Origin of the sequence: Levilactobacillus namurensis DSM 19117 (assembly GCF_001434785.1) — a bacterium.
In the GTDB taxonomy this organism is placed as follows: Bacteria; Bacillota; Bacilli; order Lactobacillales; family Lactobacillaceae; genus Levilactobacillus; species Levilactobacillus namurensis.
In genome coordinates this window covers 1-56,921 of the sequence record NZ_AZDT01000053.1, presented here as the reverse complement: position 1 = coordinate 56,921, position 56,921 = coordinate 1, and the positions used below count along the sequence as shown (strand labels likewise).

Below are 56,921 nucleotides of genomic sequence, written 5' to 3'. Positions count from 1 at the left end.
CGCCGCTTAATCGGTAACAGGCGACTAAGGTACTGCGGTAACTGATGCCCATCCCGAAGTAAGTAAAACAGGATAAAGGGCGCCGTCACTACCGCGACAACTATGCTCGCAATGCGGCTGACCACCCCACCAACCGAAGACCAGGTGGTTTTCGCTAGCTGAGAGACGGTCTGGGAAGATTGATCCCCCAGCTGTTGATTAAACTGGTCCAACTGCTGCCGGATTCCCGTCAACCGTTCATCGTTGAGCCAATAGGTCACGGTCCGCGTCACTTGGTGCCAATACTGTGGCCATTCCGTAAGTAACGTATTGAGTTGGTGCTGCACCAAGGGGACCCCACTTCCGATTCCCCAGACCAGTAGCCCCGCGACCAGAACAAAGAGCCCCGTGATCGACCAAGTCCGGGCCACGCCGCGCCGTTCCAGCCGATCCACGACGGGATTCAACAAGTAGTACCCTACGCCCGCTAGAATAATCGGCAGGCCCACGATTTGAGCAACTACCACGAACGGTGTCGCCAGCCAAGGGACTTTACTTGCCACCAGCAATATGAGTAGAATAAGCAGTATAATGGTTAGCGCAGAGACCAGGCGGTTATTCACGACCCAGTGCCAAAACCACGACCGTGGCTTTTGTTCAGATTTCACAAGCGTCACTTCCATTAAAAATAGTGGGTTAATTGTACCATATCCTTAGTTACTCTGCCGAACCAACGCTACCTTGAAAGGATGAGAAACTTGCTCTTAGTTGAACCGTTACTCGAAAATTACACGTCCCTCCCCGCCGCTATCCAAGCCGGCGCCAAGCGGGTGGCCCTCGCCGACAACCTGGCCGTTGGCGGGACCACCGTCAGTAAGGGCGTCATGGGCGAAGCCGTGCGGTACGCCCACGAACACCAGATCAGCCTCGACTTGCTGATTGCGCCCCGTGGCGGCCAAGCGCCCTACAACGACGTCGAAATCAAAATTATGGAGGCTGACCTCCTAGAAGCCCAACAATTAGGGGTCGACGGCGTCATCTTCGGTGGACTCACAGCCGCTCGTCAGCTCGACACCGAAGGGCTGCGGCCACTGGTGGCAGCCGCCGGGGGCATGACCCTGACGCTGAGCACCGTCTTCGACACGATTCGGCCCCAGGACCGCGGGGCCGCCGTGGACTGGCTAGCCGAACAGAGCTTCGATCGTGTTCTGAGCGTGGGCGCTACTCAGGACCGGTCGGCCGACTGGACCGCTTCACAGCGGCTCTTGACCAGCGCGGGAATAACGCTAGTTCCCACCAACGTGGCCCCCGACCAACTGGATCAGGTTGCCGCGCAGCTGAACGTGCACAGTTTCTTAAACGTCCAAGACTAAAACTCAGGTTGCCCAGCTTACCTCAGTACCAGCACTGAGCACCCACTAAACCGTTCAAATAGGACTCCCCAACGTTGGGAAGTCCTATTTTTAGTGCCCGCATTTTCCGACCAAACTAAAAACGGGAACGCGGCAGTATGCGTTCCCGTTTAAGAAGAAGTGAACCCAAATTTCGTATCGGACTAATCTAGTCCCGACCACCGCCAGCTGTCGACCTCTGGCAAGTCCCGACCATATTCTCGGATATAGTCGTGGTGCCGTGCCAACTCATGATCCATCTGAGCAACAAAGTCACCAGCCTGGTCAGCCAATCGCGTCTTTTGAATCGCCGACTTCGCTAGATGGAAGCGGTCCAGTTGATTCAAGACTCGCATATCGAATGGCGTGGTAATATCCCCGTTCTCACGGTACCCATGGAATTCGATTTGGTGATTGTGCCGGGCATAGAGTAACCCTCTAAAGGTATTTTCAAACCCGTGGAAGGCAAAGATAACCGGTACGTCTGCAGTAAAGTACTGATCAAATTCAGCATCCGTTAAGCCCCGACTATCCTGGTCCATCCCCGCCGGACGCAACCGTAAGATATCGACCACGTTGATAAAGCGGACCCGCAGTTGCGGGAAGGCTTGGTGGAGAAGGTCGATTGCCGCCAACGATTCCATGGTGGCTTCTGTTCCGGCCGCCGCAAAGACGATGTCCGGATTGCCCTGGTCGTTAGACGCCCACGGGATAATCCCCAAACCCTGCTTAACCAGAGTCAACGCCTCATCCATGGAGAACCACTGTGGCCGCGGATGCTTAGACGCAACGACCAAGTTGATCTTTTCGCGAACACGTAACGTCGTGTTCATCACCGCCATTAAGGAATTCGCGTCGGCCGGTGTGTATTCATTAACCAGCTCATGCCCTTTTTCTGCCAGATGACCTAACATCCCTGGATCTTGGTGAGTATACCCGTTGTGGTCTTGTTGGAAAGCGTGGGATACGTTCAAAATGTTCAACGATGGGTAATCGTGGCGCCAAGGCTGTTCGGCAGCCTTCCGTAACCACTTGAAATGTTGCGTTAGCATAGAATCAATCACACGGGTAAAGGCTTCATATGAGGCGAAGAAACCATGTCGGCCCGTCAAAACGTAACCTTCTAACCATCCCTCGGCTTGGTGTTCGGACAATTGGGCGTCCAAAACCCGTCCAGCCGGGGCCATATCTTCATCATTCGGCGTTTTGATTGGTTCCAGCCACTGCCGTTTTCCATAATCTAACATGCTAAAGAACTTATTAGACTTGGTCTCATCAGGCCCAAAAGCCCGGAAAGAGGACGGGTTGTCCCGCATGGTCTGCGTCAAAAACTTCGCCAATTCTTCCGTATCCTGCGCATCATGTGCACCTGGGCGCTCAATGGTGACGGCATACTGCCGAACATCGGGGAGCGTTAGGGGTTGGGGCGCAATCCCGCCGTTAACTACAGGATTCATCGCCATACGTTGCGTCCCTTGCGGCGTGGTAGCCCGAATCTCTGGTTTCAAATGCCCCGTCTCATCGAACAACTCCGCTGGTCGATACGACTTTAACCAGTCAGTTAAGAGTTCTTGATGGTCCATATGGGTGGCGTCGACTGGCACCGGAACTTGGTGGGCACGGAACGACCCGGCAATTGGCTGATGGTCTAAGTCGAATTGCGGCCCCGTCCAGCCCTTAGGGGACCGTAGAATCAACATCGGCCACACTGGTAGCGTATCGTCGTGCGTCTGGCGCGCATGTTGTTGAATTTCTTGAATCCGGGCAACGATTTGATCCATCACCTCGGCCATTCGTTGGTGAACAGCACGTTCATCAGCTGCCTGACCGTCCGTCTCAACGAAGTACGGTTGCCAGCCCATCCCGTTAAAGTAATTCGTTAATTCCGTATCCGTCATCCGGGAGAGAATCGTAGGGTTAGAAATCTTAAACCCGTTTAGATTCAACATTGGCAAGATTGCGCCGTCATTGATGGGATTAATGAACTTATTAGAGAACCAAGACGTCGCCAATGGACCCGTTTCGGCTTCCCCGTCACCAATTTCTACCGCCGCAATCTGATTAGGGTTATCCAGAATAGCGCCTACTCCGTGAGCAATGGAATACCCCAATTCACCGCCTTCATGCATCGAGCCCGGTGTTTCGGGTGCCGCATGGGAAGCGACCCCACCTGGGAAGGAAAACTGTTTGAATAAGCGCTGCAGTCCCGTTTCATCCTGCGTGATGCGGGGGTAAATCTCCGAATAACTACCGTCCAAGTAAGCGTTAGACACCATCACCTGACCACCATGCCCAGACCCTTCAATGTAGAACATCTTGAGATTGAACTTTTTAATGACCCGGTTCAAATGAGCGTACATAAAGTTTTGTGACGCGATCGTCCCCCAATGACCAATGGGCTTAAACTTCACATCATCTGCCCGTAACGGTCGTTTAAGCAACGGGTTATCCCGCAGATATAATTGCCCTACCGAAATGTAGTTTGCAGCACGCCAATACTGATCAACCTGGTTCAAATAAGCTTGCGAGTCAAAATCTGTCATGAGACTGCCTCCTTGAAGTTAAACGATTCAATCTAACCGTTTCTATAATTGGAACGTTCCAATTAATCAATGGCTATAGTTTACGTCCAAATCTCAAGGGAGACAAGGGGTTAGCGATTAGTGTTCTACATAGTAGTCAATAAATTTTATTTATTAAATTATGGAATTAATCCGTTAAGATTAATTGAATTTGATGACCAACGGCGGCTAATTCTGCATTCAATAAAATGTCCGCTTTAAAGTACACCAGATAAAAGTCCCGCTCAAAATGGGCACCTAGGGGTTGAAACGGTAGCGTAGTAGGCACTAATCGCTGTGACACCACCGTCTGGCCCATTCCTTGTTGAACCAGAGACAAAATAAGATTTAAGTTATCTATTTCAATTAACTGCTGGGGAATAATTCCCGCCTCTTTCAGGTAATTTTGGGTGTATTGAAAAGTCCCGGATCCCCGTTCCCGGGTCAGCCATACCCCCGTCGGTTGGCCCACACAGACCAACTGGTCCTTGGCCAAAGAAATGCGTTCCACGTCATCCGCCGTAACGGGCTTTTCGATCAGACCAAACTGAATCTGGTGTGCCTTCAACTCCTTCAAAACCTGTTCTGAATTCGCCATTTTGACCCGTAAAGCGGCCTGGGGGAACTGTGCCTTCAACGCTGGTAACAGGGTCGGCAATAACGTTAATGCGGTGGTTTGGGAAGCTCCGATTGTCAGAGCCAAGGTCTTTTGTTGCGTAACCGCCGTTAACTTTCGCTCCGTCCGGTGCCAGTCCGTTAACAGTTTCGTTGATTCAGCGTAGAGAATTTTAGCCGCCGCAGTCGGGCGAACTTCCCGATTCCCACGCCGGTCGAATAACTTCACCTGTAGCTGGGCCTCCAACTGCTTGATTTGATGGGAAACGGTGGGCTGTGTCACGAAAAGCTGAGTCGCCGCTGCGGAGAAACTCCGCGTCTCGTACACTAACCTAAAGGCTTCTAGATAGGTAAACATGTGCATTTCCTCCTGTTCTACACGTCAAAATCAATTATCCCCATTTTTACCTATCTACGCGTGACTTGCAACTCATCTCAACCTCCAGCACCCTAAAATCGGCTTTCCCCTCAACCCCAAGGGAAAGCCGATTTAAATTCTATTCACCCTACCATGCAGCGCCCACGGCCTGTCGCCGTTGCGCAACCAACTGCAGTAACTCCGCCGGTGTCTTTTGAAGAAACTCACCGGGGTGTAGGACCCGATCATCGATATCGTAATCGCCCTGTCCCGCCCACGGCTTGCCGAACAATAACCGATCATACGGCACCTGATGCCGACGGAGCCACTTCATGGTGTTCCGCGCGGTGTAGCGATTCAGTCGTTCTAAGTTCCCGTCACTGGTCTGCATCTGCCGCGAAGTGAAGAGCACCACCTGATAGCCTGCGGCCTGGTACTGTCGCAATCGCGTCACCACTGCCGGCTGTGGTGCCCCGTCCAAGTACCCTTGACTGTCCGGTAAGCCACACAGTGTCTTTGTAATCTCAATTAATAGTCGTCGCTGTTTTTCCATCCTGATTCCCCCCAAGAGTCAGTCGACCTAGTTCCCCGAATTCAATGCGTCTCAATTCAATTGACCCCTTAATGGGTCAACGTTCAGCATTAAGTCTACGGGACACCGATTCCAGACAACAGCGACCACGCTTGGTTTTGGTCGTGACCTTATTTACCAGCCCCCAGCCGACTTCGACGAATCGCGCAAAAAACAAAAAATCGTCTGCCCTCACCGACAAACGATTTCCAGCTATTAATTTAAATGTTCGTGCGCAATGACCCGGGCCATATCAGCGGGCAACGGCGCGTAACAGGTAATCCAGCGTTCCAAGAACGGCTGGTAGAACCGTAGGCGCGCACAATGAAGCGCCTGCCGGTGAATCCAAGGATTCGATTGCCGGCCGTAAAGCCAATCGCCCAAGAGCGGATGGCCAATGGCTTGACAGTGGACCCGAATCTGATGCGTCCGGCCCGTATGCAACTTCACGGCTAACAGACTCGCCGTCGCCGATTGTCGCCGAACCCACAGCTCCGTCTGCGCTGCGCGACCATCCGGCCGCACGCAACGCTTAATGAACGAATCCGCCGCCCGGCCGATCGGCAACTCCACCAATTGGTGGGTCGGCCGTACCCGTCCTTGCGCGACGGCCACGTAGCGTTTATCCAATTGTCCCAGCTTCAACTGCTTATCTAGGATGGAATGCGCGAAGTGGTGTTTGGCAAACAACACGGCCCCACTGGTCTCCCGGTCCAACCGCGTGACGATGTGGGTCACGGTACTGGGGGCCCCAATCTGAATCAGGTGCCCCTTCACACGATTGGCCAAGGTATCGTCCGGGTAGAGGTGCGACGGGACCGACGCCATCTTAGCGGGCTTATTGACCACCAAGAAGTGAGCGTCTTCGTACAGGATGTCTAGCGGACCAAAGGAAACGGCGACGTGGGCGTTGGGCTGCTCTGGCGGCAACTGTAGCCCCACCGTCTGTCCTGGCCGTGCCATGGCGATCACGCGCACTGGCTGGCCATCCAACGTGACCACCCCACCGTGGAACTTGACTTGCTTCAGGTAGGTGCGCGTTACCCCGTGGGCCATTAAGACCGTCCGGACGTGCTCCGGGGCCGTTCCCGTCACTTGCCACTCAAAGGCCGTCATCGGGCTTCTCTCCCAATAAACGATGACTCGACCCGCTGCCAGAAGTGGGTGTGCCGGTACTCCGCAAACGCGATCCGTTGGCGCGCAATCCGGTAAGAGATGGCCTTAATGGGCCGTCCTTCGATGCTTAATTGGTCACACATCAAGACGTTATCGGTCGCTTCGGCGGGTTCAATACGAATCCACTCGTCCGCCGGAATAATCAACGGGGACCCTAACGTCCGAAAGACCAGATTATTGATCGATGCGATTTCGGCCATCTGAATCGCGTTAAACCGCGGGTTCAGGACCGCACCACCCACGGACTTGTTATAGGCCGTGGAGCCGGTCGGGGTGGAGATGCACAGCCCGTCACCCCGAAAGCTCTCGAAGAGTTCCCCTTTAATATAAACGTCGGCCACCATGGTCCCTGAGACCTTCTTAATGGTCGACTCGTTGAGGGCCAACGCTTGATCCGAATGGGTTCCGTCCGCGTATTCCACTTCGATGTTCAGTAACGGGTAACTGACGCTCTGTCGGTTGTCGCGAATCAGACTCTGAATCAGGTCGTTGACCTCATAGTCCCGCCAATCCGTGTAGAAGCCCAAGTGACCCGTATGGATCCCCACGAACCGGACTTTATCTAGTCGGTCGTTATAGTGGTGGAACGCCGATAACAGGGTCCCATCGCCACCAACCGTGACCACGATGTCCGGGTTGAGACTATCGATGGTAATCCCCGCGGCAGTTAACCCGCGGTGCAGGGCCGTGGCCACTTTTCGGGACGACTGCCCATTATTACTAAAAATGGAAACTTTCATAAACATTCTTCCCTATTTCTGCGGGGAGTTCTTCTCAGCCTGCCCCTGGGGCGAATAATGCTGAGCTTCTTGAATCTCCTCGCGAATTTCGGACATTTCCGTGTCCAGCTTAAAGGCGGCTTCGGCGGCCCGTTGTAACCGCCGGCTCAAATCATCCGGAAAGGCACCTTGGTACTTATAATTTAACGAGTGCTCAATCGTCGCCCAGAAATTCATGGCTAACGTCCGGACTTGAATCTCAGCTAAAATCTTCTTTTCTCCCGTGACCAATTGCACCGGGTACTCGACCACAATGTGGTACGACCGGTAGCCACTAGGCTTTTCGTTATGAATATAATCGCGTTCTTCGAGGATGGTCAAATCCGTCCGTTTTCGGAGCAAATCCACAACTTGGTAGATGTCTTCGACGAATTGACACATGATCCGCAGCCCTGCAATGTCTTGCATATCCTGTTCCAAGCGTTCCTCGGTCACGTGGCGGCGGGTCATTTTTTCCTTAATGCTGGGGACGGGCTTGACCCGTCCGGTGACGAATTCGATTGGCGAGCGTTGGTTGCGGTTTTCAAACTGCTTACGCATCCCCCGCAACTTCACCTTGAGTTCGCTCACTGCCTGTTGATAAGGCAATAAAAATTGGTCCCAATTTTCAATCATGACGCTTTCCCCCAACCTTGATTCCACGTTATCACTTCTCGATTTTACCATATTTTGGAAGGAACTGAATCTAATTACTCATCCCCCGCCCGACAAATTTGCTCACTTTATCTCAAATGCCTGGATTAACTTTCATGAGGCGTTTGCCTTTACCTCGCCCGCAAAATGTAGCATGATTAAGTTGCGTTAGAAAACTTATCGCGTTTGCGAACGGTCACTCAACCGCAAACAAACGTTCTGATTGCGTTTTTTGAAATTTTTGCTAATGTAGTAGTGTTGTGATTTTGTATGGTAACCCGTGGTGATTGCCAGCGAGAACAGATATTAGGAGGAAGCAATGTGTTAGAAGTTTATTTGTTCGTCAACCCACTGGGCGCTCGGTGTATGCGATCCGAACGTAACATCATGAAGTTGGCCGACCATCTCAATCAGAAAGTGTCCTTTCAATTCGTTCCCCTTTTGAACCAGCAAATCGTGGAACAGGCGCTTGCTTCATCCCACCCCACCCTAGAACAGCGCAATGCCTGCTTCGATACTTACTATCAAGCGGTCTTAGCTTACAAAGCGGCGCTCTTCCAAGGGAAACGCAAAGGTCGCCAATTCCTGTTGAACCTTCAGTCCGCAGTCATTACGCGGCACGAAGCCTTGTCCGAGGACTTAACCTTGCAGGCCGCTCGCGACTGCCGCTTAGACCTGGAGATGTTCCAGGAAGACTGTCAATCTGACTTGGCCAAACAAGCTTTCCAGACCGACCAAAAACTCGCTGCCGAAATGAAGATTGAACATTCCTCTTCCGCAGTGATTTTCAACTGTGATGTGTCGCAATACGGTCTCCTCCTTAACGACGTCACTTACGAAGCCCTGTGCGACGTTTGTGAAAACCAAGGCGTGGCGACCAAAGCCTCCCTGATGCGGGAACTGGATCAACCAGCTGCTGCTTTAGTGGGTGACCATCGCCCCAACCTGCACGTCCTCTAATCTAAACGTTAACCTTGGTGAGACCGGCCCCTGTGGTGGGCCTTTTTTTCTGCCCGCAACAACTTAGACTATGGTATGCTTAAGCCATTCAATTTTACGAAACGTAAAGGGGCGACACCATCCATGCCAATTGCTATTGTGACCGATACTGCTTCCTACTTAACACCCGCTCAGATTCAGGAATTCAACATCACCGTTCTGCCCATCACGGTGATCCTCGGCGCCCACCAATACCCCGAGTCTACCCTCTCTAACCGCCAATTCTACGACTATCTAAAGAATGGCCAGGTGTTGCCCACCACGGCACAGGTCTCCTTAGGCCAAATTGAAGCGGCCTACGATCAGTTAGTGGCCCAAGGCATCACGCAAATCATTTCGATTCACCTCTCCAGCGGGATCACCTCGTTCATGAGCAACCTTAAGATGTTCTGCCAGACCTACACTAAAGCGACGGTCTACCCCATCGATTCCCTGATGGCAAGTGCCGGCGAGGCCAACCTGTGCCTCCTAGCTGGGCGCCTCATCGCGGCTGGGCAAGATGCCGCCACGATTGCCACCACCCTTGAACGGTTACGGGATACCCAAGAGGTCTACTTCGCCGTCGACAGTCTCCGCCATCTCGCGCGGACGGGCCGGTTAAGCAACCGCTCCGCTCTAGTCGGGAGTCTGCTCAACATTAAGCCCCTTCTAACGTTCAATGCCGCGGGGCAAATCATCGCCATTGACAAAGCCCGGACTATGCGCCGTGCCTTCAGCTACATGACCGCCCGACTCGCGGCCACCCAAGAACGGGTCGATTATCCGCTACACGCCACCATCATCGATGCCAACCACCCCGAACTTGCGGCCCAGTGGCAGACCCAACTGGCCGCTCAGTTCCCCGCCATTCGCGTCACCCGTAGCCAACTTGGCCCCGCCATCAGCGTTCACACCGGTGAAAAGACCATGGGGATCCATTGGCAACAAGATTGGCAACGCATTTAGCGACTAACCTATTTAATTCCTTTCAGTTCACAAAACGACCGTTTCTTACCAGGACTTGATCCGGTAAAAAACGGTCGTTTTTAATTGACAACGTCACGAGAATGGCCCCACAACCTGCGTGCTTTATCTAGTGTGTTGTCTAGGGACTGTGCCGTCCGGTAAGGCGGATGACCATCGCAAGCGTTTGGTTGGAAAGCAGGCCCTAATTCGTTGCCTTCAACTCACGCGCCAGTTGTTTAAACTCGGCTAACCGGTCGTCGAAGGTCTTAAAGGCCGTCTCCAGGTAATCTGGTTGGGTCATGTCCACCCCTGCTTGACGCATCACGTTCAGCGGCAAGTCCGACTTCCCGGCTTTAAGGTAGCCCAGGTAGGCATCCCGCTTAGCTGGGTCGCCACTCAGGATCCGTCCCGCTAGCGTGGTGGCTGCGGCAAAGCCCGTCGCGTACTGGTAAACGTAATAGTTGTAGTAGAAGTGGGGAATGCGCGTCCATTCATCCGCAATTTGCGGATCGGAAATCACCGCGTCACCGTAATACCGCGCGTTCAGCTTCCCGTAGAAGTCACTCATGAAGTCGGCGGTCAGGGATTGACCCGCATCCGCTTGCCGGTGGATGTAGTCTTCGAATTCCGCAAACTGGGTCTGCCGGTAGACGGTCCCCTTGAACCCATCCAGGTAGTGGTTCAGGATGAATGCCCGGACCTTAGGATCCTTTTGGGTCTTCAATAAGTAATCCGTTAAGAGGTTTTCATTCGTGGTCGACGCAATTTCGGCGACGAAAATGGAGTAATCCCCATACTGGTAAGGCTGATTGGTCCGGGTATAGTGGCTGTGCATACTGTGGCCCATCTCGTGGACCAGCGTGTACAGGCTCTCCAGACTATCCTGCCAGTTCAACAAGATGTACGGCTTGGTATCGTACATCCCACCAGAGTACGCCCCCGTGCGCTTCCCCTGGTTCTCGACCACGTCGATGGCCCGGGTATCGAACATCTTCTGAACGTTCGCCACGTAATCGGGACCCAGTACGGCTAAGGCCTTTAACGCCTCCTGTTGGGCCTCCGGATAGGTGTACTTCAGGCTGGGTTCCCCCGTAATCGGTGTATACAGATCATACATGTGCAATTCAGGTAACCCTAACAGCTCCTTGCGAAGTGCCACGTAGTCGTGTAACGACCCCAAGTGCTGGTTAACGGTCTTGACCAGCGTATCGTAGACCACCGCTGGAATCGTGTTCGCACTCATGGCCGCTTCCCGGGCACTGGCATAGTGCCGCACGTGTGCCAGATAATTGTTCTTCTTGACCTCACTGGATAACGTGGCCGCAAACGTATGCCGGAACTGCTGGAAGACGCTGTACAACGCCTTAAAGGCCTGTTCACGCACCGCGGGCTTTACTGACTCCAACAAAACGCCGTAGAGCCCTTCGGACAAGCGTACGTCGTTCCCGTCTTCATCTTGGACCACGGGGAACTTCAAGTCCGCGTTCGACAGCACCCCGAAGGTCCGCGCTGAGGCGTCCAAGACATCCCCGGCACCAGCTAAGAGACGCTCCTCGGACTCCGACAAGGTATGGGGCCGTTCCCGGCTCAAAACGTCGAAGTAGTGCTGGTACGCAGCCAACTTCGGCTCCGCATCAATCAACGCCTGTAAGTCCTCCGGCGTCAAAGCTAGAACTTCTGGTTCAAACCACGCAATCGCCGTTCCGACTTTGGCTAGTAAGCTGCCGACCTGATCGTCAAAACCTTGATAGGTCGCGTTACCCGTATCCTGGTCGTTCTTCATCGACGCATAGACTTCCGCCTTCTCTAGTTGCCGGTACAGGCTAAAGATCGCCGTGGTGACTCGGTACAAGTCGGCTCCGCTCTGGGCTAACTGTCCCTTAAGCTGGGCCGTTTCATCAGCCAGCTTTTGAATGTCGACTAATGCTTGGCTAAACGCCGCATCATTCGGATAAATTGATGTGAGATCCCAGGTCAACTCGGTTGGCACTGCGGACCGTTGAGGAATTTGTCGCATCTACTTGCATCTCCTTAAAAGTTATCTAGTGCCAGTTTAGCACTTTCCCCAGCAAAAATCCTTTTCAAAATTTAATTTTCTCATGATTTTTTAACCAATCGGCATAGTCGCGAAACCACCGCGGCGCCTGCCGGACCCGCCAGCCTTGCGCGCTCAAGGCCAGATACCTTCCGGCCACTAGGTCGGCTAGTAACTGGTCTTGGGCGCTCGTGAGCACGTGGTCGGCTTGAAAACGAACCCCGTGGGCGTGACCACCCACCAACTCGTAGGCGCGGCGGCTGAGCGTTCGAACCTCGGCTACCGTGATTTCAGGTCTCCCCCGAAAAAGCCACGCCCCCATTACGATCCGCCAAAGTAATAGGCCCTGGCCAAAGACTGGTGCCGTCGATTGAGTTGTCGCTAAGACGTCTGGGAAGCCGGCCAAGTGGTGGCCCGTCAGATAGAGCTGTTCTTGAATCAGTCGCAGTTGGGGCGCCTGACGCTGCAACCCGCGGGTCCACTGTAAGCGAAGCCGGTGGTCGTCCAGGACCGGTCGTGCCATTGGCGGCGTGGCCCCCAAGAGAAATTGCGTCCAGTTACCGACTCGTCGTTGGCCACCCCAGTAGCGTCCCACGGCATCTTGCCGCAGATGGTGCCGAACCACCAAGCAGGCGCGCCGGACATCCCAAAACAATAGGCACAAGCCCCATTGCGGCAACCAACTGGCGAAACGCTCAATCAAGCGCCAATTCAGTCGTTGCCGCCGGTACCGGTGGCCTAAGAGCCACAACGGGTAGACGCCCAGTTGCCGGTATCCCGCCGTACGCTGGGCGACGGCCTCAAGCGCTAAGGGACTGCATTGAAACTCCACGGCCACGGGCTGTGCCTGGTGCCCAATCCAGACGTCCGCGCGCTGGTGAATCGTCGGTAGCACCCGCTCTAGTGTGGCCGGACCCCAAGGGCGAAAGAACGCCGCCAGTTGGCGTTTTCCCCGGAGATGCTCCGGGGTCTCTCCTTCGCTACTGACCCCACACGTCGCTTGCGGGAGGTGGGCAAAGTACGGGGGCACCTGGCGTCCCCGGTGCAAGCGAACCGGGGCGTGGCAGGCCGGACAATGATAGGCCGTCTGCCGATCCGCCACCCGAGCATCCACCAACTGACGTTGCACTTCCGCGACTAACATCTCCCCGTCCCCCTTTAGTTAAAGGCTCCGCAACCCGTCACCCATTTTTTTCACACGCATCAAAAAAAGCCCAGACGCTTGGTCTGAGCTCAACGTGCTAGTTAATCGGTTCTTCTGGGAAGTGGGCGATCACTTGGTAGATGGGCCCCTTCGCGGAGAATTTTTGTTCATATTCCGTCTGAATATCTTCCACGCCATCCGTAGCTTGGTGTAGGTCTAACCAGACCCCGTCGAAGACCATTGGGAAATTGTTTAGGCTCTGCAGTGAGTATTCGAACAATCCCCGGTTATCTGTCTTGAATTGCAGCTGGCCACCCGGTTGCAGGACGTCTTGATAGTGGGCCAAAAAGACCGGTGACGTCAACCGCCGCTTAGCGTGCCGCTTCTTAGGCCACGGATCGGAGAAGTTTAAGAACAGGCCCGCAACCTCTCCCGGATTGAAGAGCGTATTCACGGCTTCGCCATCCGTATGGACCATTTGGATGTTGGTCAGTTCGCTGGCCACCACCTTCTTCAACGCGACCGCAATCACGGACGTCTGAATTTCGATGCCGATAAAGTTGCGTTCCGGGTGCTGACGGGCCATCTCAACGATGAACTGGCCCTTCCCCGTCCCAATCTCAATATTTAGCGGCTGGGCTTTAGGGAAGCGGCTCTGCCAGTTGCCCTTCAGGCTTTCCGGTTCCATGACCAAAAGGTCTTCGTGGGCGGCCAGGTAGTCCTTGGCCCAAGGCTTGTTACGTACACGCATGGTATATTCCTCCTTAATATGACGAACGGCGGGTTGGAAGTAAGGCTCCCGACCCGCCGTCCTAGTTAATCATGCACTGACTCACGCGTCAGCTTTTCGAGTAAGATTAAATGTTGATTCATAATTTGAAAACGCGACTGACGATAACTCTCCGCAATCACGGTAATGCAGTGAACCCGGGCGTACCAATTCACTCGACTGGTCAGCTCGTCGGTCACCTGTTCTCCGTAATCTTGGAGCCACCGTTGCCACTCCTCTAACGGGACGTACTCACATAATAACGCCCCTAGGTCAAACGCCGGATCCGCAAAGGTTGCGGCGTCCCAATCGACCAAGTAAAGTCGTTGGCGCTCCGAGAGCAACCAATTCTTATGATTCAAATCACCATGACAAACTTCGTACGCAGTCGTGGGCAGTTGGGGTTGTTCCGCTTCTAAGGCTTGTAACGCCCGTTGAATCAGCGGGTGTTGGCGCAACGTCAACGCTAAGGTTGGCGCCAAACGGTTCAATAACTGGGCGGGCGTCGTAGACCGGCCGCCGACTTTGTTCAACATGTCATGGAGTAATTGCGAATGGTGCACGCGATGAAGCAACCGGGCAACGCGCTCTTCACGCATCTCACCCCGCCGTAAGGTTCGGCCGTTCAACCATTCTTGAGCCGTCATCACGTCCCCACTTGCCAGACGCTTGGTCCAGACTAACCGGGGCGTGATGCCTTCAACCGAAAGAGCGGCCAAAAACGGTGACGCATTCTGCTTCAAAAAGACTTTCTGAGAAGCCTTGGTGCCCATATACGCTGTTCCGGTATTGCCACCTAGTGGATAAAGTTGCCAGCCGTCACGCATATTCGGTGCCATCGCGCCACCCCTTTCATAAATTTGTCAGCTATTACCAATTTTAGGGGGAAAAGTAGTTGGCGTCAACCTTTATTTTGCGCCGCGCGCTTCAACCGTTGCGGTGTGTAGACGCGGGCGAGGTACCAGACCTCTACCGCTGCGACCCCCACCGTCCCTAGCGCGGGCAACAACCGCCGATCGGCTAGGATCACGACTAAACACATCAACCCCGCCGTAGTGGTCAGAATCAGGGTCACCAACTGCACAAAGCTCCGTAATCGCTGTTCCCAAGTCAACGGATAAACGTGCGTGAACACGATATCGTCGTACTGTTGGAAGAACGGCAACAGTTGAAACCCAATCAAGTAGATGAACAGCGCCGTTAAAATCACCGGCAACCAAGTTCCCTGGATGAAAGCCAGCAGGATCATCCCGATCACCGTTAAGCGCACCACCAAGCCACTGAACTCGGTGCCCCGCAGCATCCCCCGACTATAGAGGTACAGATAGGCTTGATCGTGCCGGACAGGAATCCGCCGCAACAGACCGTCGAGGTAGTGCCGCCGGTGAATCGTTCCCGAGACCATCGGCACATCGGTAAAGAGGTTAAAGAACCGATAGATGCCTAGCATCCGGTTATCTTCGAGCGCAATCTGTTCTCGCCAACGAATCTGTTGCCGTTGCCAGTGCTGCTGGAACCACACGGCTACGGCCCCGTCAGCTAAAACGGCTAGAATTGCCGCAATCCACGGGTTAGTCCATAGCCCCACGGCCAGGACGATCAGACTCAAGCCCCACTTGTTAGTCCAGTGGTTCATCCGCCGTTGCCCCGTTACCTGATAGGCACTCGCGAGGTCTAAGCGCAACAAGGTATCCTTCAAGATCACCTGAGTCACCGCGAGACCCGCGACCGTGGCCAACGACCAACTCAACGTCACCCGCAGGTAAGGCGTCATGATGAATAAGACGATCAGTTGCGTTGCCTGGGCCAACCACTGGCTGTACCGTCGGGCGGCGACCAGATACCCCTGCATGGCCCGTTCCTTCGGCAGCAAGAAGACCCGGTCAGCATCTTCGATCAACGTGGCGAAGCGGCCCACTTGGACCGTAATTCCCAACACCACCAGCGCCACTAAGGGCGCCCACCAAAGACCCGACGTTAAGGTCTTCAAGAGGTTGGAATAGCCTAATCCTAGGCCCCCCAAGAAGAAGAGAAGTGCAAATACGAAAAAGTCATTAAACACTAACCGCAGGTACTTCGCCATTTCCCGGAGATGGCGGGCCCGCCGGTTCTTAAACAACTGGATCATTGGCGATCGACCTTGGTCATGGAGAGGTAGATGTCGTTCAGTGATTCTCCCGCTTCCGGAAGAGCGGCTTGTAACTCACTAAGCGTTCCCTCAGTCTTGACCTGCCCCGAGTGCAATAAGACGAACCGGTCACAATACCGTTGGGCCGTATCCAGCACGTGGGTCGACATCAGGATACTGGCCCCCTGCGCCTTACGTTCCTGGATCAAGTGTAAGAGGTCATTGACGGCCAATGGGTCCAGTCCCAAGAAGGGTTCATCAATGATGAACAACTTGGCTTGGGTCAAGAAGGCACAAACGATCATGACCTTTTGCTTCATCCCCTTGGAAAAGTTCGCGGGGAACCAATCCAGCTTATTGGCCAACCGGAAAGTCTTCAATAACTTTTTCGCCGTCTCCCAAGCCTGGTCTTGGTCGAGGTCGTAGGCCATCATGGCCATTTCGAGGTGTTCCCGCAAGGTCAGTTCCTGATACAGAACCGGCGTTTCGGGAATGTAGGCAATCTGTTGCTTATAGGCCTGACTATCCTGGGTAATCGTGACCCCATTGATCGTGATGGTCCCCTTGTGCGGGGTCAACAGCCCAATAATATGATTAATCGTCGTGGACTTCCCAGCTCCGTTCAGGCCAATCAAGCCGACAAGTTCACCGTCTTTGACGTCGAAACTGATATCTTTTAAGACGGGAATCTGGGAGTAGCCCCCCACGACATGGCTTACCGTTAACGCCATCTAAACATCCCTTCATTTCTACGAGTTTTATCCCCTGCCGCGAGTGATCCGCACCCCCGCTTGCAGAGCGTTTCTTCTGAATTAACCGCCCTATTATACCATAGTCGGCCCTATGAACGAACGGTCGCCGTAGAACTGAACCAGACGGGTGGTGTATAATGGATGAAATTGAAATGAAAGAAGGAGTTCTCATGGCATCAATGACCCTCGAACCACACTACGACGATGATTGCGTCTTCTGCAAGATTCTCCAAGGTCAGATTCCGAGTTACACCGTCTACGAAGACAACGTTGTTAAGGCGTTTTTGGATATCTCGCAAGGGACGCCCGGCCACACGCTGGTGATCCCCAAGACCCACGTCAAAGACATCTTCGCCTACGACGCGGACCTCGCAGCGGCGGTCTTCTCACGTATCCCTAAGATTGCCCGCGCGATTCAGGCGGCCGACCCCACCATCGCTGGGATGAACATTCTGAACAACAATGGTAAGGTCGCTTACCAATCAGTCTTCCACTCTCACATTCACTTGGTTCCGCGCTACAGCGACCAAGACGACTTTAAGATGATCTTCAAGGATAACGCGGACAACTACACGCCTGCGAAATACGCCGCGATTCAAACGGCCATCAAATCACATCTGGAGGGATAGACGATGGGAATTGGACGCTTCGTTGCCGGCGTCACGGTGGCTGCCGGTGTTGGTTTAGCAACTTACTTAGCCTTGACCCAGCAAGATCCCCTCACCTGGGGACGTCAGGTCAAACGCCAAGCCACCCACACGGCGCAACAGTTCGACAACGTTAAAACCGCGCAAGACCGGGTGGCTAGCGATGCACAGAAACTAGCGCAGGCCATCGAAGACGGGACCCAGACGCTTAACACGATTCAAACGCAGATTGATAAATTTCAGTTTAAAGTGGCCCCCCGGGTGGCTAAAATTGAGGAAACCCTGGACCATTTAGAACAGTCACAATTTTGAAGGTTTTGTAAAAGTTCCGGGACCTTTTTAGGTTTACGATTTTTTGTGTTATGATGTTCGAGTATGGTGATGAACACCAATTTTGATGAATGGATGTGTTGAAGAATATGAAGAAATGGTTTATCGCCCTAGCCGGTGTGCTCTTATCTTTCACGCTTGCTGGTTGTGGGAGTCAGACCGTTGCCACGACGAACGGTGGTAAGATTACCGAAAGTGCCTACTACAGTAGTCTGAAAGGGACTTCTTCCGGTAAGCAAGTCTTGCAACAAATGATCTTGAACAAGGTCTTAGAGAAGCAATACGGTAGCAAGGTCAGCAAGGATGCTGTGACCAAGCAGTTCAACAAGTACAAGGCCCAATACGGTTCTTCCTTTAATAGCGTCTTGACCCAAAGTGGGATGACGCAATCCAGCTTGAAGACCGAAATCCGGTCCAACTTACTGTTGAAGGAAGCCGTTAAGGACAACGTCAAGGTCACGGACAAGCAACTCCAGAAGCAATTCAAGAGTTACCAGCCTAAGGTCACCGTTGCTCACATCTTAGTTGCTAAGAAGTCCACGGCCACTAAGGTCATCAACGACTTAAAGGACACCAAGAAGGCCAACTTGGAAAGTGAATTTACCAAGTTAGCTAAGAAGTACTCCACGGATACGGCAACTAAGAAGAAGGGCGGTAAGTTAACGGCCTTCGATAGTACCGATACGTCCCTGGACTCGACCTTTAAGAAGGCCGCCTTCAAGTTGAGCACTGACGAATACACCGCAACGCCTGTTAAGACGCAATACGGTTACCACGTTATCTTGATGTTGAACAACCCTGGTAAGGGTACTCTGAAGCAACACAAGGCTGAACTGAAGCAACAAATCATCGACAACGACATGAACGACAGCACGGTGCTGCACGACGTTGTTGCCAAGGTCTTGAAGAAGGGGAACGTTTCCATCAAGGACAACGACTTGAAGAACATCTTGTCAGATTACCTGTCAAGCAGCTCCTCATCCTCATCATCTAAGTAATTTCTAACCACCTCAAACGACTCGCCCACCGGCGGGCCGTTTTTTTTTGCCCAAACACCCAAAAAGGAAGCATCCGGATCAGGCAGCTCAGTGAGCCGCCCCAATCTGGATGCTTCCCTTTTCATCTTTCAAATCATCATTCCTGAGGCGTTACTGGCCCTGACTGGTTCGGCCGGTAGAATCGGCGACCATCTAAGGCAAAGACCCGTTCCGAGAACTCACCTGGTGCGGTATGCCCGACCACGGTATCCAGCATCATGATAGACGCATCGAGTTCATCGAGCTGGTGCAAGACCTCGGCCTCCCGTAATGCTGGTCGAACGGGCGACCCGTACTCCAGCAAGCCGTGATGAGCCAAGATCATGTGCCGTAAGAGTAGCACGTCTTCCGCCTGGGGATCCAACTTCAACGGGTCACACGCCCGTACCAGTTCCCCATCGATCAAGACGATGTGCCCGACCAGGTTGCCCGCCAGCGTGTAGGTGGTGGCTTCGGGCCCCGACAGTTCAATCGTCTTTCCCAGGTCGTGCAGAATTGCGCCTGCGTAGAGCAACGGTGCATTTAAGTCCGGGTACTGGGCCGTGACTGAATGGGCTAACCGTAAGATGGAAATCGTGTGGAAGGCTAAGCCCCCCTTGAACGCGTGGTGGTTACTCTTCGCCGCCGGGTAAGTAAAGAACTGGTCCCGAAATTCCGTCAGGAGGCGCCGTACCAGACGTTGCCAGGTCGGTTGGGTGATTTCAAAAATCGTCTGGTTAATGTAGTCTTCCATGGCCTCGCGGGTCATCGGTGCCTGTTCGATAAAGTCGGCCGCACTGAGACCATCCCCCGGCGTGGCTAACCGCATATGGGTAATCTTGATCTGCGGGTGCGTCTGGTACTTCTCTCGCCGCCCCTGCAAATGAACCACCTGACCCGCGACAAATTGTTCGGTATCCGCGGGGCTGGCGTCCCAATACTTACCGGAAATCTCTCCCGACCGGTCTTCAAAAACCAATGCAATGTACGGTTTCCCGTTCTTCGCAGTCCGTACGTCCGCCGACTTCAGGAGGACAAATAGGTCCACCGCGTCATCGACCGCATAGTCCATCAGTTGTTTCTTTGTCGTCATCGAATCACCCTTTCTAAGTCGTCAACGTTAAGACCCGCCGGCCAGTGGCGGGTTGCGCCGCTGCCGCATCGGCCGTCAGCAGAATGATCTGCAACTGCTGGCCCAACTTGGTCAACAAGCGATAAGCCGCTTGCCGCCGCTGCGCATCGAAGTTGACCAAACCGTCGTCGATCACTAACGGCATAGCCGCCTGGGGCTGCATAACCACCGCAAAGGCCAACTTCATGGCCAGGTCCAACTGCTCGGCCGTTCCCCGGGACAATTGGTCCACGGTCAGCCAGACACCATCGGCTGCCCGTCGCACTCGTAACGTTTCCGCTGTTAAGTCAAGTTTAGTATACCGGTTTTCCGTGAGTTGCGCATAAAAAGTGCTGGCCCGCGCCACGATTCGGGGCAACCGATCCCCCGATGCCGCCAGCAACGTGGCGCGAATCCACTGACTGGTCAGCCGTGCGACTAACCAGTCTTGCGTGGTCGCGCGCATCTGGGTCTCTAGGTTGGCTAACCGCTGACGTAATACGGTCTGGGTCCCGTTAGTGGTCAGTTGCGCCAACTGACCGGCCAACGTGGCTAACCGTGTCGTGACCGTATCCAGTTGACGCTGGTCGGCCTGTTGCTGGTCCTGCGCCGTCTGAACCTGCTGCTGTAACTGGTGTTGATCCGAGAAGCCTTGTAGCGCCGCTAAGGTCTCTGCGCCCAACTGATCGGCTAAAGCCTGGCGTTGGGCCGTCCGGTTACCTTGGTCCCGGATAGCCTGATAGGTCTGATAAAAGGTCGCTGTGTCCGGGATGTTCCGGGTCCGCAGGAAGGTCGCCACCGCATGCTCCGCGGTTTTAACGGCGGCCTGGTCCTGGCGAATCCGTCCCGTCAGGTTCGCCAGCTCTCCGTTCTGGGTGATCAGCCGTTGCTGCGTACTCTGCAATTGCCGTAACTGGGTCAAGATACTGGTCAATGACTGGCCCTTAAGCGTTGGTAGTGCAGTGGTCGCCTGCGTCATAAACGTGGTCACTTGCGCTGTGGCCTGGGCCAACTGGTCATGGACGGTCTGCCGCTGAGCGGTCAACCGTTCCCACTCCCCAATCGCCGTCTGGGCCGCAAACCATTGTTCCACGGGTAAGTGGTCGAGACCGTGGCTGGTTCCCACGGCGTCAATCTGGTTATTCAGGTCATCGATTCGGTGGTTGCCCTCGCGTAGTTGGGCCTGCGTATCCCGGATATCTGCAGTCAATTGCTGGGCTTCCCGACTAGCCGGCGTTTCGCCGTCAACGATGAAGACACCATAATAGCCCACCACGATTCCCAGGACGGCCCCAATCAGCTTAAAGAGCGTTCCCGGGAGGAACATGGCCCCCACCAGGACCACCAACCCAGCGGCCAGCCAGCCCAACTGTTTATCAGCCAACGGATTCCGTTGGCGACGCGTGGGTTGCGCAGCCTGGTACTGGGCATTGAGCTGATTCAACTCCTGTTGCAACCGGCGACGCTTCTGAGTCGCCAGTTGCAGGTCTGCCTGCGCCTGCTTAAAGGTCTGGGTCGTCTGCAACGAGAACGGCCGGGGCATCCGACCATCCGCCGTAGCGTACTGCTGTTCAATGGCCCCCATGCGTTGCGCAAGCTCCTGGTCCGTGGCCGCCAAGCGGTCGCGTTCCTGGCCCGCTGCCGTCTGCGCGGCTAGCTGGTCGAATAAGGGATCGACCTGGTCGGGAACCCGTAAGTACTGTTGAAACAGGCTTGATAGTTGGGTATGGGCCTGGAGGTCCCGTAACCGACGTTGATTGGCCTGGGCACTGGTCTGACTGGCCGTGAGCTGGTGACGCAACCGTTCCAGTTCAGTGGCATCCTCCTGGCTAAAGCCTGCGGTCGGCTGGTCCGTCGCCGTTCCCAGGCGTTGCCACTGTTCAAAGGTTGACCATTGTGCTTGCAAATGCGTCAATTGGTCAGTCGTTGCTCGCTGTTTCGTCAAGCGGTGCTGTAACGTGGTTTGTTGCTGGCGACTATCCCGCTGGTCCTTGAGTAACTGCCAGTAAGTGGTATAGGCCTCATTGGCTTTGGCCAGTTTAGCGCGTAACGTTTGATGCTCTTGTAATAACTGGTTTAACGTCGGCTTCCGGCCCTGGGGCTTATACAGCGTCTCCGCCGTCTGGTCCAACGTCTTAGCCTGTGCCAGCCAAAAGTCGCTCCCGACCGCCCCAACGTGTTGCAGGTGTTCCGTCAAGACTTGCTTGGAAGCCTGAAAAACCGTGCCCAATCGCATCTCGTTGACGGCATAGACGTTAGTAAAGAGCTGCGCATCGACCGGAGCCAGCAACGTTGTCAATTGCGTCGCCGGCAACGGCAAGTCCGTGGTCAGGTTCTTGAGGGTCACCCGACCACCCCTAGGACCATCCACCCGGGTCACCAGGTACGTCACCTGATCCTTGACCAATTCGATACTCCCCCCGAAACGACTTCCATCCAGCGGTTCGTAACGTAACGCCGGGTGTTTTTTAGTGGGAAAGCCAAATAAAATGGCGGTGATGAACTGGGTAATGGTCGATTTTCCGGCCTCGTTGGGGCCCAAAATGACGTTAAGCCCCCGGTCCAACGAGAAGGTCCGGTCGTGGAACTGACCGTAACCAAATAACGTTAAGGTTTTAAGATACATCGTGTCCCTCCTGGTTCATCAACCCTTGAAGTTGCTGGGTCGCTAAAGTCGCTAAGTCCTGCGGGGTCACCTGCGTATCCAGCCAGTCCGCTAGGCTGGGTTCTTGAGCCAGTTTCCCGAATAACCGCTGAATCGCTTCCGGCGTAAAGGTCGCCGTGGCCCCCTGATTCCAGTACGTCTGATCGAGCTGGGGGGCTTGGAGGCGTGCGGTGGGCCCTTGCAGGGTCATCTGCGGAAAGTAGCGCTGTGCCGCATTCAGGTCCGCGCGGTGCGTTCGCTGGTACAGTGCCGGCCAGTCGGTGGCCCGCCATTGCGCCTGGTCCGCCGGTGTTAACTCGGTGGTCAACTGCAGCGTTAAGGGGGTCAGAGTCAGCTGTGAGGCCGGGTGTGCCCGCACCCAAGTCGTCAGGGCATCTTCCAGCTCCGTGAGGGTCGTGGCACCCGTGGTCACCGTGGCCGTCTCCCATAAGAGGTCAGCCGTCGCAAAGAATTGCGGGACCAATTGTCGTCCCTGGCTGGTGACCAGGTAGGCCCCCTTGGCGCCAGTCTCTTGTTGGGTCCGCCCCTGCGGATTACCCGCATAGATCACGGGTGGCTGGGCGTTCAACTGCTGCCGGTGATGGATGTGGCCCAACGCCCAATAATCATACCGTTTAGCCAGCAACTCAGCTAAGGTAAAGGGCGCGTAGTGGTCCGCCGTCCCGCCAGTCGCCACCGCCCCGTGTAAGAGGCCGATATGCCAATCCGTCTGGGCGTGTGGTGGAAAGTCCGGTAAGGGGTCCGCGGTGACCCACCGTTGCGGATAACTAAAGCCGCTCACGGCAACCGTCTCCCCCGACGCTAGGGTCAGGGTCTGGGTGCCCACGTGGTCCGTGAAGACCGTCACGTTCGCGGGATACGCCACCGCTTGGTGCTGATCCGTGGCGTAATCATGATTCCCAAAACTGACGAATACGGGAATCTGAGCCTGGTTCAACCGTTCGAATTGGTCGAAGAGATAGGCCTGGGCCGCCACACTCTGCTCGGCGCGGTCAAAGAGGTCGCCGGCCAGGACCACAAAGTCGACGTGTTCCGCTAACGCCCGGTCAAAGATCTTGGTCGCTGCGGCGAACGTTGACTGGCGAATCCGCGTCAATAAAGCATTCGGCAGGGTCGCCAGCCCCAAAAACGGACTATCTAAATGTAAATCTGCTGCGTGAATAAACTGCACGCCTCTCACTCCTTCTGCACGCATGGTCTACCGGTCATTTCACGAAAAAAATCGCCGGCGCCACCCCTCCCGCAGGAAGCGTCGCACCGACGATCACCGGGGATTAACCCTGGTAGAGATCTTGAATTGGTTGCGTAATGGTCTGGTTGAGATCTGATAAGATCTGGTTGACTCCCCGTTCAGTTTCCATTAAGTCCTTGATGGACTCGATCTTGGAGACTTTTTCGGCCAAGTCGTGCGCGTGCTTCAACTCGTCTTCGGTCAACTTTTGACCAGCCATTTGCTTTTGTTGTAAAGTCCCTTGTAATTGTTGGAATTCTTGGAACAACTTGTAGGTTTCGGCATCAGCCTTCATAGTTGCGAATGCTTTTTGAAGGGCCTGGTAGTCTGGGGTGGCCTTTAATGCTTCGGCCACCTGGTTCCCTAAGTCGTGTAAATTTTCAGCCATAGTGGTGGTTCCTCCTCAATAAAATCGTTTACTTATCAAGTGTACCATGTTTTGACCGCTGACCCTAGTGAAGAATTGACTACTCCACGTAGGACTTAGCCTTCTCCCACCACGACTTCACCTTATCCGCCGCGTTGTTGAACGACTTCCCCGCGTTATCGAGACCCTGTTGGACCTGGTCCCAGATATCGCTGGTGGACCCGCCTGTACTTTCGCCTTTGGCTAAGGTCGACGCGTCTTGGGTATCAAAGGACGTGCCCTTGGTGTTCGGCAGAATGCCCTGGAGTTCGGCTTGGAACAGGGGACCTTCGCCCACGCCACTGACGTCTTCCAAGTGATGCTTACTACTGGTGCTGTCAAAGCCTTCCCAGGTGGTCACCACCACGTCCGGGGTGTAGCCTACGATCCACTTATCCCGGGTCGCGTCGGCGTCTCCGTCGGCTTCCGTACTCCCGGTCTTACCAGCAATCGTGTACCCGTACGGCTTAGCGGACGCCCCAGTTCCGTAATTGAAGACGCCCATCATCATACTGGTCATCTGCTTAGCCGTCTTACTGGACATGACGCGCGTGGTCTTGGCCGCCGAATCCTGGGTATCGACCACCACGTTGCCCGAAGCATCTACGATTTTCCGAATATAGTGGGCCGAACGCATCTGGCCGTTGTTGGCGAACGCCGTGTAGGCCTGTGCTAACTGTTGGGGCGAGACCCCGGTCTTCAAGCCCCCTAGCGCTAAGGCCAGGTTCTTATCCGACTTGGTCACGGGCAGGCCGAACTTCTTGACCGACTCGTACCCCTTGTCGACCCCAATCTTGTTCAGCAACCAGACCGCCGGCGCATTCGTACTCTGGGCCAGGGCTTGGTACATCGGAATCTTACCACTGTAAACGCCCCCGTAGTTGTGCGGCGTATAGTTGTTGGTCCCGTAAGACTTCTTCTTGTCCGTCAGCTGTGAATCATAGTAGTAGCCGTTCTCTAACGCCGGCGTATAAACCGCTAACGGCTTGATTGTCGACCCGGGTTGACGGCGCATCTGCGTCGCCCGGTTATAGCCCCGGAAGACGTGTTTCCCCCGGCCACCGACGACGGCTTCGACGCCCCCGGTGTTGGGGTCAATGGCAATGCTGGCAGCCTGAACCTTAGTCCCATCGCTAGCGTTAGCGGGGAAGTAGTTGTCATTTTTAAACAGGGTCTGCATCTGCGTCTGATTGTTCTGATCCAGGGTGGTATAAATCTTGTAGCCCCGGTTCATGATTTCAGATTCGGTCAGCCCGTACTTACTGATGGCCTCATTGATCACCGCATCGAAGAAGTACGGATACTTATAGGTATTCTTGTAGGTGTAATTATCGTTGGTGGTCAGCGCGGTCGCCTGATACTGCTTGGCCTGGGCACTGGTAATCGCTCCCGTCTCCGCCATCAACCCCAGCACCACGTTCCGGCGCTGACGAGAAGCTTGCGGATGATCGACGGGGTTGAACCCGCTAGGATTGGTCAGCATGCCGGCTAAGGTCGCGGCTTGCGGGACCGTTAAGTTCTCCGCCGAGGTGCCAAAGTACCGCTCAGCGGCATCTTGAACCCCCCAGACGCCCTTATCGAAGTAGGCGTTGTTCAGATACATCGAGAGGATGTCCTGTTTACTGTAGACGTTCTCGACCTCTACGGATAAGAACAACTCCTTGAATTTTCGGGTAAACGTCTGTTCTTGTGTCAGGTAAGCGTTCTTCACCAGTTGTTGGGTCAGCGTACTTCCCCCACCACTGATGTAGTCGCGACGCAACAGCTTATTCTTTCCGTACAGGTAAAACGCCCGGGCGATGCCCTTAACGGAGAAGCCGTGTTCGTGGTAGAAATTCCGGTCTTCAGTAGAAATGACCGCGTGTTGAACGTTGGTCGAAATCTGCGTTAGCGGCACGTAAGTCCCCTTCTGGGAATACAACGTCCCGGCCTTGCGATTCTGGCGATCATAAATCTTCGTCGGATTCTCTAGCGATGCTTTTAAGTTCCCGACGTCGGTAGTCTTGGCCATGAAGGTCAGGTAACCGCTCATCAGGAAGATTCCCGTCAACACGATGACAATCAGCCACCGCGTCAACTGAAACCGGCGCCAAAGCCGCTTGAAACGGTTTTTGAAACCGGTGCCTGGATTTGGTTGTTGGTTATTCATTTTTCGATAGCCTCTTCTACTCAAGTGTCATGATGTTCCTATCATAGCATAGACTGGACGGCACGCTAGTTTTCAGGGCAAATTTTATGAACCTTTAACTTAGCTTAACCCAAAACAAAAACAGACAGGACGACCTTATTGGGCCACTCCTGTCCGTCACGTTAATGGGCGATTTCTGGATTCATCTCAGCAGCGATGCGGTCGTGGAGCTTCTTAGCGACCTCCGCACTGGGACTGATAATAAAGATGGTGTCGTGCCCGGCCAACGTACCGGCAATCTCCGGTAGGTTAAGATCATCGAAAATTACGGCCAGGAGGTTCCCGTTGCTAGGCAACGTCCGCACGATGTTCACGAATTCAACGCGCGTTAGGCCCGTCACGACCTCGTTGATGGTTTCGCGGAGATGCTCCTCTTCACTGCGGTTTCCCGCCTTGAAGATGGTGTAGCGCAGATGGCCGTGGCCATCCTGGGCCTTCACGATCTGCATCTCCCGAATGTCCCGTGAAATGGTTGCTTGGGTTGCTTGAATCCCGACTTCCTGTAAGTGCTCCATCAGCTCCTCTTGGGTTCCGATAGGATACTGATTAATTAACTGTTCGATTCGTGCTTGGCGAATGCTTTTTTTCATGAAAATGGCCCCCTCCGCATAAACTTGCATGATCTAATCTCAAAGGATGCGGATTGTGCCACATGACTTTGAATATTTATGAACTTAGTGTACCAAATATTCGTTTTCAACGCAAAAAAGCGCCTTCTTTAAAGGCAACTTCTCTCATAATTCGTTTTATTTTTAGCCGTTCACCTACGGCCACCCCCCATCACAGATTTGTTTAGTGAGCCAAATAACCCGCCCCACCGGCGTTAATCAGCAAGGCGACCTCAAAAAAAGCGACTACCCAGCGGGCAGTCGCTTTTTAATCACACCTTCATTTTGATTACATTTCGTCCGGTGCTTGAACCCCTAACAGACGCAGGGATTCCTTGATGACCGTCGAAACCGCCTTGACTAAGGCTAACCGTGCTGGTAATTCAGCATCGTCAGTCAAGACCTTAGTGTGGGCGTAGTACTTGTTAAAGCTCTTAGCAACCCGAATTGCATACTTGGCAACGACGGATGGTTCGTATTCGTCACACGCCATCCGAACCACGGCTGGGAAGTCGGCTAACGCCTTAATCGTGTCCCAAGCTTCTGGATCGGTAATCTGGTTACCGTTGGCTTGAACGTTCACGTCCGCAGCCTTCCGCAAGATACTTTCGGCCCGGGCCCGGGCGTATTGAACGTAAGGCCCCGTTTCCCCTTCGAACTTCAACTGGTCCGCTAAGACGAAGTCAATGCTGTTCATCCGTTCGTTCTTCAGGTCACCGAAAACAATGGCTCCAACCCCGACCTGCTTGGCAACTTCTTCCTTGTTTGCCAGCGTTGGGTTCTTCTCCACGATTTCTTCTTGAGCCATCTTGACGGAGTCGTGTAAGACATCGGCCAACAGGATGATCCGGCCAGAACGCGTGGATAACTTCTTCCCATCCACGGTGATCAGCCCAAACGGAATGTGGTGCAAGTCCTTAGCAGAAGGGACCTTCATCTCTTCCAGAACCGCCTTCAATTGCTTGAAGTAGTACATCTGTTCAGAACCCACCACGTATAAGTTCTTAACTGGGTGGTAAGTCCGGTCACGGTAGAGCGCCGTTGCGATGTCCCGCGTGATGTACAGCGAAGCGCCATCACTCTTCAAGATCAGTGCTGGGTTCAGGTCGTACTTCTTCAAGTCGACCACTTGGGCCCCTTGGGATTCAACCAACAGGTGGTCATCCTTCAAGAGTTGAACAACTTCCGCTAACTTGTCGTTGTAGAAGGCTTCACCGTTGTAGGTATCGAATTCGACACCCAAGACCTTGTAAATGTCGTTGAATTCTTGCAAGGAGACTTCCCGGAACCATTGCCACAGGTCGTGGGCTTCTTGGTCGCCGTTTTCCAGCTTCCGGAACCATTCCCGCGCTTCGTCATCCAGTTCAGGCTTGTCGACGTCTTCCTTGTGGAAACGAACGTAGTATTCCACCAACTTGTTGATGGGATCCTTCTTCACGTCTTCTTCGTTCCCCCACAGCTTGTAGGCCGTGATCAGCTTCCCGAATTGCGTTCCCCAGTCACCCAAGTGGTTATCCTTGATTGGGTGGTAACCGTTCTTCTTCAGGATTTCAGCAATCGAGTTCCCGATTACCGTTGACCGTAAGTGCCCCATGGACATTGGCTTGGCAATGTTTGGTGAGGACATATCAATCGGCACGTTTCCGTTTGCACCGTCTTGGTTTTGACCATAGTCGGCACCCTGCGTCAGAACCGTGTTCAGCGTGGCTTCACTGTAAGCCGCCTTATCGAAGAAGAAGTTCAGGTATGGGCCAACAACTTCTACCTTGTCAAAACCAGTCTGGTCCAACTTACCTGCTAAATCTTGGGCAATCTGTTGGGGTGCTTGGTGCAGCGTCTTAGCTAACGTGAACGTTGGGAACGCTAAATCCCCTTTGTCTGACGTCTTGGGACGTTCCAGTTTACTACTGATCTCATCAGCGGTCAGTTGACCATCGAGGGCCTTAACCAGTGCATCCGTTACCTGTTGTTTATAATCCATACGAATTCCTCCTTAATCGGCGGTATCCCGTGGGATAAAAAAACTCGCCTCATACAAGTATTATAACCTGTAAGAGACGAGTTTCACCCGCGGTACCACTCTAATTGACTTAAAAGTCCACTTAAATGATTTGTTTAACTTATCCAACCAGTCCGTTCACGTCAGTGACCATCTCCGGCTTCCACCATCCCGGATTCGCTCAATCGTCGATCTTAACGCTACTCTTCTGTTTGGCTTAACTTTCGAATGATAATAGTAAGAAAGACGACCAATTGGCCGCCTCTCATTCGAAAGCGGGTGACGGGAATCGGACCCGCGACACAAGCTTGGGAAGCTTGGATTTTACCACTAAACTACACCCGCACAACACAAAAAAGTATAGCATACCTTTTTGGAGTTGTCAGTACTTTTTTGTAAAAAAATTCAAGAAATTGATTTTTATGCTTGAGAATCCTTTGGGGCTGCGGTTACCTTGGCTTCACTTTTGCGGACAACTGCCCGATTATTCATGTCGTCTACCGCGGTTTTATCCTTGGGATCATACTGACGGATCTCAACCAGCACTGAATTTGTATACACCTTGGTGACCTCACCCGTGAAGTCGTGTTCCAAAGGCCCAAACTTCTTCGCTGCTACGTAATCGCCAACCTTGATGCCTGATTGATCTTCTTCTTCGGCCATCCCTAGTCGCTCCCTTCATCATGCAATGTTTCATTATAGTCAAGTTTTGCGACCATCGCAAGCGGAGTGTCCCAGACTCGCAACCGAATTGTAAGAAGTTTGAAATAATCTCACAATCACGAACGGGTTAATTACTAATTTTAGTAAAAACGACAAAAAGCCGACCATTCATTCTAATTCAAGGTTATGCTGGCTTAAAATCACGGAGGTTCACGAACAATCCCGCTAACCGTCGCTAACAGTAAATCATACCCAACCTTCACAAGATACGTTATAATCAAGGCGTTGTGATCCGTGTTTTTTAGAAATGACTTACATATATAGGAGGAGAATGCGAATATGAAAAAATGGCAACATTGGGCAGCCCGGGGAGCTGCCCTAACGGCTGGTTGTCTGGGACTGTTACTCAGTGCGACCCCCGCTAGTGCGAACAGCATTAACGACTACATCGCAAACCAGCATTACGCGACCCCTTCGATCACCAAGCAGATCTGGTCCGGGTTCCCTAAGTACAACTACCGCAACGGCAAACCAGAGGGTGTCGTGGTCCACGAAACGGCCAACCCGAATTCCACGATCTTTAACGAAATCTCGTTCATGAAGCGGAATTACCAAAACGCCTTCGTGCACACGTTCGTCGACGCCAGCAACATCATCAACGTGGCGAACACCAAGTACCTCTGCTGGGGGGCGGGTCCCGTCGCCAACCAACGGTACGTTCAATTCGAACAAGTCGAAGTCCACTCCAAGGCCGCTTTCGCCAAGGAACTGAACAACGGCGCGTACTACACCGCCTACATCCTGAAGCAATACGGCCTCACGCCTAAGCGGTACACCACGGTTCTGTCCCACCACGACGTTTCTAACCGTCTGGGAGGCACTAACCACAGCGATCCGGACGGCTACTGGTCCACGAACGCCCGGAATTACTTCGGCACCACCTACAACATGAGCAACTTCATCGACTTGGTCAACACGCAATACGCTAAGTTGTCGGGAAATTCGGCTGCTAACAGCAGCAATGCAAGCAGCAGTTCCAGCTCAAGTGCCGCCACGAACAGCTCTTCCAGCAGTTCGACCACCACGGCCCCAAGTTCCACTCAGCACACCGCAACCACGACTTCCGTTCGGTACAACCACGGGGGCAATAACGAAACGGCCACGCTGACGTCGAACTACACGAACTGGACCGTCTACAACCACGTTAAGGGCACCAAGGGCGCTCACAAGATTGGCTGGGGCCGGTTGAGTAGCGACCACCGTGGCACGCGGGTCTTCGTCGACAGCCGCGGCATCAAGAACGGGAAGACCACTTGGTACCGGATTCGCTTCTCGAAGAACGCCAAGGCCAAGTACTGGGTCTACAGCAAGGTGCTCCACTTCCCTGGCGTCACTTACAGCGACGCTAGTGGCTCACCGAAGGTCAAGACCGCAACGAATACGCCACTATACAACCACGTTTTGAACTCCAAGTACCTGTCCAAGACCATCGCCCACACGCAAGACTTCGCAGCTGGGACACCAGCCGCCATCAACAAGCGGGGCGTCAAGTCCACGGATGGCACCACCTGGTACCGCGTGGTCATCAACAACAAGACTTACTGGGCTTTAGCATCAAGCTTGACTTGGAACTAATCCCGTAAAGCGTTAAAGCACCACCCAAAAACCCCTTCTTTTATCGGCTAAGCCGTTTAAAAGAAGGGATTTTTTAGAAGATTCCGCAGAACCGTCAGGCCGCCACATTAGGCGCCCCCTGGACGCCTACCCGAATCCCAGGTCGTTACTTTGGTCATTGACCAATCAATTCTCAGGTTTTGCTTAAGTTTTCCCGTCGTTCTCGTAATATACGAGCAGACGGTCCCCCAATATGGTACGCTAAAGTTAAAAGTTAGGGGAAGGAAGCGATGAGATGTGGTTAGCACTGCACTTCTGGACTTGGGTCGTCTTGACCATTGCCGTTTTACTGGGTTTAACGCGACATTCTGAAAAACGCGTGACCCAGTTTCTCCTGCTAGCCCGTTGCGCATATCTGGTCATGATTATCAGTGGCGTGGTCTTAAGTATTCGCACGTTCGGCCACGCCCCACTCCTGATCAGCCTTAAGTTCGCCCTGGGTATCGCCACGATTGCGTTGATCGAAGTCAGTTTCGGTCGCAAGATTGAACGGGATACCCCCCACTTCATCTATTGGGTCATGGGGGTCGTCGGGTTAGTCACGGTTTGTCTGGGCTTAACCTTAGCATTCAAATAAGGGCATTCAAAAAGACGTTTAAGCGTAGGGATTCACCCTGCCGTTTAAACGTCTTTTTGCGTGTTACCCGATGTTAAGCTTCATCCGGTGTCTGCCGTAACTTAGTGGCCAGCTCCAAGGTCCGGTCAACTAAAACGGACTGACTATCCGCTACGGGGTACTTGGTCTCCGGTTCCCGTTCCTGAGCCAACGAGAGCTCCGTGCACCCTAAGATCACCACGTCGGCCCGTTGGTCTTCGATCATCTCTTGAACAATCCGGTGGAACAGGTCCGCATCGACCTGGTCGCGTTCCTTGATATCGTGATAGATCAGCGTCATAGTCTGGTCTTCAATGGCCTCTGTCGGTAAGACCGGCGTCAGACCGACGCGCTTGATCTCATTTTCATAGATCTTATCCGCAATCGTTCCGCGCGTGCCGGTGATGCCAATGCGCTTGGCGTTAGGGAACTTCCGTTGAATCTCCTTAACCGTCTCACGCGGCATGTGCAAGATGGGAATCTCCCCTGCGGCTTGCTGCAAATCATCGTAGAAGTAGTGGGCGGTGTTGCAAGGCAACGTGAAGAACGCCGGCTTTAATTGCCGTTGCTGCTGAATATCCTCCAGCAAACTGGGCAACGGACTGGCTTGCGTGTGGTCTAAGATATAGGCCGTCCGATCCGGCACCGTCGCGTGGTTGACTAAGATATAATTCAAATACTCCTGATCAGCGCGTGCGGGGGTCCGCAGGTTCAACTGGTGAAGATAACTCTCGGTGGCCATCGTTCCCATGCCGCCAATAATCGTAAAGAATTTTTGCATTGTCTCTACCCCTTATTTTCCGCAAAGTACTTCTTAAAGTTTACCGTGTAGTTATGCTGCATCCACTGGATCAACGCCCAACGCTTCAGGTTCATGTCCTGATCGTAGCGGTACGTGGTGCCGTACTTGCCCGCTGCAATCAACTTCAAGGCACGGTCCTTATCGGCATTCTCGCGCGTGTAACGCTTGAAGACCTTCACCGGAACCCCCAGCCATAAGGCGTGTTGGGCTTCGTCCTGGTTCCCATAGACCGTTGGTGCGTCAACCAAGCTGTGCTTGACGTAGTCCTTGACCACCCAGTCAGCCAGGTTATAGCCGTTCAAGGTCACGAAGAAACTACTACGTCCCTGCCGTAAGTTGATTTCGAACAGCTTAAACGACTGGTCCCGCACATCGTACTTCATGTCAAAGTTGGCGTAACCGGTGAATTCAATCTCTTCCAGGAACTTCTGGATGTTTTGGTAGATGGTCTGGTTATATTCTGGGATGATGGCTACGTAATTTCCAATCGCTGATGGCGCTGGGTCCTCTAGCAACGGGTGCCCTAGACACATCATCTTCACGTGATGGTGTTGGTCCACGTAGGCGTTCAAGACCCGCATGTTACTGTCATCCCCAGGAATAAAGTCCTGCAAGATCAGGTCTGACGTGTACCCATTTTGGTAAATCTTAGCCACAATGTCGGTGAACTCCGCTGCCGACTGAATCCGAAAGGCCTTCTTCCGGCCCTCGAAGTGGACGTCCAACCATTCGACACTGTTGGCTGGCTTCAACGCTACGGGGTAGCCGAAAGGTTGGTCGATAGGCTCGCCGCTGGTGGCCTCTTCCTTGGTGATGATCCGTGTGTGCGGGTAAGGCAACCCGTACTTGTCGCAGACCTTATAGAAGTTTTCCTTATTGTTCAGCTGCCGCAACTTATCATAATCGATGTACGGGCAGATAAAGACGTCTTCCAACTCTGCCTTATGCTTACTGATCAGTTCCGCGTAACCATCCCCACACCCGATTAGGATTACGGGTTCCGGATGGTCCGCGTACCGTTCCTTTAATTTTCGCATGGTCTCGATCCAAACAGGGTCTTCATCAAACCCCGGGATCAGTTCCAGGTTCACGACCTTGGTGAAGCGGGTCGGTGCCAATTGGATACTGGCAAAAGCCTGTACGGGTTCGTGGTATAGATCATAAAACGACCGGGCCATCCCGTAAACATTAAAGTCACTCCCCAGTAAGACCGGGGTGAATTTTACGCCATTCGTTTCCATAACTACTAAAGTCCCTTCGCAACTTCCAACCAGTCTGCCTGACCGATTGGCTTAAATTCTCTTTTTTAATCCCGGTTGGGCTTCCCCATTCAGGGGCCCCACCAGTCAACCAGCTAACCAGTCTTCACCATAGCAAGTTTGCTAGTGGCTTGTCGAGGGGCTTGCTGACTATGCAACACTATCTTAACAAATTTTGGGCTTAGAATATACGGTCTGTATTCCCAGAGACCAAAACAAGGTTGTTAGTGACCGAGTCACTAGCAACCTTGACGGGTAGCTAATGAGGCAAACACCTCACTGGCCGAGCTTTAGATTTGGGTCCGGTGAACCAGATCAACCGTCTTCGCCGTGGTCTCTTCTGGGAAGTAAACTTCGTACCAGAGGATAAACGTGTAGATGGTGAAGATCTTTTGCATGCTAGACTTGCCGTTAATGTGTTCGTGTAGAATCTCCATCAACGCATCCGTATTGAAGAACTTGTGAGCCACATCGGAGTTGAACGCTTCGATGATCCGTGACTTGTAAGGTTCTTCCTTGATCCAGGTCGCAATTGGGGATGGGAAGCCCATCTTTTCCTTCTTAGCGACCCGTTCTGGTAATTCGGCTTCGGCCGCAGTCCGCAGGGAGACCTTAGTCTCGTCCGCGTGGATTCGGGTCTTGACCGGCATGGTCGCGGCAAACTTCGCCACTTCCTTATCAACCAACGGGGTCCGAACTTCCAGCGAGTTGGCCATACTCATTCGGTCAGCCTTGTGCAGGATATCGTACGGTAACCAGGTGTTGATGTCGAAGTATTGCATCTGGGTCATCTCATCCAAGCCCTTCACATCATCGAAGAGGTGTTGGGTGTAAGCTCCCGCATCCTGGTTCAACTTCGGGTTCTTCAGGATCTTGCTCCGGTCGTAGTAATCGAAGACGTAGTTGACCCGGTAATACCGTTCACTCAGTGGCTCCGCTCCCCGAACTAAGAACCGACGGCCATGGAAGCGTGGCAGGTGTTCGGCGATACCGCCTAACATCTTCCGAATCGGTGACGGGACCCACTTCTGGTAGCGTTCGAACGGAATAGCTTCTAGGTAGGTGTTGTACCCCCCGAAGAATTCATCGGCACCTTCACCAGACAAGGCCACCTTCACGCTCTTCCGCGTCCCCTTAGACAGGTAGTACAGCTGCATTGCGGACGGGTTGGATAAAGGTTCATCCATGTAATACATGATGGTTGGCAGAATATCGAAGTAATCGTCCCCCGTCATGTAGAGCGGCGTGTTCTTCTGCTTGATTTCCTTCGCGAATTCCGTCGACCAGCTCAGTTCACTGTACTTGGAATTCTTAAACCCTAAGGAGAAGGATTGAATCGGCTTCAACTTCGCGGCTTCGTTCAACACGTAGGAGGAGTCGATCCCACTAGATAAGAAGCTCCCCACTTCCACGTCGGCGATCATGTGCGCGTCCACCGACTCGTCAACAATCTTGCGAATCTTCTTCGCGTCTTCTTCGACCGTTTGGCTGTTGTCAATGTGGTCGTAGCTGAACTTGAAGTACCGGTGCGTCTCCGTCTTCCCGTTACGGTGCAGGAAGTATTGCCCCGGCAAGAGTTTGTAGACGTGCTTAAACATGGTATCCCGTGATGGGATGAACTCAAAGCTCAGGTGAATCGGTAAGAGTTCTTCATTGAATTCTTTTTTGAAGTTCGGGTGTTCCAAGAACGCCTTGATTTCTGACGCCCATAAGAAGGTGTCGCCATCGTCGTAGTAGTACAACGGCTTGATTCCGAAGTGGTCCCGTGCCCCGAAGACTTCGTTCTTGACCTTGTCGTAGATGACAAAGGCGTACATTCCCCGTAGACGGTCCAATAACTTAGGACCCCAGGCATCGTACCCGTGAATCAGCACTTCGGAATCGACGTCCGTCTTGAACTCGTATCCCAGCTTTTGCAGGTCCGCCCGAATCTCTTGGTAGTTATAAATTTCACCATTAAAGGTCAAGACCTTGGTCTGGTCCCGGTTGTACATCGGTTGCTTACCGTGAGCTAAGTCAATAATTGACAACCGCCGGAAACCCATCACGGCTTGATCGTCGCTAAAGTAGGCCTCGTCATCGGGCCCCCGGTGTTTGATGCGGTCCGCCATATCGTTAATCGTCGTTGCGGGTACATCCTTTTGATTCACATAACCAACGAATCCACACATGTGCGTATCCCCTTTGAATTTATTCTCTCTTTAAAAAGTCCTTCATTGTCTCAATAAAACACAAAACATAACACCCATCATTTTAGCAAATTTATTTTGGGAATACCATATTATTAGTGATTCTTAACCGGATAGCTAACAATGGGTCATTGTGGGGCCACTTCACGTAGCGCCTGCAAGTCCAAAACGGTCAATTGACGCCGGCCAACCGTGGCCACGGCCCCCGCCGTCACCAGCTGCTTTAACTTCCGACTTAGTGACTCCGGAGTCATCCCCAGGTACGCGGCCAAGTCCTGCTTACTCATCGGTAACGTCAAGGTCCCCGTCTTCTGGTGACTGAGTTCTAGCAGATATCCCGCTAAACGGGGCAACGCGTCGGGAATCGCCAATAACGTGGCCTGCCGCTGGGCGACCCGTAACCGAACGGCCAACGCCCCCAACAACGACAGCGCCAATGGAGGGACCCGGTCCAGCAGTTCGGTCAACGACGTCCGCGAGATGGTACAGAGTTCGGTCGCCTTGGTCGCTTCGGCGTAGTCCTGATGAATTTCATCAGTAAACAAGGCAATCTCACCGATGAAGTCTCCGGGGTTCAGGACCCGCAAGACCCGTTCCTTACCGTCCTCACCTAAATGGTATAACCGTACCTGGCCCACATTCACGATGTACAGGGTCTGCGACACCTCTTCCGGCCGGTAGATGGTCTCCCCCTTCTGTGCGTGGATGGGACGGGTGACCTTGGCAATCGACGTCCGCTGTTCCTGATTCAATTCCTGAAAAATCGGCACCTGTGACACACACTCCAACTCACGAGCCAACGTATGGTGGTGCGCTGTAATGACCTCTCCCATGAAGATTCCTTCTTTCTGTCCAACCCATTGTACACCACGAGTGTCAAAATTACCCCCGTGGGTATCCGTGGTTTGACCACCCATCTGTTATTACCGTATAGACCCATTCTATCAAATTCTCGCGCAACACTGGTAAAAGACGCTTTGCGGCCCTGCAGGAGTGGTGTATATTGAAGGTGATTATACATTCTAGTTAGGAGGAGATTTCTATGACTCACCAGACTCACCAAGCTTGCACGTCCTTTTTGGCCGGCAAACTCGCTACGTTAGACGGCAGCACGCTCATCGCGCGGAACGAAGACAACGGGGTCGCCATTTGGCCGAAACGGGCCGTGATCCATCCTGCCGATGAACCCCGGGAGAACCCCTTTGTCTCTAAGGGCAACCAGTTTAGCACCCCACTTCCCGACCACGCGGTCCAGTACTCCGCCGTGCCCGATAACGATCCCAGCGCCGGCGACTATGGTGAAAGTGGCATCAACGCCCATAACGTCGCCATGAGTGCGACCGAAAGTGCCTATACCAATAGCCGCGTTCTGGGGGTCGACCCCCTCTTGGACCACGGACTGGCCGAAGATGCCATGCTGACCGTGGTGCTCCCCTACGTGGACTCTGCGCAGGCCGGTATCCAACGCCTAGGTCACTTGGTCAGTACCCTGGGAGCGGCCGAGACCAACGGCGTGCTGTTCAGCGATCCCGATGAGGTCTGGTACATGGAAGTCGTGAGTGGTCACCACTGGGTCGCTCAACGCATCCCCGACGACGCCTACGCCGTGGTTGCCAACCAACTGGCCATTGAAGACGTTGACTTCGACAGCCCCGACTTCCTGACCTCCCCGGGTATTCGCCAATTTGTTCAGGCCAACCGACTCAATCCAGACGGCGGACGCTTTAATTCTCGGCACATCTTCGGCACCCACTCGATTCAAGATGCCCATTATAATACCCCCCGGGTCTGGTACGGCCATCAGCTACTGACACCCAGCGCGTATGAGAACCCGACCAGTATGGAATTGCCTTTCATCCAACACGCGGAGCACAAGATTGGACTCGACGACGTGGCCGCTATTCTGGGGTCACACTACCAAGAGACTCCTTATGATCCGTTAGGCGGCGGGACTTCAGCCGAAAAGACCCAATTCCGGGCCATTGGCCTCGCCCGGACTGAAAACAGCCACATCCTGCAGATTCGGCGCAACGTGGCACCACAACGGGCGGGAATCATTTGGCAAGCCTTCGGTAATCCCGCTTTCAACCCTTACGTGCCCTTCTTTGCCGCAGGGGACCAGCTCAGCGACGCCTACAGCGAGGCCAACGGGGACTACAGCGCCACCAATCCTTACTGGCAGGCCAAGTTATTGGAAGTCTTGAGCGAAGACCACTTTCACGCTAACCGGGCCCTGATCGATGACTTCATCAAGGCTACCCAGAGCCAGGCGATTCAACGAGTTACCGCCGGCGACGCCTTACCGGAGTCTTCCGCTCACGCCCTAGGGACCTTCAACGCGGAAACGGCAACTCAATTCACCACCACCATTCAACAGCAAATTGGGAAGCTGGTTCAGGCCAACGCCGAGCTCTCCGCCCTTTCATTCAAGATGGATGCAAATTTGTAAGGTGATACCGTTTTCACTGACCCGCTTCTGCGGTATACTAAGGGTAGCAGCTAGCCCCGAAAGGAATGATTGTGATGGATGAAGTTGTTTTATTTAATCCTGGTGATTCAATTGGTAACTTTCACGACTATCATGAAGCCGTCCAAACGGCGCAGATCTACCAAGAACGGCACAGTCAAGATGGTCATGTGTTAGTCGTCAAGAGTGACAAAGGGGAGCCCTCCTTCGATATCTTCTTAGCGGAGCAACAGCTCGATAACGGGCAGTCTAAGTTCAAACCCGCTAAGCCTTACACGATTTCGAAAAAACTCTGACGATGCTCAATAGGCGTTGCGGTCATAACCGCAACGCCTATTTTTACGCCATAAAAAAAACGCCCACCACTGGACGTTTACCGATGCTAACTGATGCCCCGAGCAGGATTCGAACCTGTACTTGGTCACCCAAACAGCGACCTGAACGCTGCGCGTCTGCCAGTTCCGCCATCGGGGCATTTCTTAACAACAAATAATATCTTACACTATCCCGTTAAAAAAGGGAACCCTTATTTCGAATTTTTTTGCTCCGGAAACTTAATCGCCGTTCCGTAGCCGTGGACCACCAGAAACTTCGGCGCCACGTTCATCTGCACGACCTCCGTGTTGAACCGGACCTCGATCAAGCCATCAGCACCGGCAGTCTGTGCCTGCTGCATCAGTTGCTGCTTAACCTCGTCGAACAAAACATCAAACCGTTCAAATTCATCAGGCTTTTCCGAGCGTAACATGTCGTGGGCCGTCGCCGTCAAGATTCCCTGAATTGCGTGTGCGCGGTTCAGCCCGCCAGTCGTCATAAACATTGGTCAATTCCCCCATTTAACGTCCTTTTTCTCTATACTGAACTACCGCTTCGGGCTTGTCAATCGCCAGTGACCGTACCGAGCTACTAACGCACAGGCGCAAGCGCCTAAGACTACCCCCGTCCAGTTCGTCAAGACGTCGTTGATATCGACCCACCGGCCCAGCGCCACGAACGCGTTGCCGATGGCCTGCCCTCCTTCTAAGGTCAGTCCCGTAAGCAACCCCGCGCCGATCACTTGCGACCAGCGCAAATGAGGCCAATTCCACTTCAGTAAAACCCCTTGGGGGAAAGTCATCACCACGTTCAACCAGAAGGACGTATCGATACTAGCGGGCTCTAGGGGAATTAAGACCCAGACGCCACCGCCCCATTGACTGGTGGTAATCTTCCCGAGACTCTCACTCCCGAAAGAAAAGGCCACCGGGGTCCAGGTCAGCGCACTGAGGCCCCAGCACCCTAGCCACCACAGGACCCGCCGCCAGTTACGAGCTCGCCAATTTTTCACCACTAAGACTAGCCACCCGCAACTAACCAGCATAAAAGGGACCCATCTTATCATTCTCTCACACCCTCTCAGTAGCCCCCAGTATACCGCAGGAGTCTGGTCGAAAAAAGATGTTCTCTCCCCAACGGCGCCTCACTGACCAAACGCTTTCGTCCGGATTATCATCAGTCGGCCCCCGTCATCAGGGGCATGAGCAATCTATCGTTTGACCGGTTAGGGGATATTTGTATTTAAGGTATGAACTACTAGGACGATCAGTTTCTACTACTTTTTCGGTCTCTTCAGGATCGTCCTGTGGGAATCTCCCCTACTATTTAGTTTGCGTCAGTCCCGATTTTACGGGCACCAATCGGTATTGGCCACAAAAATAAGTCAAATTATCAATAATTAGTCGACTTATCGTTCACCCTAGTTTATAATCAGGATGATGTTACGGAATCTTAAAAATGTGAGCTCTTATTTTTCACAAGCCGTGATCACTTTTCCTTGCTAATGGCAATTAAATTGTATACAATACTATTGAATTCGAAATAAAAGGAGGCCTTGGACATGGCTAAAGTCCCACCAGTACTTTTGGATGAACAACTGTGTTTTTCCATCTACTCTGCCAGTAAAAAATTTAATCACTTCTATCAAAGTGCCTTGGCACCTTTTGGACTGACCTATCCCCAATACATCGCGCTGCTTGCGCTCTGGGAAGATGCCCCATTGACGGTCCACCAATTAGGTGATCGCCTGGAACTCGATAGTGGCACGTTAACCCCCCTGTTGAAGCGGCTTGAAAAGCAGGGTTGGGTCACACGGGTCCGGAGTCGTACCGACGAACGGCAGGTCCTGATTCACCTGACGTCCATGGCAACGGCCAAGCGCGACGAAGTCTACCAACGCATCGGACAATGCCAGACCATGTTGGGCATGTCCGACCACGAGATTCAAACCCTGATGACGGATCTCATCACGGTCAAGAACCAACTCGACCACGTAAGTGACAATCAACTGATCGACAAACAAACGACACACTAAATGCTAGCCTGACCCATCGACGGATGAGTTTGGCTAGCATTTTTAATCCTCATAAACATCTTAAGATCAACTCTGTAAAGCCAAACAGCTGTGATCGTCATCCGCCTTACCGGACGGCCAGACCAGGCTGGGACCCCGTGTAACCATAGTGTTCACCATTAGGCCACGGTATCCAGGCATATTATTGACGACTATTATCAATGAAAAAACCTCATCCTAAACAGGATAAGGTCACAGTGGTCGTTTGTGTGAATCAGACCGTCAAGCGTTTGTAATCATGGTACAAACCAACCAAGCATCTGATGATGGATACACTTGATTCGAGACCCGGTCTGATTATTTGGTTTTAACAGTCCCCCGTGTTGATATTTCCAATTTCGGACGTCAGGAAACACCGTTTTTGATACGCTCAATTTAGCCGTGAGGTTGGGTCTGAAGAGGCTCAGTGGTGTCGTTTGGGTTAGTCAGCGTTCTGAGCTGGCTTACCCAAAGGCCAATCTTGAAGACCGCTCTTTGGCTTCAAGTTGTGCCCACCACGCTCCAGCCTCTTCAGGCCCAACCGGTAAGGCGGATGAAGGCCACTACCGGTAAGGCGGATGAAGGCCACTACCGGTAATCATCAGTCACGGCGGCCCTTGAGCGAATCCACCGATAAGCACCGGTACGCCTAGAGCGTTAAGACCAATAATCCCATCGCTAGCAGGTTGTTGAAGCCGTGCAGAACGATGGTCGCCTGAATCTTCCCCGTCCGTTGGTAGACGTAGGCGAACGTGCCCCCCATGACCGCGTACAGGAGACCGCTGACCCAAGTGGTACTCAAGTGAACCAGTGAAAAAGCAATCGCGCTGGCCAGGATTGGTAGCCAACGGCCCATGCCACTTAGACACCCGTCCATCAAGATGCCCCGGAAGGTGAACTCTTCTAGAAACGGTGACGCACAGATCGCCGTGATGGCCATCAGGACCATGACCCAGGGACTCTGCCCCATCAAAGTCGCGATGGCGCGGTTATTCGCCGTGGTGGTCTGGTGTGCTAGGACCATGTTCAAGTAGTTCAAGCCTTCTTCGGCTACCAGCATCGCTAAGTAGGCCCCGACCATTAGCTTCCAATCCTGGCGGGTCAACCGCCGGTAATGGTAGGTCCGCCAGAGCTTGCGGTACCGCCAAGCGGCCAACCCAACGGCGATGCCGAAGCCGCCCAGGTAGATGATTGCCCAGACCAACTGGTGGCCCGTCGTTCCGTGACTCAGTTGTACCAAGGGCAATTGCACTAAGTTCGCTAAGATAACCAACAAAATCACCCATAACCAGTTCCGCGCATTGGCGGGACGCTTTTCGTTTTGCATACAAACAACGACCCCTTCTAAAAAATTTAGCAAAAAAACTTTTCTTAATTATAGATTTTTTTATACTATTGCGGTACTATGAGGTTGCGGATAAGTTTGAACCAACTTTCAACTTAGCCGTGAGGATTCTGTCCTCATTCAACAGACAGATTTCATTTTACTCCCCCAAAGTAGATGAAATTTCTACAACATAATCCCCCAATTATGTTGTAACCTTACTCTTTGGCCATTGCGATTTATCGCGATGGCTTTTTTAATGCCCTGAATCATCATCTGACTCATCGAACGACGGGCGGGGCCAAAGCACCCAATACAGGGCAAAGCTCAAGAGGGTCCCGACCACTAGTCCTCCGAAGGCCAAGAGCCACTTGGCCCAACCAACTAAGGCCCAGGCTAAGATGGCCCAGACGGTTCCCCCCACCACCATAGCGGGTAAACTGACGATTAACAGACCAGCAAGAATCTTCACGTACACCCAGCTCCCTTCTTGTAGGACTTTGTCTCAAATCTTACCATATCTGACAGAGAAATCCGGGTGAAAAGGTGAAATCTTTTTTGAAAACGATTACAATAAGGGTGGTTGGTATTACCAAATCTTTTGAAGGAGTGACATCTATGGCAAGTGTTTTCGTAACGGCTGCAATTCCAGAATCAGCCCTGAATATCCTGCAAAAGGCCGGGTTAGACGTCGACAGTTATACCGGCGACGCGTTAATCACCAAGGACGAATTACTTAAGCGTATCGTAGGCAAGGATTACTTAATCACGCCCCTTTCCACTCAGGTTGACCAAGACGTAATCGACGCCGATCCGCAGTTAAAGCTCATCGCCAACTACGGCGCCGGCTTCAACAACATTGACGTGGCTTACGCCCGGCAAAAGAACATCCCCGTCACCAATACGCCCAAGGTCTCCACGACCTCAACGGCGGAAGTCACCACGGGCCTGATCATTACCCTGGCGCACCGGATGGTCGAAGGCGACAAGTTGATGCGTACCAAAGGCTTTGCCGGCTGGGCACCCCTGTTCTTCTTGGGTCACGAACTCGCTGGCAAGACCCTAGGAATCCTGGGAATGGGTCAGATTGGGCAGGCCGTTGCCAAGCGGATGGCTGCCTTCGACATGCACATCATCTACACCCAGCGGAAGCCATTGGATGCCGCCACAGAGGGCCAACTCAACGCAACTTACGTGACGCTGGATGAATTATTGGCACAAAGTGACGTCCTGACGATTCACGCACCATTGACGGATGAGACTCACCACCTGTTAGGCGCCCCTGAATTCAAGAAGATGAAGGACTCCGCCTACCTGATCAACGCCGCTCGGGGCCCAGTCATCGACGAGGCCGCCCTCTTAGACGCACTGCACGCTCACCAATTAGCCGGTGCAGCCCTGGACGTTTACGAAGCCGAACCACACGTTGACGACGGCTTCAAAGCCTTGGACAACGTCATCTTGACGCCGCACGTGGGGAACGCCACGGTCGAGGCCAGAGACGCAATGGCGGAGATCGTCGCTAAGAACGCCGTCAGAGTCGCTCAAGGCGAAGAACCATTGCACGTGGTCAACTAAACCACCTGCGTTAAAATCACCAATGTATCCACAAACAGCTTTTCGACTGGCCAACCGGCACTCGAAAAGCTGTTTTTTTATCGGCCTCAGTTGACACGTGATTGGTCAGTATGACCGTCGTCAACCCTCTAAAATTGCAACCGATTGCAATTGCGAGATATAAGCATTGACAGCGCTCTTATTTTTGTTAGAATTAAGGGGAATTAATTGTTATTTGGGCGATAGGCGCTTAAGCTAAATGGTGAGGACTCATCAATAATCTAGTGAAAGGAAGCCATTTTTTGAAAATCATCACCCTGCATGTGTTAGACGACTCGTTAAAGGTCAGTTACGCGCCCGACGCCCAGACCCCCCCGCAACGGCAGTTCATCATTGCCTATAATGCGGATCAGACCATCGGCGAAAACCTGGAAAATCTCCGAGTCAAGTTGGTCGGGTTAGACGTCGACGCCGCAATCGTCGATAATGCGCTGAGTTACCCGTTCTCCGACACCGTGGTCGGCATCAACCACCAACGGATCGATATCGGGTTAGCCATCACTAACATGCTGAACATCCCCGTGGTCAGTCAACAGACGGTCGCCCAGCACGGCCTGGCCCAAGCCTTGGCCGATAAACGCGACTATCTGGCTTGGCACCTCGATTACTACGGCCAATATCAAGGCAAGCGGAATTACGGTCAAGAAGCCATGCTGACAGTTGGCAACGGTTTCTTCGGCCTACGGGGAGCTTATCCGGAAGCCCACGCTAACGCGGACAACTACCCGGGGATGTATACCGCCGGGCTCTATGACCAACTGACCACCAACCTTAACGGGCGAGCGGTCATCAACGAAGACTTGGTCAAACTACCGAACGCTCAGGCGTTGACCTTCGGGGTCGATCATCAGAACCCGTTTCAGATCAAGGCCAGCGACATTCAAGACATCTACCGTAGCTTGAACCTGCACAACGGGACCTTGACCACGACCATGCTGGTCCAGTTGCCGACCGGACATATGTTGCGGCTGACTAGCACCAAGCTGGCCAACTTCAAAGACTGGCACCGCTTCGCCATTCGCTACCAGATTACTCCGCTAAACTTTGCAGGCAGTCTCCAAGTCTATTCGATGATCGATGGCAACGTCCGTAACGCTAACGTCGACCGTTATCAGGCTTTCGACCAGCGTCACCTGCGGATCACCGGAATGAGCCAACAGACTGATAGCGTCTTCTTAGAAGCCCAGACCCGGACTTCTCAGGTCAAATTGGTCTTAGGCTCCCACTTAACGGGCCCCGGCAAAGCCCTGACCGCTCCGGATGACCAATCGCCCCAAGCCCAAAAGCAGGCGCGACAGATGCGGTCCGTTCAAGTCGTGCCCCAACAGACCTATACCTTTGAGAAGAACGTGGTCCTCTTCACGGACCGTGAGACCACCACGCCCTTACTGGCGACTGCGACCCAAGAACTCGCTCACGCCAGCTTCGCCGACACGCTCACCAGCAGTCAAGCTTACTGGCAACGTCGGTGGGCTGATGCGGACATTCAGATCACGGGCGATGTGACCGCACAGAAGCTGACGCGGGTCAACCTCTACCACCTCTTCACCGCAACGCAAGCCATCGCGTCTGGCAAGATCGATGCTTCCGTGAACGCCCGGGGACTCGACGGAGAAGCCTACCGGGGGCACGTCTTCTGGGACGAGATGTTCGATTTACCAGTCTACGCCCTCCACGACCCGCAGTTGGCCCGGCAACTCCTGATGTACCGTTACCGGCGGCTACCAGCTGCTAAGGCCAACGCGAAGGCCGCGGGCTTTGCCGGGGCCATGTACCCTTGGCAATCGGGGCAAGTCGGTGACGAGCAGTCCCAAGTCACCCACCTGAATCCCTTGACCAACACCTGGGATCCCGATTATTCATCCCTTCAACGGCACGTCTCTCTGGCCATTGCCTATAACGTGATCATGTACGTTCGGCTGACTGGCGACCAGGACTTCATGGACCACTACGGGTTGGAAATGCTAGAAGAGATCGCCCAATTCTGGTTGAGTAAGGCCCATCGCGACCAGTCTGGCCGGTACACGATCGATCACGTCATGGGTCCAGATGAATTTCACGAAAACTACCCTAACGCCGACACTCAGGGCCTGGCCAACAACGCTTACACCAACCTGATGGTGGCCTGGCTATTCGGCCAATTGGACCAAGTCCTAGACGCGACTAAGCCAGCGACCAAACGCGACGTGGCGGATAAGACCCACTTCACAGCGGCGACCCGCACCCAACTAACGGATGTCCAACACCACCTGAAGCTGGACATCAACGACGACGGGATTATCGGCCAGTTCGAGGGGTACTTCAAGCTCCCCGCCCTGGACTTCGAGAAATATCACAAGAAGTACGGCGATATCTCCCGAATGGATCGTATTTTAAAATCCGAAGGTAAGACTCCTGACGCCTACCAAGTCGCCAAGCAAGCCGACACCCTGATGCCCTTCTACAATCTCGATAAGGCGCAAGTCTTGCAGTTGCTGGACCAACTCGGTTATCACCTTTCCGCAGACCAGCTGGCTAAGAACCTGCAGTTCTACCTCGACCGCACGACGCACGGATCGACCTTATCGCGTATCGTGTACGCGGCGTTAACGGCCATGGCGGGTCACCTGGACCAGTCTTGGCGACTCTACTCGCAGGCCCTGTTCTCAGACTACTACGACATTCAAGGCGGGACTACCGCCGAAGGTATCCACTTAGGGGTGATGGGCGCGGTCACCCTGATGGCGACCCGGACCTACGCCGGAGTCGATAGTCTGGCCCCTCAGATCACCGTTGACCCCCACCTGCCTCAAGCCTGGCAGGCCCTACACTTCGGGCAGACGATTCGGGGGATTCGCTACACCTTTACGATTGACCACCACCAGATTCAAGTTACGGCAGACCACGCCGCGACCCTTCAAATTCTGCACAAACCGGTTGCGCTGAAAGCTCATCAACCCGTTAAAATCAACTACTAAATAACCACTAGGAGTGTTCTAAGATGACAAAATTTTCTGAGATTAAAGGATTCGTTTTCGACCTGGACGGGGTCATCACCGATACCTCCGTCCTGCACGGGACGGCTTGGCACCAATTGGCTGATTCCCTAGGCGTCACCTGGACTAAGGAACTCGGCGACGGCCTGAAAGGAATCAGCCGGATGGATTCCCTGGAAATGATTTTAAAGGCCGGAGGGTTAGAGAATCAGTACACCCAAGACCAAAAGGTGGCCTTGGCAACGCAGAAGAACACCAACTACGTGGCCGAAGTCGACAAGATGACGCCCGCGAACATTCTTCCTGGGATGCAGGCCTTCTTGGACGACCTGCGAGCTCACGGCTACCTGTTATCCCTGGCTTCCGCTTCCAAGAACGCGCCACGGGTCTTGAACAAGTTGCAGCTGACCGACTACTTCCCTAAAATTGTGGATCCAGCCAGCCTCAAGCATGGCAAGCCGGACCCTGAGATTTACACCAAAGGCGCGGCTTTACTGAACTTAGACCCTGCCCAATGCATCGGCCTAGAAGATGCTGCTGCGGGTGTCCAAGCCATTAACGGCGCTGGGGAAACGTCCCTGGGAATTGGCGATGCAACCGAATTAGGTGCTGCCGACATGGTCTTCGCCGATACCACTGCGGTCACCCTGGAGAATATCCAAGCCCACATGGCTTAGCGCCTGGCTGTCAATTAACGGCCAACTAAACCTCAGATGAACCAAAAAACCTCGCTGAATTGGGCGAGGTTTTTATGTCGTTTGCATCATCTTAAGCAATTAAGTTAAAGTGGCGTAACCCTTGCACGATACCATCCGTGGTATTGGTGGTCGTAACGTAGGCGGCCTGCGCCTTCACTTCCGGGAGGCCGTTCCCCATCGCAACGGGCACATCCACTTGGTCGAACATCTGGAGATCGTTTAAGCCATCCCCAAAGGCGTAGGTCTTGGCATGGGTCAACCCGGCCTCTTGTAAGAAGGTCTGAATCCCCGTCTGCTTGCTGACGCCCGTGACCATGGTATCTAGGGCCCGTGGGTTATTCCGGACAAAGCTCAGCTTGCCGGCAAACTCCTGGTTGTACAAGTCGCCCTTGTCCCGGTTAAACACGTTCAAGAAGTTAATGGCGTGGTGCTGGTACCACGTTGGGTCCACCACCGCGTTCAACCGCAACAGCTTAAAGTTGTCTTGGGTATCCTGATTGGCTTGGCTTAGCCGAAAGCCCTGGGCGTTAAAGTACCCTACCGGATCACCCTGCTGGTGGGCAAAGGCCGTTAAGTCGGCCAAGACGGTTGCCGGAATGACCGCTGCGGAGAGCTTACGGCCCTGATACTGCACGTAACTGCCGTTAGCGCTGACCACGTTATCGATGCCGGTAGCATCCAAAACATCCTGAATTTCGAAGATATTCCGACCGGTAGCAATCACTGGGAGGACGCCGCGCTTGCGCATCTCCTGAATGGCCGCAATGCTAGCGGGCAACACATGCTTCTGGTCATCGAATAACGTGCCGTCTAAATCAAAAAAAACAACTGATTTTTCCATACAATCAATACTCCTCTTAATCCAGTCTTATCAACACTTCCATTATACAACACTAGCCAAAGTTCGAGGTTTGCCCCAAAGTTTTCCGTGAATGAAGATGTAGTGGTCCCGGATTTTATGGTACACTATTGGTTGTATTTTTAATAAAAGAGGGGCTATCATGGTGATTATTACAGCAGGAATGATTGGGGTCGGTAAGACGACCCTTACAGGCAAGATTGCGGCACACTTGAATACACAGGCATTTTTTGAACCAGTCGGTGATAACCCGGTGTTACCACTCTACTACCGGAACCCAAAGCAATATGGCTTCTTGCTGCAGATTTACTTTCTCAACAAGCGGTTTAGTATGATCAAGAAGGCGTTGGCGGACGACAATAACGTCTTGGACCGTTCAATCTACGAAGATGCGCTCTTCACGCGCGAGAACAACGCCGAAGGGAACATCACGGATACGGAATTGGGCGTCTACTTAAACCTCTTGGATAACATGATGAATGAACTCCAAGAACTCCCTAAGAAGGCCCCTGACCTGTTAGTCTACGCTGACGCAGACTTCGATACGATCCTTCACCGGATCAAGAAGCGTGGTCGGGACTACGAACAATTCGAAAACAATCCTGAATTGGAAGCCTACTACAAGAAGATGTGGACGGCTTACAAGGGATGGTACGACGACTACGATGTAAGTCCTAAGATCAAGATCGACTTACAGAAGTACGACTTAGACCAACCGGGCAACATCGACATCGTCTTAGGCCAGATTGACGACGCCTTAAAGGCCATCCGGACGCCTGTTCAATAAAGAACAAAATAGCCATCAAAAAAGCGACACACGGGGTCAACTGACCTCATGTGTCGCTTTTGAATTGCCCGTTAATGGCCGGCCGTCTCAGACGGGAGAATAATAATCTGACTATCGCCGTCGTCGTAGGCGAGGACCGTCTTAGGTAAATTACCGGAGTATGCAAAGTTCGTGTCAAAGGCAGCGCCCAGACTCGCATCCTCATTATCGGTCTGGACGTACTCGAACGTCGTCTGGCCTTGATTGTTGTGGAGCCTAAACGTTAATAAGTTCTCCAAGGGAAAGACCCCCTGCAGATCATCGTCAATGATCTCCCAAACGGCATCAATCATGTCGCCTGGCAGAACCGCCACGGTGCCATAACTTGCATATCGCGCATGATGACTTTCAAACATTTTCTCGCCTCCACTCGCGTCTAATTACCTCTTAATTATACCGTAAATGTACCGCGAACGGGAGCAATTACCCCTGATGACCCGTAACCGACCGGGTACTCCGCCGGTCCAAGAAGTTGACCAAGTAAGACACCACGATCAGTAAGGCACCCGCGATAAAGATGGCGTGAAGCCCCTGGTACAGGATGCCGTGCAACGTCGGTAACAGCTGAGCCGATAACTGCTTAGCCGTCTGGGGATTGATCAGTTGGTTCATCATGGCCATCGACGTTCCCGGATGACTGGCAACACCCCGGGTCATCGCCACATTCATGATGATTCCCAACAAGGAAACCATAATGGTCTGGCCTAGAGTTCGCGATAAGGTGTTAAATGAGGTGGCGACCCCCACCTCATCCACTGGGACGGCACTCTGGACCGTAACCGTAGTGGTGGTAATGGTGATCCCAAAACCGGTCCCACAGACGGCCGCAATCACGAAGAAACTCCAGAAAGGTGCCGAGGCTGGTAAGAGAGCCATAGTGACGGCCCCAACCAAGATGATGGTCAGACTCAGGTTAATAATCTGGTACGGCGAATGTTTTAACATCAACTTACCCGCAATAAACGACCCCACAATCCACATCAACGAACTGGGCGTGATGGCAAACCCGGCTTGGGACGCCAGCAACCCTAACAACCCCTGCGTCCAGGTCGGCAGGTAAACTTCAAAGCCCATAATGAACCCGCTGACCAACGCGGCAATGAGATTCTGTACCACAAAGGTCCGGTCTTTAAACAGGGTCAACGGAATCAGAGGGTCCTGGGACCGCTTTTCCTGACGGATAAACGCCCAAAAGGCCGCAATCGTGACCACCAAGCCCACTAGAACCCAGCCGAAGCCCAGTTGGCCATCCCCTAAGAGTTGGAACGTCAACATCAACGCCAGTAGACCAATCGACAACCAGAAGCTGCCCCACCAATCCATGGTAAAGTGCTTTCGCTCGGTCACTTCGTTCAAGAAGAACCAGATCAGCAGCATGGTGATAATCCCGATGGGAATGTTGATAAAGAAGATCCAATGCCAACTCAGCTGGTCCACAATGAAGCCCCCTAACAACGGGGCGACCACGGCCGCAATCCCCCAGGCAGACCCGTTCAACCCCATGACCCGAGCGCGTTGCTCAACGGGGTAGATGTCCGCTAAGATGGTGAAGGACACCGGCATAATGGCACCGGCACCAATCCCCTGCAGGGCGCGCCACGCAATCAGGGTCTCCATGCTGTGCGACAGACCGGATAGCGTGGACCCCACCACGAAGATCAAGAGGCCCACCAAAAAGACGGACTTGCGCCCGACCGTATCCGCTAACTTACCGTAGATGGGCGTTGCCAGGGCATTGGTCAACAAGAAAATCGAAAAGACCCAGTTCATCAACGCGACCCCGTGCAGGTCACCCACGATGGTGGGCATGGCCGTCGAGACGATGGTCCCTTCAATGGCCGACATGAACGTGGCGACGAAGACGGCCCCCGTCACGACCTTCACGTTAGTTTGTTGCTTACTCATGCTTTAAAATCCTCCTACCGTCGGCCCAACCACTCAACGTTTTTAAACAGCCCACTGCTGTTCCCCAAAAAATTTACTGTATTAGCGCTATTATCCAAGATTTCAGTCTAAATCTCAAGCCACCCGAACCTAAAAAATCCCACCAGTCGCGTAACCCAGACTGGCGGGACTTTCATCTGTTCACTTAATTGTTCTGGTTTAAGGCTGCCTTTAAAGCGTCGACCTTGTCGAGGTGTTCCCATGGCAAGTCAATGTCGGTCCGGCCAAAGTGACCATAGGCCGCCGTCTGCTTGTAGATGGGCCGCTTCAGGTCGAGCATCTGGATGATGCCGGCAGGCCGCAGGTCGAAGAGTTGCCGTACGGCAGCTGCCAAGGCGCTTTCCTTGACCGTTCCCGTACCAAAGGTATCGATGGAGACCGAAACGGGTTCGGCGACCCCAATCGCGTAGGCAATCTGAACTTCACACTTCTTCGCCAATTCCGCAGCGACAATGTTCTTGGCGATGTACCGGGCCGCATAACTGGCCGACCGATCCACCTTAGTGGCGTCCTTCCCGGAGAAGGCCCCACCACCATGGCGAGCTGCCCCACCGTAGGTATCCACGATGATCTTCCGTCCCGTCAAACCGGCATCCCCTTGAGGACCCCCGATGACGAACCGCCCAGTCGGGTTGATGAAGTACTTGGTCTGGTCATCCAACAACTTCGCTGGGATCACGGCCTTGATCACTTGGTCGATCACGTCTTGACGAATCTGGTCTAACGTCACATCTGGATCATGCTGGGTACTTAAGACCACCGTATCCACCCGCATAGGTTGGTCGTTGTCGTCGTATTCAACGGTAACTTCTGCCTTAGCGTCTGGCCGCAGGTACGGAATCGTTCCCGACTTCCGCAAGCTCGCAATCTTACGCATCAATGCATGACTCAGTGTGATTGGTAATGGCATGTATTCGGGCGTTTCGTCGACCGCGTACCCAAACATCAGACCTTGGTCGCCGGCACCAATCTGGTCCAGCGGGTCCGTGTCGCCATCCCGCGTTTCCAGTGAATCGTCAACCCCTTGGGCAATGTCGGGTGACTGCTCATCGATAGCAACCAATACCGCACAGGTATCGCCGTCGAAGCCAATGCTGGCATCGGTGTACCCAATCTCACGAATTGTCTGCCGAACGACCTTTTGGATGTCAACGTAGGCCTTGGTCGAAATTTCACCAAAGACCAGCACTAACCCCGTGGTCACGGACGTCTCACAAGCCACCCGTGAGTCTGGATCTTGTTCCAACATCGCGTCTAAGATGGCGTCACTGATTTGATCCGCAATCTTATCGGGATGACCTTCAGAAACGGATTCTGAAGTAAATAAATGTCTTTCTTGCAATGGATATTCCCCCTAGATATGGTGGGTGCTAAGTTGACCGATAATCTTAAGCACCGTTCGGTTACAAGGCAGCTTCACTGTGACGTGAATCCTATCGGGAATTGACTCATAACTTAAAAAGTCTAACACAAATCCGCGCAACTGACAAAGAAACCCCTAAGAAATTCACCGGATAAGTTGACCCGACCGGTCACAATTACTATGATTAAAGTTAACCTAATCTTTGTTGAAATGGAGCGATTCCATGACCGCTTTCAAGGCCTTTTTAAAAAATCGGACCGTCCAGCAACTCGTCCTCTTCACCCTATGTCAAAACCTCTTATGGTGGCTGGTCGGCTCGACCGCCGCAACTGGTCACCCCCTAGCTTGGACCGCTAAGGGCTTTTTGGGCGGTTACGGGGTTTTGCTCGCCGCCGGTTACTTCTTGATCCTACGACGCCAGTTCCAGTCCCACATCGGTCCCATCTTGGTTGTGGCGGCTGCGACGCTGGGGCTGTTAGCTGCTCCCCACGATCACTTACTTCAATTGTTCGCCGTTCTGCTGTGTATCTTTTTGGTGTTGGCCTGTATTCCACGGCTGGGACTCCAATCCGTCTACGGCCTGATCGTCTTCAGCGTTCTTGCCGGGTGTGGCGTTCCCGTCATTCTTTTCTTCCTGCGGAACCACTATCTCGCCACCCAATTTCTCATCGCATTGATTCCCATCATCGCCAGCTATGGCAACTTCTTCGCTCCCTACTACGTTCACCCGCAGGATTGGCGTTGGACCCTGGTCCCCCCCATCATCTTAATTCTGACCATCCTAGTGTTGCCCCTGACTTGGAAGACGGTTCTCGCTATTCTCCTGGTCAGCGGCTACTGGTTCTTGAACCAACATATTACTCAGCGCTACCAGCTGGTCACGGCGGGCATCGTACAACTCCTGATTGGCTTCTTGATTCTGCGCTAAGGAGCAATCGTTAAAGTTTCGCTAAGCTCCCGCTAAACGAGCCTGTTACAGACGCCTTTTATGCTAAAATAAGGCATTATTTGAACATGGAGGAACCTGAATGCCTGAAATTAAAGTGGTAGGCGATATTCGTAGTGGCAAGTATCAACCCACCCTCACCGGTAACGCTATCGTAGACGCGGCGTTAATCGACCACTTCTGTCACCAACTGGCGGCAGCCCTGCATCTTCCGAACCGTCAAGTTACCGCAGAACACCACTGGAATCAAGTCGTGGCACCTCACGTCATCTATATTATCGAAACACGAATCTGGCAGGCCAGCCTGACACCTGGGGATCACCAAAACGTGATCACGGTCCCGGCAACCGACCTGCAACGCGGTCAAATCAAAACGACGTGTGCTAAACTCGCCCCTCAGTTGACCCAGTCACCCATGCACTAATGCGACCATCCACTAACGGGATGATCGCATTTTTTGTTAGGTATAGGCTTGAACACTGAGGAAGTGATGGGCTAACCAGATCGAGTGGGGTTCCAAAAATTTCTGCAGCAGCATTAAGCCTTCGGTCCACGGAACGACCTGCTGGTGGTGGGTCACTTGATTGGTGCGCCAATACAGATGCTGGTTTTGCACCACGTAATGCCGCCGCAGTCGTAGCTTAGCCTGCGGGTAGCTGATGGTCTCCACCAGGTCCCCATTAGCAACCTGGTCTGGTTTGACCCGAAGCAACGCGTCTAGGTCCCAGCTGCGTTTACGGTGGGTCGTCTGGTCGTGAAAGGCCATCTCGTACCCAATCGTGACCGATGAACTCAAAATCACGTGCACCGTTTCAAAGAACTCCCGGCGAAAACACGCGACGTCCGTAATGTCGCCGTAGCACATGCGATTCTGGCGATAAGTCGTCAACGACATGGTGAGACTCTCCTCCGCTTGATGCAAACTGTCCTTATAGCGTTGGTTAAGTTCAAAAAACTGATCTAATAGCGCCCGTTGGTGGGCCGTAAAGGCTGGAAGTTGGGGAATTTGTAAGTTTTCAGTAGCTGTCACAGGAATGGCGCCGTGTTTTTCGGAGCTAACAATACTTGGCTCGGTCGTCATTCGGTCAAACTCAAAACGGGTTTGCATGGCAGATGACTCCTTTTTATAAGTTTAAACGAGACCAGCTTAGGTAATGACTAGCTTCCCTCGTTATGGTCATAGCATATCATAATCTCAGGATGACGCCATTAACTTTTCTAGCCGAGATCAGTGGTCTAGTTCGTGATTAAAAGTCCTAAATGCAAAGATTGCGCTTGCAGAGAAACATTTCGGCCTGTTCACCAAACATTCTGGTTTACCGCTGGTTTGTAAACTGGTTTACCAATTATAATAATGGTAATAGCAAATATTGGTCTAGCCACCACCAGCGACGCAACTTGCGTCTGAATCCCCTTTCAGGTATAGTCGAGACAGCTCTATCAAGGAGGAATGAACATGGCTACCCCAATTTTAGTCACCACTACAGAACAGATTCCTGGTAAGCATTACCAAGTCATTGGCGAAGTCTTCGGCCTGACGACCCAATCTAAGAACGTCTTACGTAACATGGGTGCGGCACTGAAGAACGTGGTCGGCGGTGAGATCCGCGACTATACCAAAATGCTCGATGAGGCCCGGAACATCGCCGTGGACCGTCTCCGACAGAACGCGGAGAAGTTAGGCGCTGATGCCGTGGTCATGATGCGGTTTGACTCCGGATCAATTGGCACGGACATGCAGTCGGTCGCCGCTTACGGAACGGCTGTTAAGTTCGTAGAGGCTGATCCCGCTCAACCACAGCAGCTGTAGCGTTTTAGTTGCCGTTAAAAGTCCCACTTGCTGATTACCTAGCAGGTGGGACTTTTTAGCGAGACCGGTGTTATTACAGAACTTGATCAGAAGTCCCCATCATCGTAGTCTGTCTGTTAGACACTTATTGGAGAAAACGACGACGTCTATGTGGCAATTATGCCCGGAGAACAGCGGTACTGGAACTGTTAAGCTCTTCATCACGGGTCTCCCCTATCCTTACTACAATCCGATAGTCATCGTCTAACGGGGATTAACGGCCGTTTAAACCGTTGTTCCCTAACGGGCGAATGGATTTAAAAAGTGAGACTACTTTTGCTACCCCAAAATCAAAAGGTAGCATAAAAGGTAGCAAACTTTTACAAAAATATGTATGAATATATATTTGATGGCATAACAAAAGAGCAGGAACGTTGATATGTCAACGTTTCTGCTCTTTTAAATCGAACTATAATGTTGCTTGATACCGGAGGTGGGGTTCGAACCCACACGACCTCAACGGTCACTGGATTTTGAGTCCAGCGCGTCTGCCAATTCCGCCACTCCGGCAAAAAATATCTGATTGGATACACCCAGTCAAAGGTGGTAATCGGATTCGAACCGACGATGAAGGTTTTGCAGACCTCTGCCTTACCACTTGGCTATACCACCATAATCGTCTATCCAATCTGACTGGAACAACCTTAAGGGGTATGCCCAATCTAGGGCGGTATGTGAGAATCGAACTCACGCGTGCCGGAACCACAATCCGGTGTGTTAACCACTTCACCAATACCGCCATAACATTACAACAGGGATAGTAGGAATTGAACCCACACCGACGGTTTTGGAGACCGTAGTTCTACCTTTAAACTATATCCCTATATGATGGAGGGGAGTGGATTCGAACCACCGAACCCGAAGGAGCGGATTTACAGTCCGCCGCGTTTAGCCAGACTTCGCTACCCCTCCATAAATGGCGCGGGACGGAATCGAACCGCCGACACATGGAGCTTCAATCCATTGCTCTACCGACTGAGCTACCGAGCCATTATTTCATCATGTAGTAATGTTGTGTATTAAATTAATAATAACATAACCACGGTCTGTACGAGACTCGAACTCGTGATCTCCTCCGTGACAGGGAGGCGTCCTAACCAACTGGACCAACAGACCATAATCAAGTGTTATGCTATTATCTTATGGAGGATACAGGGCTCGAACCTGTGACCCTCTGCTTGTAAGGCAGACGCTCTCCCAACTGAGCTAATCCTCCATGATAACAATGACCCGTACGGGATTCGAACCCATGTTACTGCCGTGAAAGGGCAGTGTCTTAAACCACTTGACCAACGGGTCATACTTTGGGAAACGGAGAGTGAGGGATTCGAACCCTCGAAACAGGTTAGTACCCGTTTACAGCATTTCCAATGCTGCTCCTTCAGCCACTCGGACAACTCTCCATCTAAAGCTCCGGCAGGCGGGCTCGAACCGTCGACAACCTGATTAACAGTCAGGTGCTCTACC

The 56,921-nt window shown here is 53.0% G+C and carries 53 protein-coding genes, 12 tRNA genes and 1 riboswitch (1 of these 66 running past the window's edge); of the genes, 19 read left to right on the top strand and 46 right to left on the bottom strand.

Annotation, left to right across the window (positions count from 1 at the left end; translation table 11 throughout):
- A protein-coding gene (locus FD30_RS07850; RefSeq protein ID WP_056944565.1) for an AI-2E family transporter crosses the window boundary here: on the bottom strand, positions 1-662 show its 5' portion. It extends 526 nt beyond the left edge of the window; the window shows 662 of its 1,188 coding nt (coding positions 1-662); its start codon is at positions 660-662; its stop codon lies off the left edge, out of view.
- 66 nt (positions 663-728) lie between these two features.
- Here FD30_RS07850 and FD30_RS07845 point away from each other — a divergent pair, with 66 nt between their 5' ends.
- Positions 729-1,352, top strand: a complete 624-nt coding sequence (locus FD30_RS07845) for a copper homeostasis protein CutC (RefSeq protein ID WP_225426461.1) — start codon at positions 729-731, stop codon at positions 1,350-1,352.
- 182 nt (positions 1,353-1,534) lie between these two features.
- Here the strand turns inward: FD30_RS07845 and FD30_RS07840 are convergent, their stop codons facing one another.
- The 6 genes from FD30_RS07840 to yjbM form a co-directional block, all read right to left on the bottom strand.
- The gene (locus FD30_RS07840) at positions 1,535-3,913 is read right to left on the bottom strand and encodes a phosphoketolase family protein (protein WP_056944563.1); all 2,379 of its coding nucleotides are present in this window, start codon (positions 3,911-3,913) and stop codon (positions 1,535-1,537) included.
- A gap of 166 nt (positions 3,914-4,079) precedes the next feature.
- Positions 4,080-4,904 carry a LysR family transcriptional regulator gene (locus FD30_RS07835; protein ID WP_056944562.1) on the bottom strand — a complete coding sequence of 275 codons (825 nt, stop codon included), beginning with the start codon at positions 4,902-4,904 and terminating at the stop codon, positions 4,080-4,082.
- Between the two features lie 148 nt (positions 4,905-5,052).
- Positions 5,053-5,457 carry an HAD family hydrolase gene (locus tag FD30_RS07830; RefSeq protein WP_056944561.1) on the bottom strand — a complete coding sequence of 135 codons (405 nt, stop codon included), beginning with the start codon at positions 5,455-5,457 and terminating at the stop codon, positions 5,053-5,055.
- A 234-nt stretch (positions 5,458-5,691) separates the two neighbouring features.
- Positions 5,692-6,591 (bottom strand): RluA family pseudouridine synthase, encoded by a 900-nt coding sequence (locus tag FD30_RS07825; protein WP_056944560.1) that lies wholly within the window; start codon positions 6,589-6,591, stop codon positions 5,692-5,694.
- Positions 6,588-7,391, bottom strand: coding sequence for an NAD kinase (locus tag FD30_RS07820; protein WP_056944559.1), 804 nt, complete (start codon positions 7,389-7,391; stop codon positions 6,588-6,590). Before FD30_RS07820 ends, FD30_RS07825 begins: the two co-directional genes overlap by 4 nt.
- Positions 7,392-7,403: 12 nt before the next feature.
- Positions 7,404-8,045 (bottom strand): GTP diphosphokinase, encoded by a 642-nt coding sequence (gene yjbM, locus FD30_RS07815; RefSeq protein ID WP_024746041.1) that lies wholly within the window; start codon positions 8,043-8,045, stop codon positions 7,404-7,406.
- 339 nt (positions 8,046-8,384) lie between these two features.
- On the opposite strand from yjbM, the gene FD30_RS07810 reads away from it, so the two are divergent.
- Both FD30_RS07810 and FD30_RS07805 read left to right on the top strand, forming a co-directional pair.
- A complete protein-coding gene (locus FD30_RS07810) occupies positions 8,385-9,023 on the top strand; it encodes a DsbA family protein (RefSeq protein ID WP_056944558.1) in 639 nt (212 codons plus the stop codon).
- A 123-nt stretch (positions 9,024-9,146) separates the two neighbouring features.
- Complete coding sequence (locus tag FD30_RS07805) at positions 9,147-10,007, top strand: DegV family protein (protein ID WP_056944557.1); 861 nt, start codon at positions 9,147-9,149, stop codon at positions 10,005-10,007.
- Between the two features lie 202 nt (positions 10,008-10,209).
- On the opposite strand, the gene pepF is transcribed toward FD30_RS07805, so the two are convergent.
- The 6 genes from pepF to FD30_RS07775 all read right to left on the bottom strand — a co-directional run bounded on the left by pepF (position 10,210) and on the right by FD30_RS07775 (position 16,814).
- A complete protein-coding gene (gene pepF, locus FD30_RS07800) occupies positions 10,210-12,024 on the bottom strand; it encodes an oligoendopeptidase F (RefSeq protein ID WP_056944556.1) in 1,815 nt (604 codons plus the stop codon).
- A gap of 64 nt (positions 12,025-12,088) precedes the next feature.
- Positions 12,089-13,186: a competence protein CoiA gene (locus FD30_RS07795; protein ID WP_056944555.1), complete on the bottom strand. Its 1,098-nt coding sequence runs from the start codon at positions 13,184-13,186 to the stop codon at positions 12,089-12,091.
- Positions 13,187-13,283: 97 nt separating this feature from the next.
- A complete protein-coding gene (gene trmB, locus FD30_RS07790) occupies positions 13,284-13,937 on the bottom strand; it encodes a tRNA (guanosine(46)-N7)-methyltransferase TrmB (protein ID WP_024746037.1) in 654 nt (217 codons plus the stop codon).
- A 65-nt stretch (positions 13,938-14,002) separates the two neighbouring features.
- Positions 14,003-14,794, bottom strand: a complete 792-nt coding sequence (locus FD30_RS07785; protein WP_024746036.1) for a phosphotransferase family protein — start codon at positions 14,792-14,794, stop codon at positions 14,003-14,005.
- A gap of 62 nt (positions 14,795-14,856) precedes the next feature.
- A complete protein-coding gene (locus tag FD30_RS07780; RefSeq protein ID WP_056944554.1) occupies positions 14,857-16,083 on the bottom strand; it encodes an ABC transporter permease in 1,227 nt (408 codons plus the stop codon).
- A complete protein-coding gene (locus tag FD30_RS07775; RefSeq protein WP_056944553.1) occupies positions 16,080-16,814 on the bottom strand; it encodes an ABC transporter ATP-binding protein in 735 nt (244 codons plus the stop codon). Before FD30_RS07775 ends, FD30_RS07780 begins: the two co-directional genes overlap by 4 nt.
- Positions 16,815-17,005: 191 nt before the next feature.
- Here FD30_RS07775 and FD30_RS07770 point away from each other — a divergent pair, with 191 nt between their 5' ends.
- The 3 genes from FD30_RS07770 to FD30_RS07760 all read left to right on the top strand — a co-directional run bounded on the left by FD30_RS07770 (position 17,006) and on the right by FD30_RS07760 (position 18,810).
- Entirely contained in the window at positions 17,006-17,464 is a 459-nt protein-coding gene (locus FD30_RS07770) for an HIT family protein (RefSeq protein ID WP_371862347.1), read from the top strand.
- 3 nt (positions 17,465-17,467) lie between these two features.
- Complete coding sequence (locus tag FD30_RS07765; protein ID WP_056944552.1) at positions 17,468-17,794, top strand: hypothetical protein; 327 nt, start codon at positions 17,468-17,470, stop codon at positions 17,792-17,794.
- Positions 17,795-17,901: 107 nt separating this feature from the next.
- The gene (locus tag FD30_RS07760; protein ID WP_056944551.1) at positions 17,902-18,810 is read left to right on the top strand and encodes a peptidylprolyl isomerase PrsA; all 909 of its coding nucleotides are present in this window, start codon (positions 17,902-17,904) and stop codon (positions 18,808-18,810) included.
- 136 nt (positions 18,811-18,946) lie between these two features.
- Here the strand turns inward: FD30_RS07760 and FD30_RS07755 are convergent, their stop codons facing one another.
- The 9 genes from FD30_RS07755 to FD30_RS07715 form a co-directional block, all read right to left on the bottom strand.
- Complete coding sequence (locus FD30_RS07755; RefSeq protein ID WP_056944550.1) at positions 18,947-19,921, bottom strand: 3'-5' exoribonuclease YhaM family protein; 975 nt, start codon at positions 19,919-19,921, stop codon at positions 18,947-18,949.
- 13 nt (positions 19,922-19,934) lie between these two features.
- Entirely contained in the window at positions 19,935-22,565 is a 2,631-nt protein-coding gene (locus FD30_RS07750) for an ATP-binding protein (RefSeq protein WP_056944549.1), read from the bottom strand.
- A complete protein-coding gene (locus FD30_RS07745) occupies positions 22,555-23,775 on the bottom strand; it encodes a metallophosphoesterase family protein (RefSeq protein ID WP_056944548.1) in 1,221 nt (406 codons plus the stop codon). Before FD30_RS07745 ends, FD30_RS07750 begins: the two co-directional genes overlap by 11 nt.
- 103 nt (positions 23,776-23,878) lie before the next feature.
- Positions 23,879-24,223, bottom strand: coding sequence for a YlbF/YmcA family competence regulator (locus tag FD30_RS07740; protein ID WP_024746028.1), 345 nt, complete (start codon positions 24,221-24,223; stop codon positions 23,879-23,881).
- 79 nt (positions 24,224-24,302) lie between these two features.
- Entirely contained in the window at positions 24,303-26,390 is a 2,088-nt protein-coding gene (locus FD30_RS07735) for a transglycosylase domain-containing protein (protein ID WP_024746027.1), read from the bottom strand.
- A 161-nt stretch (positions 26,391-26,551) separates the two neighbouring features.
- The gene (locus tag FD30_RS07730; RefSeq protein ID WP_024746026.1) at positions 26,552-27,019 is read right to left on the bottom strand and encodes an arginine repressor; all 468 of its coding nucleotides are present in this window, start codon (positions 27,017-27,019) and stop codon (positions 26,552-26,554) included.
- 307 nt (positions 27,020-27,326) lie between these two features.
- Positions 27,327-29,018, bottom strand: a complete 1,692-nt coding sequence (gene argS, locus FD30_RS07725; protein WP_056944547.1) for an arginine--tRNA ligase — start codon at positions 29,016-29,018, stop codon at positions 27,327-27,329.
- Positions 29,019-29,310: 292 nt separating this feature from the next.
- A tRNA-Gly gene (locus FD30_RS07720) sits at positions 29,311-29,381 on the bottom strand.
- Positions 29,382-29,456: 75 nt separating this feature from the next.
- Entirely contained in the window at positions 29,457-29,699 is a 243-nt protein-coding gene (locus tag FD30_RS07715) for a DUF2187 domain-containing protein (protein WP_024746024.1), read from the bottom strand.
- Positions 29,700-30,038: 339 nt separating this feature from the next.
- Between FD30_RS07715 and FD30_RS07710 the strand changes: the two genes are divergently transcribed.
- Both FD30_RS07710 and FD30_RS07705 read left to right on the top strand, forming a co-directional pair.
- The gene (locus FD30_RS07710; RefSeq protein WP_056944546.1) at positions 30,039-31,334 is read left to right on the top strand and encodes a peptidoglycan recognition protein family protein; all 1,296 of its coding nucleotides are present in this window, start codon (positions 30,039-30,041) and stop codon (positions 31,332-31,334) included.
- A gap of 274 nt (positions 31,335-31,608) precedes the next feature.
- Positions 31,609-31,950, top strand: coding sequence for a DUF1516 family protein (locus FD30_RS07705; RefSeq protein ID WP_056944545.1), 342 nt, complete (start codon positions 31,609-31,611; stop codon positions 31,948-31,950).
- A gap of 73 nt (positions 31,951-32,023) precedes the next feature.
- Here FD30_RS07705 and FD30_RS07700 read toward each other — a convergent pair whose 3' ends face one another.
- The 4 genes from FD30_RS07700 to FD30_RS07685 all read right to left on the bottom strand — a co-directional run bounded on the left by FD30_RS07700 (position 32,024) and on the right by FD30_RS07685 (position 37,051).
- The gene (locus FD30_RS07700) at positions 32,024-32,749 is read right to left on the bottom strand and encodes an aspartate/glutamate racemase family protein (RefSeq protein WP_056944544.1); all 726 of its coding nucleotides are present in this window, start codon (positions 32,747-32,749) and stop codon (positions 32,024-32,026) included.
- A gap of 5 nt (positions 32,750-32,754) precedes the next feature.
- Positions 32,755-34,011, bottom strand: a complete 1,257-nt coding sequence (locus tag FD30_RS07695; protein ID WP_056944543.1) for a carboxylate--amine ligase — start codon at positions 34,009-34,011, stop codon at positions 32,755-32,757.
- Between the two features lie 308 nt (positions 34,012-34,319).
- Positions 34,320-36,200: an asparagine synthase (glutamine-hydrolyzing) gene (gene asnB, locus FD30_RS07690; protein ID WP_056944542.1), complete on the bottom strand. Its 1,881-nt coding sequence runs from the start codon at positions 36,198-36,200 to the stop codon at positions 34,320-34,322.
- A 146-nt stretch (positions 36,201-36,346) separates the two neighbouring features.
- Positions 36,347-37,051, bottom strand: a complete 705-nt coding sequence (locus FD30_RS07685) for a Crp/Fnr family transcriptional regulator (RefSeq protein ID WP_056944541.1) — start codon at positions 37,049-37,051, stop codon at positions 36,347-36,349.
- A 209-nt stretch (positions 37,052-37,260) separates the two neighbouring features.
- Between FD30_RS07685 and FD30_RS07680 the strand changes: the two genes are divergently transcribed.
- A complete protein-coding gene (locus tag FD30_RS07680; protein WP_056944540.1) occupies positions 37,261-38,667 on the top strand; it encodes a C69 family dipeptidase in 1,407 nt (468 codons plus the stop codon).
- 74 nt (positions 38,668-38,741) lie between these two features.
- Complete coding sequence (locus FD30_RS07675; protein WP_024746016.1) at positions 38,742-38,981, top strand: hypothetical protein; 240 nt, start codon at positions 38,742-38,744, stop codon at positions 38,979-38,981.
- Between the two features lie 94 nt (positions 38,982-39,075).
- On the opposite strand, the gene FD30_RS07670 is transcribed toward FD30_RS07675, so the two are convergent.
- The 3 genes from FD30_RS07670 to FD30_RS07660 form a co-directional block, all read right to left on the bottom strand.
- Positions 39,076-39,159 (bottom strand) — tRNA-Leu (locus FD30_RS07670).
- Positions 39,160-39,211: 52 nt separating this feature from the next.
- Positions 39,212-39,505: a heavy metal-binding domain-containing protein gene (locus tag FD30_RS07665; protein WP_056944539.1), complete on the bottom strand. Its 294-nt coding sequence runs from the start codon at positions 39,503-39,505 to the stop codon at positions 39,212-39,214.
- 42 nt (positions 39,506-39,547) lie between these two features.
- Positions 39,548-40,012, bottom strand: a complete 465-nt coding sequence (locus FD30_RS07660; protein WP_225426462.1) for a VanZ family protein — start codon at positions 40,010-40,012, stop codon at positions 39,548-39,550.
- 549 nt (positions 40,013-40,561) lie between these two features.
- Between FD30_RS07660 and FD30_RS07655 the strand changes: the two genes are divergently transcribed.
- The gene (locus FD30_RS07655; protein ID WP_056944537.1) at positions 40,562-41,035 is read left to right on the top strand and encodes a MarR family winged helix-turn-helix transcriptional regulator; all 474 of its coding nucleotides are present in this window, start codon (positions 40,562-40,564) and stop codon (positions 41,033-41,035) included.
- Between the two features lie 448 nt (positions 41,036-41,483).
- Positions 41,484-41,651 (top strand): hypothetical protein, encoded by a 168-nt coding sequence (locus FD30_RS11560; RefSeq protein ID WP_156652557.1) that lies wholly within the window; start codon positions 41,484-41,486, stop codon positions 41,649-41,651.
- A gap of 51 nt (positions 41,652-41,702) precedes the next feature.
- Here the strand turns inward: FD30_RS11560 and FD30_RS07650 are convergent, their stop codons facing one another.
- Complete coding sequence (locus FD30_RS07650) at positions 41,703-42,380, bottom strand: CPBP family intramembrane glutamic endopeptidase (RefSeq protein ID WP_056944536.1); 678 nt, start codon at positions 42,378-42,380, stop codon at positions 41,703-41,705.
- Positions 42,381-42,633: 253 nt separating this feature from the next.
- Entirely contained in the window at positions 42,634-42,849 is a 216-nt protein-coding gene (locus FD30_RS07645) for a hypothetical protein (RefSeq protein ID WP_156652556.1), read from the bottom strand.
- Positions 42,850-42,995: 146 nt separating this feature from the next.
- On the opposite strand from FD30_RS07645, the gene FD30_RS07640 reads away from it, so the two are divergent.
- From FD30_RS07640 to pgmB, 3 genes are all read left to right on the top strand, one after another.
- Positions 42,996-43,955, top strand: coding sequence for a 2-hydroxyacid dehydrogenase family protein (locus tag FD30_RS07640; protein WP_056944534.1), 960 nt, complete (start codon positions 42,996-42,998; stop codon positions 43,953-43,955).
- Between the two features lie 281 nt (positions 43,956-44,236).
- Positions 44,237-46,951 (top strand): glycoside hydrolase family 65 protein, encoded by a 2,715-nt coding sequence (locus FD30_RS07635; protein ID WP_056944533.1) that lies wholly within the window; start codon positions 44,237-44,239, stop codon positions 46,949-46,951.
- Between the two features lie 23 nt (positions 46,952-46,974).
- Entirely contained in the window at positions 46,975-47,646 is a 672-nt protein-coding gene (pgmB, locus tag FD30_RS07630) for a beta-phosphoglucomutase (protein WP_024746008.1), read from the top strand.
- A 91-nt stretch (positions 47,647-47,737) separates the two neighbouring features.
- On the opposite strand, the gene FD30_RS07625 is transcribed toward pgmB, so the two are convergent.
- Positions 47,738-48,508, bottom strand: coding sequence for a Cof-type HAD-IIB family hydrolase (locus tag FD30_RS07625; protein WP_056944532.1), 771 nt, complete (start codon positions 48,506-48,508; stop codon positions 47,738-47,740).
- Positions 48,509-48,668: 160 nt separating this feature from the next.
- Between FD30_RS07625 and FD30_RS07620 the strand changes: the two genes are divergently transcribed.
- Positions 48,669-49,313 carry a deoxynucleoside kinase gene (locus FD30_RS07620; protein WP_056944531.1) on the top strand — a complete coding sequence of 215 codons (645 nt, stop codon included), beginning with the start codon at positions 48,669-48,671 and terminating at the stop codon, positions 49,311-49,313.
- Positions 49,314-49,384: 71 nt separating this feature from the next.
- Here FD30_RS07620 and FD30_RS07615 read toward each other — a convergent pair whose 3' ends face one another.
- The 3 genes from FD30_RS07615 to metK all read right to left on the bottom strand — a co-directional run bounded on the left by FD30_RS07615 (position 49,385) and on the right by metK (position 52,638).
- Entirely contained in the window at positions 49,385-49,708 is a 324-nt protein-coding gene (locus FD30_RS07615; protein ID WP_024746005.1) for a DUF960 domain-containing protein, read from the bottom strand.
- Positions 49,709-49,775: 67 nt separating this feature from the next.
- Complete coding sequence (locus FD30_RS07610; protein ID WP_056944530.1) at positions 49,776-51,257, bottom strand: MDR family MFS transporter; 1,482 nt, start codon at positions 51,255-51,257, stop codon at positions 49,776-49,778.
- A 184-nt stretch (positions 51,258-51,441) separates the two neighbouring features.
- Positions 51,442-52,638, bottom strand: a complete 1,197-nt coding sequence (metK, locus tag FD30_RS07605) for a methionine adenosyltransferase (RefSeq protein ID WP_056944529.1) — start codon at positions 52,636-52,638, stop codon at positions 51,442-51,444.
- Positions 52,636-52,755, bottom strand: a riboswitch (SMK box riboswitch). (Overlaps the previous gene by 3 nt.)
- A 127-nt stretch (positions 52,756-52,882) precedes the next feature.
- On the opposite strand from metK, the gene FD30_RS07600 reads away from it, so the two are divergent.
- Both FD30_RS07600 and FD30_RS07595 read left to right on the top strand, forming a co-directional pair.
- Positions 52,883-53,587 (top strand): hypothetical protein, encoded by a 705-nt coding sequence (locus FD30_RS07600; protein WP_056944528.1) that lies wholly within the window; start codon positions 52,883-52,885, stop codon positions 53,585-53,587.
- 100 nt (positions 53,588-53,687) lie between these two features.
- The gene (locus tag FD30_RS07595) at positions 53,688-54,029 is read left to right on the top strand and encodes a hypothetical protein (RefSeq protein WP_056944527.1); all 342 of its coding nucleotides are present in this window, start codon (positions 53,688-53,690) and stop codon (positions 54,027-54,029) included.
- A gap of 36 nt (positions 54,030-54,065) precedes the next feature.
- Here FD30_RS07595 and FD30_RS07590 read toward each other — a convergent pair whose 3' ends face one another.
- Complete coding sequence (locus FD30_RS07590; protein ID WP_056944526.1) at positions 54,066-54,713, bottom strand: hypothetical protein; 648 nt, start codon at positions 54,711-54,713, stop codon at positions 54,066-54,068.
- 348 nt (positions 54,714-55,061) lie between these two features.
- Here FD30_RS07590 and FD30_RS07585 point away from each other — a divergent pair, with 348 nt between their 5' ends.
- Positions 55,062-55,415, top strand: a complete 354-nt coding sequence (locus FD30_RS07585; RefSeq protein ID WP_024745999.1) for a heavy metal-binding domain-containing protein — start codon at positions 55,062-55,064, stop codon at positions 55,413-55,415.
- Between the two features lie 464 nt (positions 55,416-55,879).
- Here the strand turns inward: FD30_RS07585 and FD30_RS07580 are convergent.
- The 10 genes from FD30_RS07580 to FD30_RS07535 form a co-directional block, all read right to left on the bottom strand.
- Positions 55,880-55,964, bottom strand: a tRNA-Leu gene (locus FD30_RS07580).
- Positions 55,965-55,995: 31 nt separating this feature from the next.
- Positions 55,996-56,066, bottom strand: a tRNA-Cys gene (locus FD30_RS07575).
- 54 nt (positions 56,067-56,120) lie between these two features.
- Positions 56,121-56,193: transfer RNA gene (locus FD30_RS07570), tRNA-His, on the bottom strand.
- 13 nt (positions 56,194-56,206) lie between these two features.
- Positions 56,207-56,277: transfer RNA gene (locus FD30_RS07565), tRNA-Trp, on the bottom strand.
- Between the two features lie 6 nt (positions 56,278-56,283).
- Positions 56,284-56,366: transfer RNA gene (locus FD30_RS07560), tRNA-Tyr, on the bottom strand.
- Positions 56,367-56,371: 5 nt separating this feature from the next.
- Positions 56,372-56,444, bottom strand: a tRNA-Phe gene (locus FD30_RS07555).
- A gap of 52 nt (positions 56,445-56,496) precedes the next feature.
- Positions 56,497-56,570, bottom strand: a tRNA-Asp gene (locus tag FD30_RS07550).
- Between the two features lie 27 nt (positions 56,571-56,597).
- Positions 56,598-56,670 (bottom strand) — tRNA-Val (locus tag FD30_RS07545).
- Between the two features lie 10 nt (positions 56,671-56,680).
- A tRNA-Glu gene (locus FD30_RS07540) sits at positions 56,681-56,753 on the bottom strand.
- Positions 56,754-56,766: 13 nt separating this feature from the next.
- Positions 56,767-56,857: transfer RNA gene (locus tag FD30_RS07535), tRNA-Ser, on the bottom strand.
- Positions 56,858-56,921 lie beyond the last annotated feature (64 nt).

Bases quoted from the DNA above. Each gene is read 5' to 3' on its own strand.
- FD30_RS07700 (WP_056944544.1), bottom strand. From the start codon at position 32,749: ATGCAAAAATTCTTTACGATTATTGGCGGCATGGGAACGATGGCCACC.
- FD30_RS07685 (WP_056944541.1), bottom strand. From the start codon at position 37,051: ATGGGAGAGGTCATTACAGCGCACCACCATACGTTGGCTCGTGAGTTG.
- FD30_RS07750 (WP_056944549.1), bottom strand. From the start codon at position 22,565: ATGTATCTTAAAACCTTAACGTTATTTGGTTACGGTCAGTTCCACGAC.
- FD30_RS07680 (WP_056944540.1), top strand. From the start codon at position 37,261: ATGACTCACCAGACTCACCAAGCTTGCACGTCCTTTTTGGCCGGCAAA.
- FD30_RS07820 (WP_056944559.1), bottom strand. From the start codon at position 7,391: ATGAAAGTTTCCATTTTTAGTAATAATGGGCAGTCGTCCCGAAAAGTG.
- FD30_RS07620 (WP_056944531.1), top strand. From the start codon at position 48,669: ATGGTGATTATTACAGCAGGAATGATTGGGGTCGGTAAGACGACCCTT.
- FD30_RS07625 (WP_056944532.1), bottom strand. From the start codon at position 48,508: ATGGAAAAATCAGTTGTTTTTTTTGATTTAGACGGCACGTTATTCGAT.
- FD30_RS07650 (WP_056944536.1), bottom strand. From the start codon at position 42,380: ATGCAAAACGAAAAGCGTCCCGCCAATGCGCGGAACTGGTTATGGGTG.
- FD30_RS07765 (WP_056944552.1), top strand. From the start codon at position 17,468: ATGGGAATTGGACGCTTCGTTGCCGGCGTCACGGTGGCTGCCGGTGTT.
- FD30_RS07740 (WP_024746028.1), bottom strand. From the start codon at position 24,223: ATGGCTGAAAATTTACACGACTTAGGGAACCAGGTGGCCGAAGCATTA.
- FD30_RS07640 (WP_056944534.1), top strand. From the start codon at position 42,996: ATGGCAAGTGTTTTCGTAACGGCTGCAATTCCAGAATCAGCCCTGAAT.
- FD30_RS07770 (WP_371862347.1), top strand. From the start codon at position 17,006: ATGGCATCAATGACCCTCGAACCACACTACGACGATGATTGCGTCTTC.
- FD30_RS07795 (WP_056944555.1), bottom strand. From the start codon at position 13,186: ATGTTAGTCGCGGAAGTGCAACGTCAGTTGGTGGATGCTCGGGTGGCG.
- FD30_RS07655 (WP_056944537.1), top strand. From the start codon at position 40,562: ATGGCTAAAGTCCCACCAGTACTTTTGGATGAACAACTGTGTTTTTCC.
- argS (WP_056944547.1), bottom strand. From the start codon at position 29,018: ATGGATTATAAACAACAGGTAACGGATGCACTGGTTAAGGCCCTCGAT.
- pepF (WP_056944556.1), bottom strand. From the start codon at position 12,024: ATGCGACAAATTCCTCAACGGTCCGCAGTGCCAACCGAGTTGACCTGG.
- FD30_RS07805 (WP_056944557.1), top strand. From the start codon at position 9,147: ATGCCAATTGCTATTGTGACCGATACTGCTTCCTACTTAACACCCGCT.
- FD30_RS07835 (WP_056944562.1), bottom strand. From the start codon at position 4,904: ATGTTTACCTATCTAGAAGCCTTTAGGTTAGTGTACGAGACGCGGAGT.
- FD30_RS07730 (WP_024746026.1), bottom strand. From the start codon at position 27,019: ATGAAAAAAAGCATTCGCCAAGCACGAATCGAACAGTTAATTAATCAG.
- FD30_RS07760 (WP_056944551.1), top strand. From the start codon at position 17,902: ATGAAGAAATGGTTTATCGCCCTAGCCGGTGTGCTCTTATCTTTCACG.
- FD30_RS07705 (WP_056944545.1), top strand. From the start codon at position 31,609: ATGTGGTTAGCACTGCACTTCTGGACTTGGGTCGTCTTGACCATTGCC.
- FD30_RS07695 (WP_056944543.1), bottom strand. From the start codon at position 34,011: ATGGAAACGAATGGCGTAAAATTCACCCCGGTCTTACTGGGGAGTGAC.
- FD30_RS07595 (WP_056944527.1), top strand. From the start codon at position 53,688: ATGCCTGAAATTAAAGTGGTAGGCGATATTCGTAGTGGCAAGTATCAA.
- yjbM (WP_024746041.1), bottom strand. From the start codon at position 8,045: ATGATTGAAAATTGGGACCAATTTTTATTGCCTTATCAACAGGCAGTG.
- FD30_RS07590 (WP_056944526.1), bottom strand. From the start codon at position 54,713: ATGCAAACCCGTTTTGAGTTTGACCGAATGACGACCGAGCCAAGTATT.
- FD30_RS07600 (WP_056944528.1), top strand. From the start codon at position 52,883: ATGACCGCTTTCAAGGCCTTTTTAAAAAATCGGACCGTCCAGCAACTC.
- FD30_RS07775 (WP_056944553.1), bottom strand. From the start codon at position 16,814: ATGGCGTTAACGGTAAGCCATGTCGTGGGGGGCTACTCCCAGATTCCC.
- FD30_RS07615 (WP_024746005.1), bottom strand. From the start codon at position 49,708: ATGTTTGAAAGTCATCATGCGCGATATGCAAGTTATGGCACCGTGGCG.
- trmB (WP_024746037.1), bottom strand. From the start codon at position 13,937: ATGCGTGTACGTAACAAGCCTTGGGCCAAGGACTACCTGGCCGCCCAC.
- FD30_RS07830 (WP_056944561.1), bottom strand. From the start codon at position 5,457: ATGGAAAAACAGCGACGACTATTAATTGAGATTACAAAGACACTGTGT.
- FD30_RS07610 (WP_056944530.1), bottom strand. From the start codon at position 51,257: ATGAGTAAGCAACAAACTAACGTGAAGGTCGTGACGGGGGCCGTCTTC.
- FD30_RS07845 (WP_225426461.1), top strand. From the start codon at position 729: ATGAGAAACTTGCTCTTAGTTGAACCGTTACTCGAAAATTACACGTCC.
- FD30_RS07585 (WP_024745999.1), top strand. From the start codon at position 55,062: ATGGCTACCCCAATTTTAGTCACCACTACAGAACAGATTCCTGGTAAG.
- FD30_RS07675 (WP_024746016.1), top strand. From the start codon at position 38,742: ATGGATGAAGTTGTTTTATTTAATCCTGGTGATTCAATTGGTAACTTT.
- FD30_RS07825 (WP_056944560.1), bottom strand. From the start codon at position 6,591: ATGACGGCCTTTGAGTGGCAAGTGACGGGAACGGCCCCGGAGCACGTC.
- FD30_RS07715 (WP_024746024.1), bottom strand. From the start codon at position 29,699: ATGGCCGAAGAAGAAGATCAATCAGGCATCAAGGTTGGCGATTACGTA.
- FD30_RS07755 (WP_056944550.1), bottom strand. From the start codon at position 19,921: ATGACGACAAAGAAACAACTGATGGACTATGCGGTCGATGACGCGGTG.
- FD30_RS07665 (WP_056944539.1), bottom strand. From the start codon at position 39,505: ATGTTTATGACGACTGGCGGGCTGAACCGCGCACACGCAATTCAGGGA.
- pgmB (WP_024746008.1), top strand. From the start codon at position 46,975: ATGACAAAATTTTCTGAGATTAAAGGATTCGTTTTCGACCTGGACGGG.
- asnB (WP_056944542.1), bottom strand. From the start codon at position 36,200: ATGTGTGGATTCGTTGGTTATGTGAATCAAAAGGATGTACCCGCAACG.
- FD30_RS07710 (WP_056944546.1), top strand. From the start codon at position 30,039: ATGAAAAAATGGCAACATTGGGCAGCCCGGGGAGCTGCCCTAACGGCT.
- FD30_RS07735 (WP_024746027.1), bottom strand. From the start codon at position 26,390: ATGAATAACCAACAACCAAATCCAGGCACCGGTTTCAAAAACCGTTTC.
- FD30_RS07785 (WP_024746036.1), bottom strand. From the start codon at position 14,794: ATGGCACCGAATATGCGTGACGGCTGGCAACTTTATCCACTAGGTGGC.
- FD30_RS07780 (WP_056944554.1), bottom strand. From the start codon at position 16,083: ATGATCCAGTTGTTTAAGAACCGGCGGGCCCGCCATCTCCGGGAAATG.
- FD30_RS07840 (WP_056944563.1), bottom strand. From the start codon at position 3,913: ATGACAGATTTTGACTCGCAAGCTTATTTGAACCAGGTTGATCAGTAT.